Origin of the sequence: Streptosporangium sp. NPDC087985 (assembly GCF_044741965.1) — a bacterium.
In the GTDB taxonomy this organism is placed as follows: Bacteria; Actinomycetota; Actinomycetes; order Streptosporangiales; family Streptosporangiaceae; genus Streptosporangium.
The window spans coordinates 1-56,045 of the sequence record NZ_JBIUTQ010000026.1 but is presented as its reverse complement, the minus strand read 5'-3'; the positions used below and the strand labels follow the sequence as shown (position 1 = coordinate 56,045).

Here is a 56,045-nt window from a genome sequence, read left to right as displayed (position 1 = left end):
ACCCCCACCCCGGTCGGCGGGGACGGGAAGAGCGCGCCGGTCGGCGGCCCGCTGCGCGGCCACCGCGACGACCTGCAGGCGGTGGCGATCGCCCGGGTCGGCGGCAGATCCGTCATCGTCTCCGGCGCCAACGACCGCACCGTCCGGTTGTGGGACCTGGCCACCCGCAAACCGCTGGCCACGCTCACCGGGCACACCAACTGGGTCCGCTCGGTCGCGGTCACCGAACTGGACGGCCGGACGATCGCGGTGTCCGGCGGCGACGACGGGACTGTGCGCCGCTGGGACCTCGCCACGCGCAAGGCCGTCGGCGGGCCCATCGACGCCGCCGCCCCCGTCTTCTCCCTCGCCCTGAGCGAGCTCGACGGCGAGCCCGTCGTGGTGACCGGTGGTCGCGACGGGAGACTGCGCCTGTGGAACCTCAGGACCGGCGCCGCGATCGGCAAGGCCCGCCGGGCCGCCGACGGCGCGGTGTTCGGGCTGGCGACCGCCGAACTCGACGGCGAGCCGGTCGTGTTCACCGGGGGCGCCGACGGAACGGTGCGCCGCTGGCCACTCCGCTCAGGCTCCGGCGAGACGCTCCTCACCCAGCGTGGCCAGATCTCCGCCGTCACCACGGCTGAGCTGGACGGCAGGCTCGTTGTGCTGTCGGCCGGTGGCGCTCAGGAGATCCACATCGACGACGCCGCCGGCGCCGGTGAGGCACGCCCACCGATCCTGGACCACAACGGCTGGGTCTACTGCCTGGCGGTCGGCCAGGCAGGGTCGCTCACCGTCGTCGTCTCGGGCAGCAACGACGCCACCGCCCAGGTGCACGACCTCGACACCGGGGCGGCGGTGGGCAGGCCGTTCAAGGCCCACGACCACAACGTGTTCGGCGCCGCGGTGGCTGAGCTCAACGGACGCCCCATCGCGGTCACCGGCGGCGGTGACGACACCGTACGGATCTGGCGTCTCGGCTGACATGCCCGGCCCCTGTCACAGCCGCCGTCGCCGCCGGCTGTGGCAGGGCGCCGTTCTGTCCGCCGATCCGCAGATCCTTGCCCCCGTTTTTCGAATCGGCCATCGTTACCATCGTGACGTGCGACGGGCAGCGCGTGGAGCCTGCCCCGCTGGGTGGTGGACACCCGGTAGATCGCGTCCGGGTTGGGCCACCAGGCGGAACGGGCCGCGCGTGCCGCGCGGGCTCGCGGGGCCGTCAGATGAGGCTTCCGTTCCTCCTTAGAGCGAAATATCGTGCGATCTCAGCGTTGATGTCCTTCGCGTGGCTGGTCAGGAAGAAATGGCCACCGGAGTAGACCCGCAGATCGAAGTCGCCCGTGGTGTGAGCGGACCAGGCGCGGGCCTCGTCGAGCGTGGTCTTGGGGTCGGCGTCGCCGGTCAGCACGGTGATGGGGGCCCGCACGGTGGCACCGGGCTCGCAGACGTAGGTCTCGACCGCCCGGTAGTCGCTCCGCGTGGCGGGCAGCACCATGCGGAGCAGCTCGTCGTCGCCCAGCACGCTCGAGTCGGTGCCGTTCAGCCGCTTCAGCTCGGCCACGATGCCGTCGTCGTCGCGCAGGTGCACGCTCTCCGCCCGGCGCGTCGACGGCGCCCGCCTGCCGGAGGCGAACAGGCCGAAGGGGACCGTGTCCGCGTCCCGTTCAAGGCGGCGGGTCACCTCGAAGGCCAGAATCGCGCCCATGCTGTGCCCGAACAGCGCGAGGGGCCGGTCCGTCCACGACCGGAGCACCCGGGCGATCTCGTCGGCGAGGGCGCCGATGTTCTCGATGCATCGCTCGCCCCGCCGGTCCTGGCGGCCCGGATACTGTACGGCGAGCACGTCCACCGTCGGTGACAGCGCCTGGGAGACGGGGAAGTAGAAGCTCGCGGAACCGCCGGCGTGCGGGAGGCAGACCAGCCGGGCGTCGGCCCCGTTGGCGGGGTGGAAACGCCGGATCCACAGATCGTCATTGGTGCTCATCGTCTCTCCATCGTTTGTGTTCGGTAGGTCACAGCGGGATGTTGCCGTGGTGGCCACGGTCCATGGGGGCCGCGGCGAGCGCCTCGGCGAGCCTGCGCCGGGTCACCGCCGGGTCGATCACCTCGTCGACGACGCCGATGTCCATCGCGCGGCCCACTCCGCCGGCCACCCTCGTCTGCTCCTCGATGAGCCGCGCGCGCAGCGCCTCCCGCTCGTGGTCGGGCGCGGCGGCCAGCTTCTTCCTGTGCAGGATGCCGACGGCCGCCTCCGCGCCCATCACCGCCACCTCGGCCTGCGGCCAGGCGAACACGGCGGTCGCGCCGAGCGACCTGGCATTCATCGCGATGTAGGCGCCGCCATACGACTTGCGGGTGACCAGGGTGACGCGCGGCACCACCGACTCGCCGAAGGCGTGCAGCAGCTTCGCGCCCCTGCGGACCACGCCGTCCCATTCCTGCCCCACGCCGGGCAGGTAGCCGGGCACGTCGACCAGCACGACCAGCGGCACGCCGAACGCGTCGCACATGCGCACGAACCGTGAGGCCTTCTCCGCGCTCAGCGAGTCCAGGCAGCCGCCCTTGCGCAGCGGGTTGTTCGCGATCACGCCGACGGTCCGTCCGCCCAGCCGGCCGAGGCCGACCACGATGTTGGGCGCCCATCTGGGCTGGAGCTCCTCGAACACCTCGGGGTCCAGGATCTCCCTGACCAGCGGCCGCACGTCGTAGGCCCGGCGGGGCCGCTCGGGCAGCAGTGCCCGCAGGTCCTTCTCCTCGCGGACGGCCCGCAGGTCGAAGTGTCCGGGGCCGGCGAACAGCGAGGTGATGCTCCGCGCCCTGGCGAAGGCCTCGCTCTCGGAGCCGGTCGTGACGTGAACGACCCCCGACTTACGGCCGTGCGCCTCGGCCCCGCCGAGGCTCTCCATGTCGATGTTCTCCCCGGTGACGCTGCGGACGACGTCGGGCCCGGTCACGAAGACCCGGCCGGCGGACGACATGATCACCACGTCTGTCAGGGCGGGCCCGTAGGCGGCGCCGCCCGCGGCGGGTCCGAGCACCACCGAGATCTGCGGTACTTTGCCCGAGGCCCGGATCATCGCCGCGAACACCTGCCCGACGGCGTTGAGTGCCTCGACTCCCTCGGCCAGCCGGGCGCCGCCCGAGTGCCACAGGCCGATCACGGGGCAGCGCTCGCGCACCGCGGCCTCGATGGTGTCGACGATGTGCCGGCAGCCCTCGCTGCCCATCGCACCGCCCATCCTGGTGCCGTCGGTGCAGTAGGCGTAGGCCTTCCTGCCGCCGATGGTGCCGTGGATGGCGTAGACGCCGCTGTCGTCGGGGGTGTGCGGCACGGGCATCGAGCCGATGTCGAACAGCCGGCCCAGGCGCAGGAGCGGGTCGCGGGGATCGACGTCCTCGACTTCACGCAGGTGGTGTAAGTCGGCCTCGACGGGGGGCGCGCTGAGGTCAGCGGACATTGGTACTCCTGGGAGTCGGTGAGGTGGAGACGGTGCACGGTCCCCGAACGAGCCGCGGGTGGAGCGGATCGCTGTCAGCGGGCCGTCGCGACGGCCGCGCGCGAGGTTCTCGGCCCGGGGATCTCGATGTTCCGGAAGCCGACGAGACGTGCCCGGCGGACGGCGGAGCGGACGGCCGACAGGGCCGCCGTCTCGACGTCGTGTTCGATGCCGGCCCCCCAGAAGGTCCTCCCGTCGATGCGGCATTCGGCGTAGACGGCCACCGCGGTCTCGGGAGCCCGGTCCCTGGGCGCGCCGACGCCGGTGCGGTGCACGGCCCGGACGTCGACGCCCCTGCGGGCCAGCATCGCCCGGGTGGTCTCGACGGCGTCGGTTCTCGTGCCGCCGACGTCGAACGGTTCGCCGTCGATGTGGAGCACGGTCGCCATCTGCTCGCCGCTGGAGGCCAGCGGGGCGGAGAGGCGTGCCACCGACAGGTACTCGCGTTCGAAGAGCTCCCCGACCCGGTCGGGCGTGATCTCCATGCCTTCCTGGTCCGCCTGCCGCTGGACGACCTGCGCGAAGTCGATCTGCAGGTCGCGTGGCAGGTGCAGGCCGTGCCAGGTGCTCATGACGTAGGCCACGCCGCCCTTGCCCGACTGGCTGTTGATCCGTACGACCGCCTCGTAGGTGCGGCCCACGTCCGCGGGGTCCACCGGCAGGTCCGGCATGGCCCAGGAGAGTTCCCCGCCGCCGCGAGAGATGACGTCCGAGCCATTCGATCTGGTCGGCGAAGACGTTGGGCAGGGTGCGTTCGACGGTCGTGGGGAAGTTGAGGATGATCTCCCGTCCCGGCTCGGGCTGCCAGACGTCCATGACGGCCTCGCAGACCTCCAGGGAGAAGTCCAGCTCCGTGTCGTTGAAGAGCTCGGGGGAATACTGGAATCCGAGGTCGCAGCCGGCCAGCGTCTTGTCGGCGTATTTCATCATCAGCCTGGTGCCCTGGACGGCGAGGTCCTTGCACTCGTCTCTGGTCATGCCGAACACCAGTTTCCTGAATGTCGGCGATGTCGCGTTGTAGAGGTGGATCGTGGCGCGTGGGGCGCCCTCAAGGCTCTCCACCATGCGTCTGATCAGCTCGTCGCGTGCCTGCACGAGCACCGAGATCCGCACGTCGTCGGGGATCCGGTCCTGCTCGATCAGACCGCGCAGGAACTCGTGGTCGTAGAAGACCCCCAGACTGCCCCGCATGACGGGGCCCGGCAGCCGGGGGGACACCAGCGCGATGAGTGGGCCGCCGATGGAGGCGGTGGTGCCGGCCAGCCCGGCGAACATCCCCGAACCCACCAGGGTGAACCGGTTGCGGGGCAGCCGGGACGGCGCGATGCCCGCAACGATCGCGGCAAGCAGGATGACGCACCCGTTGATGAGTTCGAGGATCTGGACCACGGGAGTGGCGACGAGGGCGAGCCCGATGCCCATCCCCCCTTGAAGGGCCGCACCCAAGAAGACGGCGGTCCCCGCGAAGAACAGCACGAGGAAATCAGGCATGGAGGACCGTCCTTACTGACTGAGGGCACGATAATGGCAACTCAATCAGAGTTAATTAGTCCGCTTAACTGCTATTTTGCCCCTGACAACTCCTTTCAGCCCCTAATCACGTCACCACTCACCACCGCTTTCCCGGTGCCGTCAGGTTCAGCCGACGAGCTGTAGAACCTGCACGGCCCCGGCCACTCCCGTCTGGACCGTTGGTTGGAGCCGTCACATGATGGGGATTACATGACGGCTCCGGGAGTCCTGTTTCGTGCGAGGAGAAATCAAGACAGGGTCAGAGCCGTTCGATCTCCAAAGGTTCCCCTCCTCCCAAGACCTCAGATCTCTCATTCCTTCTGTTCCCGACGATGAAAGAGCACGGGGTCGGCACAGGCGAGGTCGGCGGCATAGGCACGCAACAGGTCATGCATGCCGTACCGGCCAGTGGAAACCGGCTGGATCAGGTGTGCGCGGGCGAGCAGGCCGAGGAGCCGGTGGGCCCGCTCCGGCGGTTCTCCGGTGAGAACGGCGGCGGACGGCAGGTCGACGTCGGGGGCCGGATGCAGGCCCAGAAGCCGGAACGCCCGGGCGGCGTCGGCGGGGAGTCGGGCGTAGGACCGGGAGAACACCGCCCGCACCGCCGCCCGCGGATCCCCGCCGGCATCCAGCAGATCCAGCCGTCGCCGCCGGTCGGCCAGCTCCCCGGCCAGCTCGGCCAGGGAGATCTCCGGTCTGGTGGCGGCCAGCTCTGCGGCGACCCGCAAAGCCAGCGGCAACCACGCGCACTGCCCGGCGAGAACGGAGGTGGCCTCGGGGTCCGCCTCGGCCGGCCCCCCGATGAGGGCGGACAGCAGAGCGGTCGCGTCGGCGACGGGGAGCAGGTCCAGAGCCAGGCGATGGGCACCGTGCAGGGCCACCAGCCCTGCCAGGGAGTCCCGGCTGGTCACCACCACCACGCATGACGGCGTGCCGGGCAGCAGGGGACGGACCTGCTCGACCGACGAGGCGTTGTCCAGAAGGATCAGCATGCGCCGGCCGCTGATCTCCGTACGGTAGCGGGCGGCCCGCCCATCCACCTCCGGTGGGACGTCGTGCCCGGCCACGTCGAGAGCGGACAGGAACCCTGCCAGCGCGTCGGCGGGCGGCACCGGCTGCTCGACGTCGTGGCCGCGCAGGTCGACGTAGAGCTGCCCGTCGGGGAAGACGTCCCGGACCCGGTGCGCCCACCGTACGGCGAGGGCGCTCTTGCCCACCCCGGCGGTGCCGGACACCGTGCAGGTCACCATCGTCGCCCGGTCGGCACGGGTGAGGTGTTCCGACAGCCGGGACAGCTCGTGCTCCCTGCCGACGAAGGTGGGCACGTCGGCGGGCAACTGCGCCGGCACCGGCCGCGCTGCTCCGGTGGCGGGAGGGGATCTCCGCACCCGGGCGGCCCGATCACGGTCGCGGCGCAGGATCATCGCGTGTATCTCGCGGAGCTCGGGCCCGGGCTCGGCCCCGAATCTGCCGACCAGCCGGGCCCGGGTGGTGGCGTAGCGGTCCAGCGCCTCGGCGTCCCGTCCGGCGGCCACGAGCGCCCGCATCAGGGCCGCCACCAGCGGCTCGGTGAACGGATGCTCGGCCACCAGCTCCCGTAACGGGCCGATCACCTCGTCGTGCCGGCCGAGCCGCAGCTCGGCCTGGGCCCAGTGCGCGGCCGCGTCCAGCCGCTGCCCGCTCCACGTCTCGCGCGTCCGCGCCGCCCACGCCCCGGGTAGATCGGCCAGCGCCGCCCCGTCCCACAGGCTCAGCGCTTCCCGCAGCAGCCCCGCCCGGTCGGTGTCGGGACATCGCCGGTCGCAGGCGGTGGTCACCAGCCGGCGGAACCTGTGCAGATCCACCCGGTCGGGCTCGACCTCCAGCACGTAGCCACCCGTCCGGCGGACCAGCGTCGCCTCGGGGCCGCCGGCCGCGTGTGCCCGTTCCAGCAGCCGCCGGATCCTGTTGACGTAGGTGTACAGCACCTTGCGGGCGTCGGTCGCCGGCGCCCGGTCCCAAACCCGGTCGACCAGGGCCGACCAGGTCACCAACCGGCCGGCGTCGGCCAGCAGCGCCGCGAGCACTGTCCGCTGCTTGGCCGGCCCCAGGTCGACCCTGCCGCCCTGCACGGTGAACGTGACCGGTCCGAATAGCTGAAACACCGCCGCTCCTGACAGTCACCTGTTACTAAATCAGACACGACAGGGCGGTTCAAGTTTCTTTGAGAATTCCTCCAAGCACCTCCTGAATGATTGCGGATAAGAGCAACCGCAGCGCGGAGTGGCGCTATGCCCACGAAGGGTGACCTTCTCGATCCAGAGGCGCGTGCCCACAGAGCCGTCCAATCAGCGGGCGGAGGGCACCGCCCGATCCGTTCCATTTCAGGTTCCGGTTCAAGATGACGCATGCCGATTATCAGGTGTCTTGGAAAGGATGTTCTATGGAAATGCGAAATGGCATTGTGGGAATCCTCGCCGCCGCGGCGGTGGCGGCCACGGGTTTCATGAGTGCGATTCCGGCCCATGCGGACACGGCGCAGATTTTAGCCCTGACCCAGGCCCAGTTGCAGCAGAAGACCGACGAGTTCCTGTTCAACGTCTCGATTGAGGTCTTCCTCAGCAACCGGGCCGCACAGCCGTACGGCGATCAGCTTGACTGGTCCTCGGATGGCTGTTCCTGGGCCCCGGACAAGCCGGAGGGATTCAACTTCCTGCCTTCCTGTCAACGCCATGACTTCGGCTACCGCAACTACAAGAGACAGGGCCGGTTCAACGAGGACGTCCGCGGGAAGATCGACCAGAACTTCAAGAACGACATGTACAACGTCTGCAACAAATATTCGGGCCTGGAGTCGTACAAGGGCGTCATCTGCCGCCGGACCGCCGATACCTACTACGCGGCGGTGCGCGGCCTCGGCGGCAGAGCGGACGCCTGAGGCCCGTTTTCCCCGGCAACCAGGGCCACCCGTCGTTCACCCGGACGGCGCCAAGGTCGATCCCCGCGAGTGCGATCTCCGTTCCGCGTGGTGACGGTGTTCAGCGGAACTTCCCGTACATCCAGTAGAGGAGCCCGCCCCACGGGACCGTCACCACGATGACGATCGCCCATGCCTGGCGCGAAACGTGATTCCCGCCGTAGCACCTGACGCTGAATCGCACCTCGGCGTCAGTCCAGGGGGACGCGCCAGGTCAGCCGGGTCCCACCGTCCGGGGAAGACTCGGCTTCGAACGAGCCGCCGAGCTGCGTGGCGCGGTCCTGAAGGTTGCGCAGCCCGCTGCGCCCGCTGTCGCCGGAAAGCCCGACCCCGTTGTCGTGGACGATGAGGGCGAGCCGGTCGTCGGTGACCTCCGTGAAGACATCGGCTCTGGAGGCCTTGGCGTGGCGCACGATGTTGGACAGCGCCTCCCGCAGAACAGCCAGCAGGTGTTCGGCAACCGGCGCGGGGACCTCGTTGTCGAGCCGGCCCTCCATGCGCAGTCCCGGCATGAAACCCAGATGCCCGCGTGCGTTCTCCACCAGCTCCACGATCCGCGCGCGCAGGCTGGGGACGGCTGCTTCATGGGACATCTGCAGCGCGAAGATGGTGGAGCGGATCTGCCTGATGGTCTCGTCCAGCTCGTCGATCCCGCGCTGCAGCCGGCCGGAGGCCTCCGGATGCTCGACAAAACGGACGATGCTCATCAAGGTCATAGCGACGGCGAACAGCCGCTGGATCACGACGTCATGCAGATCCTTGGCGATCCGGTCACGGTCCTCCAGCAGCCCCAGCCGCTCGGCGTCCTCGCGGGCCTCGGCCAGCTCCAGGGCGACGGCGGCCTGCCCGGCGAAGCTGTGCAGGGTGCGGAGCTCGGTGCTGCTGAACGGGATACGCCCCGGCCGTTTCCCCAGGGTCAGCACCCCGCGGACCGCTCCCGCCGCGCCGAGTGGCACGGCTGCCGTGGGGCCCGCCCCCAGATGGTCGACGATGGTGGCCGGCATGTCGGTGTCGCCGAGATCGGTGACCATGATGGGCTCGCCGCTCAGAAAGGCCCTGCCGGCGAGGGAGCCGGTGACGCTGAACTCGACCTGGGCGAGATGCTCGGCGGCCAGGCCGTCCGCGATGACCACCCGGAGAACCTCGCGAGCGCCGTCGGGAATCATGATCATCACAATGTCGGCATTGGCCATCTCCCGGGCCCGGCGCCCCATCAGCGTGAGCACCTCCTGGGGTTCGGCCCCTGACAGCAGGCTGGTGGTGACCTCCGAGGAGGCCTGCAGCCACATCTCCCGCCGGCGGCTCTCCTCGTACAGCCGGGCGTTCTCGATGGCCACTCCGGCGGCGGTGGCCAGCGCCGTAGCAATTGCCTCGTCCTCCTCGTCGAACTCCCCTCCCTCGCGTTTCTCGGTGAGGTAGAGGTTGCCGAACACCTCCTCGCGGCCCCGGATCGGCACGCCCAGAAACGACCCCATCGGCGGGTGACCCGGCGGGAACCCGTAGGACTCCGGATGTTGGGAGAGGTCGCCCATCCGCAACGTCTGCGGCTCTTTGATCAGTAGTCCGAGCAGGCCCAGCCCGTGCGGCCAGTGCTCGATCCGGGCGATCTCCTCCTCGCTCAGCCCCACCGGGACGAACTGGATGAGCGTGTTCTCCTCGCCGATCACCCCCAGGGCGCCGTAGCCGGCGTCGACCAGGGTGGTGGCGGTCTCCACGATCCGGCGCAGCACGGTCTCCAGGTCCAGGTCGCTGCCGATGGAGACGACGGCGTCCAGCAGCGCGTGCACCCGGTCGCGGGTGGCCAGCACGGCTTCCAGCCGCACCCGCAGCTCCGACAGTAGATCGTCCAGCCGCATGCCGGGGATCAGGGAGGGCGGCTCCTTCTGGATCATAGGAAAGATACTGGCATTCAGACGGGTCGGCGCCCACCCCATCAAGGGCCGAAAGTCCCTGATCGCCGGGAAATCCGGTCAAGGAGACCAAGCCTTAGGGCCCTGTCCGCCGGCTCGCGCAGACGGTGTGCTTAGGGAGGAAGAAAAACAGTGACCCCCCACGCTGAAAGGACCAGTCATGGCACGCACCGAAGGGCGCCCCCAGCCTGACGCCGCTCCCCACACCCCCGTCGTGCAGGCCGGCCCGTTCCGGACACCGGTCCGCCCGGTCGACCGTGTCTGGGCGGTCGCCCGCATCGTCCTCGGCTGGATCTTCCTCTGGGCCTTCCTCGACAAGACCTTCGGGTGGGGGTTCGCCACCCCCGCCGACCGCGCCTGGACTCACGGCGGCAGCCCGACCACGGGCTTCCTCAAGAGCACCGCCGACAACGCGCTCGGAGGGTTCTTCAGCGGCCTGGCCGGCCAGGCCTGGATCGACTGGCTGTTCATGATCGGTCTGCTCGGCATCGGCACCGCGCTCGTCCTGGGCGCCGGGATGAGGATCGCCGCGACCACGGGCGGCCTGCTCCTGGTGTTCATGTGGGCCGCGGAACTCCCACTGGCCAACAACCCGTTCATGGACGAGCACCTTGTCTACGCCGTCGTGCTGGCGGGTCTCGCCCTGGCGGGTGCCGGCAACACGTTCGGTATCGGCGAGTGGTGGGGCAACACCCCGCTGGTCAGGCGCTACCCCATCCTCAAGTAGGCGTCTCATGACCCCACCGGCGCTCGCTCTCCGATCCGGGGGCGGGCGTCGACGTGTGCCAACCGGGGAAACCCGGGCGGCGCCGCTGAGCGCGCGGTCAGCGCGATGCTTGCCTGTGTGAAGGCGACGCCTGCCCCGGTAGGTCCAGGGTGCGGTTCAGCGCGCTCAGGCCGAGGGCGCCGCAGCAGCCGAGCAGCGCCAGGGCGATCCAGGGCAGCCGGTACGCGCCGTGTGCGGCGGCGAAGTCCCAGAGGAAGCCGATGGCCAGGCCGCCCAGGGTGAGGCCGAGGCCGGAGATGGTGGCGTACAGGCCATAGTGGGTGGCGATCAGCCGGCCACCGGCGAGACCGACGATGACGTCCATCTCGAACGGGCAGATCAGCATCGTGCCCAGGGCCAGCAGCACCGCGGTCAGCAGAATCGGCGTGATGCCCACGATCTCAGCCACCTCTTCGGGGCCGACCATGACGGGTACGGGCGAGCCGACGATCACCAGCGGGAGGAACGCGGCCCCGGTCATCATCAGACCCCGGAGCAGGCTCTGGGTGGGTGTCCAGCGGCCTCGCACCCAGGTGGTCACCCTCGACTGGCCGGCGATGACCACGAGCGCGCAGAGCGTGAACATCTGTCCCATGCCGATGTTGTTCTCCACGCCGAGTGCCTTCTCCATCACCAGCGGCAGGGTCAGGTAGACCTGGAAGGACAGCATGTAGGCCGTGGCCATGACCGCGGAGAAGGCCAGGAACCGCCGGTTGGCCAGCACCGGCCGCCACACCGGCCCCGGTTCCCCCTCAGAGGGGACCTGGGCGGGCAGCGCCCGCGCCTGCAGCACGGTGAGCCCGGCGAACAGCGTCGCCGCCACAGCCGCCACGACGCGGAAGTCCAGGCAGGCCAGGGCGAGTCCGGCCAGTGGCCCCAGGAGCAGCCCGGCCTGGCCGGCCATGTTGAACAGCCCGAACGCCTCGGCTCTGCGGCTGCCGGTCTCGGCGGCCAGGTAGGCACGCACGGCCGGGTCGAACAGTGCCCCGGCGAACCCGGTCAGCGCGGAGGCGATGAGTAGCGCGGGGAGGGAGCCGGCCAGGCCGAGCAGGGCGAAACCGGCCGTGCGCAGTGCGCATCCGATCACGATGGCCCGCTTGCAGCCGATCCGGTCGGCCAGGTTGCCACCGACCAGGCACATGCCGCGCTGGCTGATGTTGCGCATGCTGAGCACCAGGCTTACGGCCCAGGCCGCGTATCCCAGGCCGTTGGTGAGGTGTCCGGCCAGGTAGGGCATGAGCAGGTTGAAGCCGAGTTTGATGGTGAACTGGTTGAGCAACAGGAGCTGAACTCGCCCGTTGAAAGATCCCAGCCGTTGCCAGTCTCTGGTCACCAACCCCCCCGACATGCACTATGAGTCACTTGGACATTACATAGAGTCACGCAAGTGGCCGGATAGGCGGAGGTTAGCGCTGCGCTTACCTTTGGCCTGGGAGAACTGTGCGGGTGAGAGCCGGCTCCGCCCCTACCATCGATACATGACGCGGGTGCTGGTCGTGGAGGATGACCCGTCCATCGGCTCGGAGTTGGTGGAAGCGCTGGCGAGCGGCGGTTATCAGGTGAGCTTGGCTGCCACCGGGAGTGACGCGCTCGACCACGCTCGACGGTTTGCGCCCGACCTCGTCCTGCTGGACCTCGGTCTTCCCGACATCGACGGCGTGGTGGTCTGCCGGCGGCTGCGCACGGCCCTGCCGCAGGCGGTGATCGTGGTGTTGACCGCGCGTACCCAGGAGTTCGAGGTCGTGGTGGCGCTGGACGCCGGTGCCGACGACTATCTGACCAAGCCCTTCCGGCTCACTGAACTGCTTGCCCGGGTGCGGGCGCATCTGCGCCGCCAGAACGTACCGCAGGAGGAGCGCAGTGTGTCCGTCGGTCGCCTGCGCCTGGATCTGCTCGCCCGGCGCGTCTTCATCGGCGGCGACGAGGTCATGCTGCGGCCCAAGGAGTTCGATCTGCTGGTGGTGCTGGCCGGTCGCGCCGGTGAGGTCGTCACGCGTGAGGAGTTGATGGACGAGGTGTGGGACGTCAACTGGTTCGGGCCGACCAAGACGTTGGACGTGCACGTTTTCGCCCTACGCCGCAAGCTCAGCGAGCATGGGGAGGATCCGCAGCGGATCACCACGCTACGGGGGCGCGGTTACCGCTACGAGGCCGACCTCTGATCCGATCAGGTGTGGTCGGACGCGCTGGGAAGCAGCAGGTTGAACACCGGTGGTGAGCCTCGGCGGAGGGTGAGCCGGCCGCCTTCGGCCTCGGCCAGGGACCGTGCGAGCGCCAGGCCGATCCCGTGCCCGTCATCGTGGCCGGAGCGGCGGGCGAAGATATCGGCTTCTTCGGGGACTCCCTCGCCCTGGTCGGCGATCTCGATCGCGATGGCGTCGCCGAGATCGGCCACGTCGATGACGGTCTCGCCCTTGCCGTGGACGGCCGCGTTCTCCAGCAGCACCCGGAGGATCTGCCGGATCGCCGCCGCCGATGCCTTCGCCCTGGGAAGTTCGCCGGGCAGGTTCACGCTCAGGCGGCGTCCTTGCGCGGCGAGGGTTCCGTGCCAGTCGGCGCGTACTTCCTCCAGCAGACTCCCGACATCGCAGGGCTCGGCTCTCGTACGGCTGTCGCGCGACAGCCGTACGAGATCTTCGATGACGGTCTGTAGCCGTTCGCCCCGGGCGAGAGCGGTGCGGATCGCATGGGGGAGGCCGGTATCGGGGCGGGTGAGGGCGGATTCCAGGCCGAGAAGCATGCCGGTGAGCTGGGTGCGCAACTGGTGAGACACATCGGCACTGAAGGCGCGCTCGCGATCGAGCACCTCACCGAGCCTGCGTGCGGTGGCCTCCAGGGCGCGTCCTGCGGTGTCGGCTTCGCGTACGTCCGAATGGGGGGCGCGGATGGAGAAGTCGCCCGCGCCCAGATCCTGCGCCGCACGGGTCAGGTTCTCCAGCGGTGCGGCGAGCCGGGCGGATTGGCGCAGCGCGAACACCGTGGCCAGGCCGATCACGATGACGCCAAGTCCTGCCATGACCAGCCACGCCCGATGTATGCGATCTTCCACCTGGTCGTACGGCGTGGCCACACGGACCACTCCGCCCATTGATTCGTCGGAGGGGACCGGGGCCGATACCACCAGGAAGTCGTCTTCGATGGCATCGTGTACGTGGCCGTCGCGAGCCCTCACGACAACGCCTGATGACTGTGGGCCGTCACCCGACAGCAACCCGCCGTCCATCGTGTAGACGCCGACGGTCAGGCCGGAGGGGAGTCCTCTGGGCAGCGGCCTCGGCACGCGTCCGCCCTGCGCCAGGTCGTCGGGGACCGCGGCGGCGAGCCAGGTGGCGGTCCGCTCGAGCGCACCCGTCGTCTCGCTACGGTAGAGCTGGCCCACCACGGCCGCGAGTGGGACGGCGAACAGGGCGACCGTCAACGCGGCGACGCCGACGATCGCCACAAGCACCCGATGCCGTAGCGGTACCGGATCGCGGCTTCTCTTCACCGGGTAAGCGTCTCAGAGTCAAGGTAAGCATCACGCTAACCGGCCGCTCAGCGGGCGCTGACCGATCGGTTCCTACCGTCGGAAACATGGTCAAAAAGCTCTATCTCACCGCGGCACTCCTCCTGGGTCTGGTGAGCGTAGCCGCATGCGCGGGCACGCAGACGGCGCTGACTCCTGCGGCCTCCGCCACGTCCGCCTCGACTGCTTCGACCGCCTCGGCTACCTCGGCTGCGGATACGCCGACAGGGGAGCCGGATCCGAACGCCACCGAGTCCAATCCGCCGGGAGACATCCCGGACAACACCGCTTTCGTCCCGTACCGCGCCAAGCTCTATGAGATCAAGGTGCCTGAGGGCTGGGCGCGTACGGACATCTCCGCCGGGGCGAGCTTCACCGACAAGCTCAACAGCGTCACGATCGAGCTCAGGCCGGCGGCGTCCGCTCCCACCGTCGACACGGCGAAACGGAACGAGGCCCCCAAGCTTCAGGCGGCCGGTGGCGACTTCACGCTGAAGAAGATCGAGACGGTTGACCGCAAGGGCGGCCAGGCCGTGCGGCTCGTTTACCAGGTCGACAGCACGCCCAATCCGGTCACCGGAAAGGTCATCCGCCAAGAGGCAGAGCGCTACGAGTTCTACAAGAACGGCCAGGAGGCGGTGCTGACGCTGTCCGGACCGGCCGGTTCCGACAACGTGGACCCCTGGCGCCTGGTCTCGGACTCCTTCAGGTGGTTGTAGATGATCTTGGCGGACGAGTTGTATCGCTTCTACCGGGCAGGCGACGAAGAGGTCAAGGCGCTGCGCGGCGTCTCGCTCAAGGCCGATCCCGGCGAGATCGTCTTGGTCACCGGACCGTCGGGGTCGGGCAAGTCCACGCTGCTGGCCTGTCTGGCCGGGCTGGACGAGCCGGACGGCGGAACAGTGTGGATCGATCAATCCCGGATCAGTCACCGTCCCGAACCGGAGCGGGCGGCACTGCGCGCCCGCTCCATCGGAGTGGTCTTTCAGTCCGGCAACCTGATCGAACACCTCACTGTCCGCCAGAACCTTGACCTGGCCCAGAAACTGACCGGACAGCGCGACGCCGCCTGGGCCGATCAGGTGCTTGATCTCACCGGCCTGGCCACACGGGCCGGCGCCCGGCCGAGCACCCTGTCCGGTGGCGAGGCCGCCCGAGCGGGCCTGGCTGTCGCGCTGGCCAACCGCCCGGCCGTGCTGCTGGCCGATGAACCGACCGGGGAGCTCGACCGCACCACCGAAGCCGGCATCTTGACGTTGCTGCGCGCCCAGGCAGAGCGCCCCTGCGCGGTGGTGATCGCCTCGCACAGCCCCGCGGTCCGCCGTTTCGCCGACCGTGTCCTCACACTCCATGATGGGCGGATCACTTGACAGCGATCATCAGTTGCACGGATGTCTCCCGCACCTACGGCAGCGGTCGCGATGCGGTCGTCGCCATCCATGGCGTCACCTGCGAGGTCAGGGAGGGCGACAAGATCGCCGTCGTCGGCTCCTCAGGATCGGGCAAGACGACCCTGTTGCATCTGCTCTCCGGGCTCGACGGACCGACTACGGGAGAGATCCATCGATACGACGCCCCCGTCGGGATCGTCTTTCAGGGACCAAGCCTGCTGCCACCACTGGATGTCACGGAGAACGTCGCCCTGCCCCTGCTGATCGCCGGATGCGACGGAGGCGAAGCCGAAGATCGGGCGCGGGAGGCGTTGCGCCAGGTTGGCCTGGCAGGCCTCGGGAAGCGCCTGCCCGAGGAGCTGTCCGGCGGGCAGGCCCAGCGCGTGGCCGTCGCCCGTGTCCTGGCCGCCGCACCACGTCTGATCATCGCCGACGAACCCACCGGCCAGCTGGACTCCGCCCACGCCGACGAAATCATCAGCCTGCTCCTGGGCGTCGCCGACGACCTGGAAGCCGGCCTGGTGATCGCTACACACGACCCGGCCATCGCCGAGCGGCTCCCGTACCGCTGGGAGATGTGTGATGGCACGTTGGGCAGGCAGACATGCTGATCTGGCTACGCGGCCTGCTGGCACGCCGCACCGGACGGCTCGCCGCGGCATCTGCCGGCATCGCCGTCGCCGTCGCGCTGCTGGCCTCGCTGGGTGTTTTCCTCTCGGCGGCCAAATCCACCATGACCGCACGGTCCGTCCAACGGGTCCCGGTCGACTGGCAGATCGAGACCCAGCCTGGCGCCGACCCCACGGCCGTGGCACAGACACTCCAGCACACCCCCGGAATCGAGACCGTCCGCAGGGTCGACTCCGCAGCCGTCACCGGATTCGAATCCCGCCAAGGCGGCCAGGTGCTCACCACCGGCCCCGGACAGGTGCTCGGCCTGCCCACCGACTACGCCGACGTCTTCCCCGGCGAGCTGCGGCCCCTCACCGGATCCTCGCAGGGGGTGCTGCTCGCCCAGCAGACGGCCGCCAACCTGCACGCCGGGCCGGGCGACACGATCATCCTGCACCGTACCGGGCTGCCCGACGCCACCGTCCGGGTGGACGGCATAGCCGACCTGCCCGAGGCGGACTCGCTGTTCCAGAAGGTGGGCGCTCCTCCGGGAGCCCAACCCCAGGCCCCTCCGGACAACGTGCTGCTGTTGCCCGCCGATCAGTGGCGACGGCTCTACGGTCTGCCGCATGTTCCGCCGCTCCACCAGCAGTTCCACGTCCGGCTGGCACACCGGTTTCCCAGCGATCCCGCGGCCGCCTACGAGCAGGTCACCGGAGCGGCCCGCAACCTGGAGGTGCGGCTGGCCGGGGCGGGGCTGGTCGGCGACAATCTCGGCGCGGCCCTGGATGCCGCCCGCTCCGACGCCCTCTACGCCCAGATCCTCTTTCTCTTCCTCGGCCTGCCGGGTGCGATACTCGCCGTGCTGCTCACTGCCGCGATCACGGGGGCCGGAGCGGTACGGCGCCGCACGGAGCAGGCCCTGCTACGCGCCCGGGGAGCAAGCACCCGCGTGTTGACCCGGCTGGCCCTGGCGGAGGCGGTCCTGGTCGGCGTGGCCGGCGTGCTCGCCGGGCTGGGTCTGGCCGCGATCACCAGCTTGCTTGCCTTCGGCTCGGTCGGCTTCGGTGCGACGGCGGCGGTGGTGGCGGGAGGAAGCGTGCTCTCAGCCATTGTCGGCCTGCTCATAGCGGGGGCGACGATCCTGCTCCCGGCGGTCCGGGATGCCCGTACGGTCACCGTCGCCTCAGCCCTCCGCACCATCGGAGTGGTCCGATCATCGTGGTGGATGAGGTACGGCCTGGACGGCTGGCTGCTGCTCGGCTCCGTGGCGGTGTTCTGGGTCACCAGTCAGAGCGGCTACCACCTGGTCCTGGCACCCGAAGGCGTCCCGCAGATCTCGGTCGACTACTGGGCGTTCGCCGGACCCGCGCTGCTGTGGGCCGGCTCCGGCCTGCTGATCTGGCGGCTCACCCACCTGGTGCTCGGTTCGCGACGCCTGGTGAAAAGGCTGGCCCAGCCGCTCGCCTCCAGCCTGGCCAACACCGTCGCCGCCACCCTGTCGCGACAGCGGCGGCTGATCAGCAGGACGGTGACGATCGCGGCGCTGGCCATGGTGTTCGCCGTGTCCACGGCCACCTTCACCGCCACCTACCGTCAGCAGGCGCTGGTCGACGCGCAACTCACCAACGGCGCCGACGTGACCGTCACGGAGTCGCCCGGCGCTCAGATCCCCCCGTCCCAGGAACACCGGATCGCCGCCGTCCGGGGCGTCTCGGCAGTGGAGCCGATCCAGCACCGATTCGCCTACGTCGGTTCCGACCTGCAGGACCTGTACGGCATCCGCCCCGCGACCCTGCCGCACACCACCCGGCTGCAGGATTCCTACTTCATCGGAGGCACCGCGCGCTCGCTGATCGACCGGCTCGCCCACCAGCCCGATGCGATCCTGGTGAGCCAGGAAACCGTCCACGACTTTCAACTGCACATCGGCGACCTGCTCCGGCTCCGCCTCCAGGACGGCCGTACCAAGCAGTTCCACACCGTGGACTTCCACTACGTCGGCATCGCCTCCGAGTTCCCCACGGCTCCGCGCGACAGCTTCCTGGTCGCCAACGCCGCCTACGTGGCCGCACAGACCGGCTCCGACACCGTCGGCGCCTTCCTGGTCACCACCGACGGCACACCCGCGCGTACGGTAGCCGACCGGCTGCGCTCCACGCTCGGCCCGCAGCCGCAGATCAGCGACCTGGACACCACCCGACGGGTGATCGGCTCCAGTCTCACCGCCGTCGATCTCGGCGGCCTGACCACCATTGAGCTGACCTTCGCCCTCGGGCTGGTCATCGCCGCGACCGCGCTGTTGCTGATCCTGGGCTTCACCGAGCGGCGCCGTACCTTTGCCCTCGCCACGGTTCTCGGCGCGCGCCCCCGCCAGCTCGGCGCCTTCGTCTGGACGGAGGTCCTGCTTGTCGGCACCGGGACTACCCTGTTCGGAGTGCTGGGCGGCTGGGCACTGTCGCAGATGCTGGTCAGCGTCCTTACCGGCGTCTTCGATCCGCCACCGAGCGCGCTGACCGTGCCCTGGCCCTACCTCGGCGTCGTCGCCGCCGTCGGCGGTCTGGGGCTTGTACTCGCGGGGGCGGCGGCCATACAGGCCGTCCGACGCCCGCCATTGACCGTCCTGCGGGACCTGTGATCGGGGATATTAATGAAGCACCCCCAGGTGGCCCACCACTGGGAAAGAACGTCTGCTCCTTCGATCTTCAGGACCTTCCGTCTGCCCGTCCTGCTGCTGGTCCCTGCCGCCATCTTGGGCGCGCTCTCCAGGACACCGGGCTGGACCCGCGCCGACCTCCAGCTCGACGAGACGGTGCAGGCCGTCCGCGCACCATGGCTGACCGTGGTCGCCCGGGGGCTCGACACCGCCTTCTCCCCGGTGGCGGCGGTCTGCCTCACCGCGCTGCTCGCGGCTGTCCTGATCGCGATCGGACGTGGCCGCACCGCCGTGATCACCGTTTTGGTGATCATCGGGGGCTGGGGTACTGGTTCGATCTTCAAAACCGTGGTGGCCCGGCCCCGTCCGCCTCTCGATCACCAGCTCGTCGTCCAGTACGGCCATGACAGCTACCCCAGCGGGCACGTGGCGATCACGTTGTCCATGGTCGTGGCCATCGGTCTTCTCGCCTACGGCAGCCGCTGGTTCCGTCCGGTTGTGGTCGTGGGCGCGGTCCTGGTGACAGCACAGGCCCTCGCCCGCCTCTATCTCGGAGTGCACTATCCGACCGATGTGATCGGTTCCATCCTGGTCGCACCTGCCGGAGCTTTCACGGTGATCGCGTTGTGGCGGCGTTTCGTCCCTTTCTCAGAGGAGGGCGGAACGCATCCCGCGGCCACGACGGGTCCGCGATGAACCCCTGCTCAGGTGCGCCCGGTGGCATGGGCGGCGGCGACGAAGCCCCTGATGAGCGCGGTGTCCTTCACCCCGGGAGCGATCTCCACGCCGCTCGACACGTCGACCCCCCAGGGCCGGGCGGCGTCGATGGCTCCGGCCACGTTCGACGGGTCCAGGCCGCCCGCCAGCATCCAGCGGCCCTCCGGGCGCCCGCGCACCGCCGCCCAGTCCCACGGCTCGCCCGAGCCGGGTCTGGGCGCGTCGACGATGAGCAGGTCCTCGTCGAAGGCGCCGCAGCGCAGGTCGGCACCCGCGCCTCCGGCGCGGATCAGCATGACGCCGAGGTCCTTCAGCGCGGTGAAGTCGCCGTGCGGGTGGTCGCCGTGCAGCTGGACGGCGCGTACTCCGGTCTCCATCGTGGCCGCCCGGACCTCCTGGGGAGTCTCACCGGCGAACACCGCCACGGTCAGCACGTGCGGAGGCACCGTGGAGGCCAGCTCACGCGCCCGCGCGGGGGTGATCCGCCGGGGGCTCCGCGTGAGAACGAACCCGATCGCGTCGGCGCCCGCCTCGACGGCGGCTCTCACGTGCTCGGGCTCGCGCAGACCGCAGATCTTCACATACACCCGCCGCGGGTCGTTCCCGGCACCGGACACGGAGGAGTCCACTCCCGTCATTTCGCGACATCCGATCGCAGATCGTCGAAGACGACGACTATAGCGGCCGGGAGCGGCGTCCGGTGACGGTGGCCATCGGGGGACGTTCGGCCACGGCCACGTCGCGGACGGTCGGGTGGTGACCGCTTGGACTCCGGCGGAACTGGGTCATCCGGCGAGAGGGTGTGTGCAGGGAGATCATCTTGTTCTGGCGTTCGAGGCGGGACCAGGAGGTCTGCAGGATCTGGGCGGCCATGCCGCCGAGTGCCTCGGTCGACTGGTGGGAGTGGACACGGCGCCCCAGGTCGACCTGGGCGAGGGCGTCGAGACCCGCGAGATCGAGCAGATCGATCAGCAGGCCCAGCTCCACGCCGTAGCCGGTGACGAACGGGACCTGTTCGAGCACAGACCGGCGTCCGGCGTACTCACCGGCGAGGGGCTGCACGAAGCCCGCCAGCAGCGGCCAGTGCAGGTTGAGCAGGGGCCGCGCGACGAGCTCGGTGACCCGGCCGCCGCCGTTCTGCACGTTCCGCAGCGGCCGGTCGTAGCAGCCCTTGACGTAGACCACGCCGGGATCGCCGAGCAGCGGGCCGAGCAGCCCGGTCACGAACGACGTGCGGAACTCGCGCAGGTCGGCGTCGATGAAGACCAGCAGATCACCGGAGGTCACGGCGAGGGATTTCCAGAGCGCCTCTCCCTTGCCGTCCATCGGCTTCAGGTCGGGCAGGATCTCGTCCTGGGCGATCACTCTGGCCCCGGCCTGCGTGGCACGCGCGGCGGTGTCGTCGGTGGAGCGGGAATCGATGACCACCAGTTCGTCGACGAGTGGCACCGCCTCCATCAGCTCGTGCCGGATCGCGGTGACGATCTCCCCGACCGTCTCCCCCTCGTCGCGAGCGGGCAGCACCACACTGACGGTCAGATCACCTTTGGCCTCCAGCAACCACGGCAACGGCCAGTCATCCGATGATGAAGTGCGCCCACGCAGCCATGCCTCCACCTCAGGCAGCACAGCTCACCCTTCCCATCACCTCGGAACTCACGGCTATCACCCTATGTGGCACTGATTGTCACCGGACACCCGATCCTGGCCTCCCTCAGTAGATGGGAGGATCTGTCCAGACCGGAGCGAAGGGGGCGGCATGGAGCCGGTGGCGGTGATGAGGGCGGCCTATACCGTCCGTGACGAGCTTGACCAATTGCTGGGCGGAGCCGCGGAGGAACTGCGGGAGCGTCTCGACCCGCTGCTGGCCGAGGAGGGCAGGCAGGCTCCGGAGCCGCTGGCCGACGCCATCGTGATGCTCCTCGCGCAGTACGGTCCCGCCTGGGAGCGGTTCACCCAGGTGCGCCACCTGAACGGCCAGGCCACGGCCGGGGAGCAGCCGGACCCGGCTCCGCCCGGTCTCCCCGGCCCGGACGCGCCGCTGCCGGACTCCCCCTGGCCGAACGCGGCGCCGCCAGGTTCCCCCGGTCCGGACCGCGGCTCCTCGTTGCTCAACCGGCTGACCGGGGCCTTCCGGAGGAAACGCAGGGAACCGGCTCCGGGCGGGCCGGGGTGGGAGGCGTTCCCGCTGATCGACGTGCCCGGTGAGGTGGTCGCGGGCTGGGGTACCCAGGTTGAGGTGGGTCTCTCCCCCAGGCCCGCTCCCTCACCCGGGACCGGCGCGCCATCGGGCTCCGGGGAGATCCCCGGTGACTCGCGGGCTCCTTTCCCCCACGAGCCGTCCGATCTGGACATCCAGCTCATCGCCGAGGGGTTCGAGGCGCCCGGCGGGTGGCGGGTACGGCTCCGCGTCGACGGGGCCTCGCCGTACCCGAAGGCGGCCGTTCACCTGGTCGCCCTCCCGCAGGATCAGCCGGTGATCGCCCGGCAGATCCAGGTCGTCCATGCCGTCCGCGGCCAGGTGACCGGGTTCGGCGTGTGCGCGCTCGCGGTCCTCGACTCTCCCGGCCTGCTCGGCCAGGAGAACGCCGCGCAGCCGGTCGCGGGCACCGGGGTCCGGATGGCCCCCGCCGGGGAGCCGGCGGACGTCACGGTGGTCATCGCCCACGGCGACCTGCCGGGACGGCTGTGGTGGACCTACCAGTCACCGCACTTCACCACGCCCGACCAGGCGGAGAGCTGCGACCTGGGGATGCGGACCTCCGCGTTCGGGCGGCACGTGGCGGAGCGGGCGCAGAGCGTCGAGGACATGGGCCGGCAGATCGCCTCGAAGATCCCGCGGGGGTTCTGGGAGCTGCTGAACGCGGTGGCCGGGCGGGTGGCTCCGCGCCGCCCGAGCGTGCTGATCCTCTCCCAGGAACCGCACATCCCCTGGGAACTGGCGGCGTTGGAGCAGCCTTTCGACCGGACCATCCCCGCCTTCCTGAACTGCCAGACGGTGACCGGCCGCTGGCCTCTCGGCGGGCGGCGTCCGGAGCTGCCTCCGCCGGCACGCGCGCGGGGCGACAGCATGGCGGTCGTGTACGGCGGGGCGGAGGTCCATCCGCTGGTCACCGCCTACGGCGCCGCCCAGGTCACCCCCGCGTTCGGCGACGTCCTGGCCATGCTCGGCGACCCACCGGACGTGATCCACTTCGCGTCCGGTGGGTCGGCGTTCGAGGCCCTGGGCCGGGGCATGGGCGACGGCTCGTTCGTCTTCCTGGAGGAGCCGGGAGACTGCCAGGCGTTCCTGCTCGCGGGCGCGAGCGGGGTCGTCGCCCCGCTCTGGCCGGTCGGCGACGGCCTGGCACCGGAGTTCCACCGTCGCTGCCTGGGTGGGGAGCCCCCCGCCGAGGTACTGCGCTCCCTGCGCTGCCAGGCCCCCGCCACGGGGGTCGCCTACCAGTTCTTCGGCCATCCGTCGCTCACCCTGTCACGGGGTCACTCAGCGGCGTGACGCTCCAGGAAGGTGTAGACGTCCGCCTCGTCCACGCCGGGGAAGGATCCGGGCGGCAGGGCGGCCAGGACGTGGGAGTTGCCACGCGCCGAAGGCCAGGCATACCCCTCCCAGCGCTGGGTGAGTTCGACGGGCGGGCGGCGGCAGCAGTCACCGGTGGGGCACTCCGACTTGGTGCGATGGGTGGTCTCCCGCCCCCGGAACCAGCGTGATTCGCGGTACGGCACGCCGAGGGTGATGGCGAAGTCCCGCTCCCGCGAGGGGTCGACGTGAGCGACGCAGAAGTAGGTGCCGGTCGGCGAGTCGGAGTACTGGTAGTAGACGGAGAACCTGTCCGGGGAGCGGAACACCTGCCGCCCTGACCACTGCAGGCACATCCGCTGGCCCTCGATAGCGCCCTGCTCGTCGGCGGGGAAGACGATGCCGTCGTTCTCGTAGGCCTTGTAGATGATCCCTCCGGCGTCGTTGCGGACGAAGTGGCAGGTCAGGTCGAGGAAATGGGTGGCCAGGTTGGTGAACCGGTGCGCGGCCATCTCGTAGGAGACGGCGAAGACGTCCCGCAGATCCTCCACACTCAGCGCCCGATCCTGTTTCGCCTCCCTCAGGTACGGCACGGCGGTGGCCTCGGGCACCAGCACGGCGGCGGCGAAGTAGTTGGCCTCGGTCCGCTGGCGGAGGAAGTCGGCGAAGTCACGGGGCTTGTGATGGCCGAGGGCCAGGTGGCCAAGGGTCTGCAGCAGGATCGTGCGGGGGGTGTGCATGCCCAGCTGCTCGTATTTGACGTAGATGCGCCGGTTGCGCAGATCGGTGATGGAGCGGACCGTGCGGGGCAGGTCCTGGACCGTCTGAACGGTGTAGCCGAAGTGCGTGACCAGGGCCTGGACGGTGCTCTGCGACAGCGCGCCGGCGCGGTAGCCGACTGCGGAGAGCGCCTCGGCCGCCGCCTTCTCGATCTCCTCGAAGTAGTTGCCCCGCTCGCGCTGCATGCGACGGAGCTCGGCGTTGGCGGCACGTGCCTCCTCGGGGGTGGCGGTGCCTTTGGCCTGACGTGAGCGCAGCTCGCCGTACAGGCCGAGGATGTGTTCGAGCACGTCGTTGGGGACGCGCGCGGAGACCTTCAGCCTGGCCAGGCCGAGCCCCGCGTACAGCGGGTCGCGCTGCGCCTCCTCCAGGGCCATCTCCAGCTGCGCCCGGTGGCTGGGGGCCTGACGGCGGAGCAGCTCCTCGACCGGCACGTTCAGCGCGGCGGCGAGGGACTTCAGCAGGGACAGCTTCGGCTCGCGCTTGCCGTTCTCCAGCAGGGAGAGCTGGCTCGGCGCGCGGCTGACCCGTTCGCCCAGGTCGGAGAGGGTGAGTCCGCGCTGCTTGCGCAGGTGTCTCAGACGCTGGCCGAACGCGATGAGATCGAGCTCCTGCGTCAAGGACAGCGGTTCTTCACCGACCAGAGATGCCATAGCACGATGCTAAACGAAATTTCGAGGATTATTTCCGCCGTACCCTCCTCTACGGTCTCCAATCGCCAGGATTGGTCTAGTCCATATCGCAAACTCTTAATTCCTTCTCTCTGTAATACCGACAAGTATTAGCACTGTGAGAAAATTTGAGATTTTTGCGCGCAAATCGACCTTGTTCCCCTGTTTCGCCGGGGCGCACACTCGGAGCAAGGCACCCAGGGGACGACAAGGAGTGAAAAGATGAACGATCGCCTCAAGGGAGCCGCAGATGAGCTGCGGCGCGAATGGGAGACCAACCCCCGCTGGCAGGGAACCGAGCGGACCTACACGGCCGAGGACGTGGTCCGGCTCCGGGGATCCGTCCAGGAGGAGCACACTCTCGCCCGGCTCGGCGCCGAACGGCTCTGGGAGCTGCTCACCACCGAGGACTACGTGCACGCACTGGGCGCGCTGACCGGCAACCAGGCCGTGCAGCAGGTCAAGGCGGGCCTGAAGGCGATCTATCTGTCCGGCTGGCAGGTCGCCGCCGACGCCAACCTCGGCGCGCAGACCTACCCGGACCAGAGCCTCTATCCGGCGAACTCGGTCCCGGCCGTCGTGCGCCGCATCAACAACGCGCTGCTGCGCGCCGACCAGATCACCTGGTCGGAAGGGGATGAGGACGCGCCGTACTGGCTGGCCCCGATCGTGGCCGACGCCGAGGCCGGCTTCGGCGGCGTGCTCAACGCCTTCGAGCTGATGAAGGGCATGATCGCCGCGGGTGCGGCGGGCGTACACTGGGAGGACCAGCTCGCCTCCGAGAAGAAGTGCGGCCACCTGGGCGGCAAGGTCCTGGTCCCGACCGGCCAGCACATCAAGACCCTCAGCGCGGCCCGCCTCGCGGCCGACGTGATGGGTGTCCCGTCTCTGATCATCGCGCGGACCGACGCCCAGGCCGCGACGCTTCTGACCACTGACGTCGATCCCCGTGACCAGGTCTTCACCACCGGTGAGCGCACCGCCGAGGGCTTCTACCGCGTCCGCAACGGCGTCGGCTCCTGCATCGCCCGGGGCCTGGCCTACGCGCCTTACTCCGACCTGCTCTGGATGGAGACCTCCCTGCCGGACCTGGACGTGGCCCGCGAGTTCGCCGAGGCCATCAAGGCCAGGTACCCCGACCAGATGCTGGCCTACAACTGCTCGCCCTCCTTCAACTGGAAGAAGCACCTGGACGACTCGACCATCGCCAAGTTCCAGCGCGAGCTCGGCCACATGGGCTACAAGTTCCAGTTCATCACGCTGGCGGGCTTCCACTCGCTCAACCACTCGATGTTCAACCTGGCCAAGGGCTACGCCGAGGAGGGCATGACCGCCTACGTCGAGCTCCAGGAGGCCGAGTTCGCCGCCGAGTCGCGCGGCTACACCGCCACCCGCCATCAGCGCGAGGTCGGCACCGGATACTTCGACCTGGTCAGCACGGCCATCGCGCCGGACTCCTCCACCACGGCCCTGCGGGGCTCCACGGAGGAGGAGCAGTTCAAGAGGGCTCACTGACCCTTCAGACCGCGTCCGCCCGAAAACTTCCAGGGCATGGGAATCCTCCGGGCGGACGTGACGACCAGGTCGTCGGCCGAGGCCCCGCCGCACGGACATCCCCCGAGTCCGTACGGCGGGGCCTCCCGCTGTCCCGTTATCCGGCGGCGGCAACGGTCGCCCGGCTCCCGGGCGGTCAGCTCGATCATGAACGGCTCAACCCGGTACGGGCCTGCGGGTCGGCCAGGGCCGGCCGTCTCAGCCGGCGACGGCCTCAATGAGTTTGCGGCGCTGCTGCGTGCCGAGCCCGCCGAGACGACGGGCCTCGTCCACGGCGGCCTCCTCCATGAGCTGGGCGGCCTTCACGTTGCCGATGCCGGGCAGCGCACGCAGTGCCCGCGACACCTTGATGCGCTTGGCGATGTCGTCGTCACGGCCGAGCAGCTGTTCAAGACTCACCGATCCGGCCTTGACCTCGGCCAGAAGCTTGGCGCGGGCCGCACGACTCTCGGCTGCCTTGGCGAGAGCGGCCTGACGCTGTTCGGGGGTTAGCTTAGGCAGAGCCATGTTGACTTCTCCTTGATTACTCGGATTATGACGGTCTGTTACCCACGGCAACTTGGCTAATCATCGCTGAACATGGGGAAACCAGTGCGTCTGGCACAGACCATCACGATATGCCCGGATGGTTACCCCAGCCTTACCTGACTCTTCGTAGCCTCAACCTCATGGGTATCTGGCAAGGGCCCGACGGCATAGAAGTCGAGGCGATCATGCTCAATGACCTGCCCTGTCTGCGCGTGACCCAGCGGATCGGAGGGCATCGCATCGTGCTGGCCTACTGCACGGACGTACGCGAGGTCGGACGGCTCGTGGATCTGGGCGAGCTCGTCGCGGCGTAGGGGGCGACCTTCGAACGATCGGCTCAGGGTGGTGGCAGCCGGTCCCGCCCCCTTCCGCACGAGGAAGAGCGCGGGGCTCGATGGACTCAGTCGAAATAGCGTTAACTATACGGATGAACAAGCGCGAGCTGATTGAGAAGGCCGCGGCTGAGGCGGGGCTCAGCCGGCGGCAGACCGCCGCGGCTCTGGACGCGATCCTGGGAACCATCCAGACGGCCGTGGCGGCCGAGGAGAAGGTCGCGATCCCCGGTTTCGGGTCCTTCGAGATCGTGCACAAGCCGGCGCGGACCGGGCGGAATCCGCAGACCGGCGAACCCCTGGAGATCGCCGAGACCTGGACGGCCAGGTTCAAGCCGAGTCCGGGGTTCATGGGCCTCATCCGCCAGCGCAAAAAGGACTGACTCAGTCATCGATCTGCACCACGGGACTCATACTCGGCGGGGGCGGGGTGACCGTCGCGGACGGGACCGGGGTGGCCGTCGCGGACGGGGCGGGCGACGGGGCCGGGCTCTCTCCGTCTCCGGTCTGCGGGATCTGGGTGAAGGAGGGCGAGGGCAGCTCATCTTCCTCGGGCGGGTCGTCACTTTCCCGCGGGCGGTCCGGCTGGGGCCTCTCGTGGCCGTCGTTCAGCGGGGGCATCGGGGCGGTGTGCGTTGTGGTGACCCGGATCGTGGAGGGTGTCACCGGCCGCGTGATCTGTGGTGTTCCCCTCGGCGGGCGCGGGTCATGGAAGGTGGGGCCGGGCGTCGTCTTCTGGGCGGGGACCACCATCGGCACCTCCTGGGGAGCGCCGGGACCGTCGCCGACGCCGATCACGCCGCTCCCCCCGCCCCCCGCCGCGACCACCGTGACGGCCGCCATGGACACCGTGGCCAGCGCCGCGAAACTCGCCTGCGACAGGTGCGCGCCCCTGCGCGGCGCCGCCCGGTGGGAGGTCCCGGCGGAAGCGGAAACCGCTGGCCGCTCCCGCACCGGCCCGGCGGGGGCGAGCCGTACCCGGCCCCCTCCGAGCGGAGGAGGCACCGGTGTCCAGATCTCCGCCAGCACTTCGGCGACGGCGACACGGAGGTCCCCCGGCCTTCCCACGCCACCTGCCGCGAGCAGCGCGCCGAGCAGGTCGGCGGCCCGGGGCCGGTGCGCGGGGTTCTTGTCCAGACAGGCCTCGACCGCCGGGCGCAGCAGAGCGGGCACCGAGGCGACACGGGGCGGCTCGACCATGATGCGCCGGACCAGCGCGTCGTGCTCGTGCGCGCCGAAGGGGTGGTGGCCGGTGGCCGCGTAGGCGATCAGGCACCCCCAGGCGAAGAGGTCGGAGGCGGGCAGCGCGGGACCGCCGGTGAGCCGTTCCGGAGCCACCCAGCCGGGGCTGCCCATGACCTGTCCCGCCTGTGTGTGCACGGCAGCGGCGTTCACCTCCCTGGCGATGCCGAAGTCGATCACCCGGGGTCCGGTGGCCGACAGCAGAACGTTGCCGGGCTTGAGATCACGGTGGACCAGCCCTGCCTCGTGCACCGCCACCAGTGCGGCGGCCACCCCGAGGGCGGTGCCGTAGGCGAGGTCCGGCGGCAACGGGCCCCGGGCGGGCACCACCTGGGACAGCGCCGGCCCAGGGATGTATTCGGAGACCAGGTAGGGCCGGTCCCGGCCGGTGCCGTCCTCGACCACGGCGGCGGTGCAGAAGGGGATGACCCGCCGGGAAAATTTCCCTTCCTCGGCGAAACGGGCGCGAAGCGTGGAATCGTTGAGATGCGCTGGATGCGGTGTCTTGAGCGCCACCATCCCACCCTGCGGGTGTTCGGCCAGGTAGACCACGCCCATGCCACCGACGCCGAGACGGCCGAGCAGAAGGTAACGGCCGATGATGACCGGATCTCCGACGGTCAGCGGCCGCACGCCGGGCGGCATGCCTTTGAAGGGGCCCGTTCCGCCACGTGCCATCCTGGGTGAACCTCTCGTGTACGGGCTACGGCAAGCACACTGTGGCGGTATTCGGGAGGACTTCGCTCCTTACCTGTCGCAAGGGATATGACAGGTAAGGCTAATGATCCCCCCGAGTAAGTCACCGGTGATGTCCGGGATATGTCGTGATACTGGATGGGACGGCGTGACCAGGGGAATCACGCCCGTCAGGCCGCGGCGGAGCCGGGCCGCACGGGTGATCTCCCGATGGGGGCAGGACCGCCACCGGTCCGTCCGGAAAGGCTCTCGGTGGAAAGGCTCTCGGTGGAGAGGCTCTCGGTGGAGAGGGCCTGCGCGGCCGTGAGGAATCGGGCGATGTGCCAGAAGACCTGGCGGGCCTCGGGGACGACGTCGGCGAGGATGGCGAAGACGTGCGGCATGCGGCGCCATTCCTCGTAGGTCACCGGCACTCCTCCGGCGCGGGCCCGCTCCGCGACGCGACGTCCCTCGTCACGGAGGACCTCGGTGGAGCCGGTGACGATCATCAACGGCGGCAGGCCGCTGTAGTCGCCGAAGACCGGAGAGACCAGCGGGTCACGAGGATCGAGGCGGGCGGTCCAGCGGCGGGCGAGCCATTCGACGCGGCCCGCCGGGATCAGCGGGTCGACCAGGCGGTTGACCCTGCGGGGCACGTCGGTGAGGTCGGTCCACGGCGACAGGCACACCGCGGCGGCGGGCAGCGGCAGACCCCTGCCGCGCATCGCCAGCAGCGCCGCCAGAGTGAGATGGCCACCGGCGGAGTCACCGGCGAGCAGGATGCGGGCCGGATCGTAACCGCGTTCCAGCAGGCACCGGTAGGTGGTGATCGCGTCCTCCAGGGACTCGGCCAATGTGTGAACCGGGCACTGGCGGTAGTCGACGGCCAGCACCGGACACCGGGCGGCGGCCGACAGGCGCCAGGTGATCGGACGGTGCGTCTCCGGGGAGCAGAAGAAGTATCCGCCTCCGTGGAAGTACAGCAGCACCCTGCTCTCGTCGATCCCCTGACCGACACTCTCGTCGAGTCCCTGACCGATACTCTCATCGAGTCCCTGACCCGCGCGGATCCACTCACCGGAGCACGTGCCGACCTGTTCCCGCGCCACACTCACGTGCTCAGGCAGCGGAAGTCGCATCCTGCCCGCCAGCCCGATGAGACGCGAGGCCGCCACGAAGCCGAAGTCGGTCCTCAGCAACAGTCCGGAGATCGGCTTGAGGGTGCCGCGCATCACCGTGTTGAGAGCGGCAGCCTGCCAGCTCACGGGGTAACCGGGGCAAACGTCCACGTCGATCTCGTAGCGCATGCGGACCTCCACAAGCCTTCATAAGGAGCATTCCCGCGGAATATCCTTCTATTCAATCCGTGCTCATATCGCCGCGTTCATGGCTACACGTCGGCCTCCCGCCACGCCCGGCCCCCACCGGAGAGGATTACGGGCCCTTGACGGTCGCATTGGCAGCGCGAGGCTTATCGTCGTGCTGTCGGGCACAGTCAAATGACGATCTGGGAGATCTAATGGCATATGACGTCATGGCGGTACGGGCACACTTTCCCGCGCTGGAGGAGGGGGCGGCGCACTTCGACGGCCCCGGAGGCTCGCAGGTCCCCGAGCAGGTCGCGGAGGCCGTGGCCGGCACCCTGCGGGCCGCCGTCGCCAACCGGGGCGTCGAGACCGCCGCCGAACGCCGAGCCGACGGGATCGTGACCGAGGCGCGTCAGGCGATGGCCGACCTGCTCGGCGGCACGCCGGCCGGCATCGTGTTCGGCCGGAGCATGACACAGCTCACCTACGACATGGCCCGCGCGCTCGCCAAGGAGTGGCGTCCCGGTGACGAGATCGTGGTCAGCACGCTGGACCACGACGCGAACATCCGGCCCTGGGTGCAGGCTGCCGGAGCGCGCGGGGTGACGGTGCGCCGGGCCGACTTCGACCCGGAGACCGGCGAGCTGGACGTCGCCGCGGTCGCCGGCCTGCTCACCGAGCGCACCCGGCTGGTGGCCGTCACGGCCGCGTCGAACCTGCTGGGCAGCCGGCCGGACATCCCGGCGATCGCCGAGCGGGTGCATGCGGCCGGGGCGCTGCTCTACGTCGACGGTGTGCATCTGACGCCGCACAGCCTGGTCGACTTCGGGCAGCTCGGCGCCGACTTCTACGCCTGCTCGCCGTACAAGTTCCTCGGTCCGCACCTGGGCGTGCTGGCCGCCGATCCCGGCCTGCTGGAGACCGTCCACCCCGACAAGCTGCTCCCCTCCAGTAACGCGGTGCCGGAACGCTTCGAGCTGGGCACGCTCCCCTACGAACTGCTCGCCGGCACGACGGCGGCGGTCGACTTCATGGCCGATCTCGTGCCCGGCATCGGCGGGACCCGGCGCGAACGCCTGGCCGCCTCGATGACCGCGCTGGAACGGCACGAGGAGGCCATGCTCGTACGGCTCGACGCGGGCCTGGCCGAGATCGACGGGGTGACCTCGTACGGCGCGGCATCGCGGCGCCGTACCCCCACGACGCTGTTCTCCATCGAGAATGTCAGGCCCGCCGACGCCTACCGGTTCCTGGCCGAACGCGGCGTCAACGCGCCCGCCGGCCACTTCTACGCGCTGGAGTGCTCCCGCCGGCTGGGACTCGGCGACACCGGCGCGATCCGTGCCGGGATCGCCCCGTACACCGACGATTCCGATGTGGACCGGCTGCTGAAGGGCGTGCGTGAGCTGGCCGGCTGACCCGCACGGCCTTCGCCTGCCGGCACACCTCTCGATGATCACCGGCACCGGGCCTCGGACGACTGTGGTCCCGATGCGGCGGAGTGGTCGCCCTGCCCGCTGGACTACGCGTAGTCGTCGTCCTCGTGACGTTCCCGGCCGGACCAGCGGGAGGGCATGAGGATGGGGATGAACAGCGCGACACCGAGGAGGGCGTAGACACCGTTGGCGAGCAGCAGGGCCATGCCCTGACCGACCGGGACGAGCCCCTCGTGAAAGGAGACGACGTCGGAGAGCAGGCTGTCGGCCCGCTTGGCGTCAAGGACGTAGACCACGTTCCAGGAGAGCAGGACCATCGACGGGATGAAGGTGGCCACCGGGGAGACTCTGCCGGCGGCCACCAGACCGAACAGCAGGCCGATCCCGGCCATGACACCCAGCGTGGTCCACGTGTCCGGACCGCTCTCGGCGACGAGCTTCGACGCGGCCTGCTGTACCGCCCAGCCCCCGCCCAACAGCAGAACGGCTGTCATGACAAGTCCAACGAGCAGCCCGAAAAAGTGCCGCATCACCACCACCTCAGCCTGGGACGCTTGTCGCGGTCGCGGCAACCTTAGCGACAAATGCCATGAAACGGCAGACGTCGCAGATGCATGGGAACACCTGGATCACCATGCATGAGATGCCGCAATGACAGGCGTTGCAGGGGCATGAGAGCATATGGGCCACCATGGATGCCCGACTCCCGTTACGGCTCACGCGCGCGGCCGCCTTCTCGGCCGTCTGCGTGGTGCTCGCCGCCCTCGGCCATGTGGCCGCAGGCGGATCGGGACCCGCACCGTGGGCGATAACCACCGGAACCGCGGTGGTCACGGCCCTGGCCACACTGCTCGCCGGGCGCGAACGGTCCACCACGACGATCAACGTGAGCCTCGCGGCCCTGCAGCTGTTCCTCCACGAACTGTTCGCCTACGGCGACCCCTCGGGGATCTCCCTGACCACGCACCCGCACGGTCAGGGGCTGAGCGAGGGCCTGGGCATGCTGATCGCCCACCTCACCGTCGCGCTGGTCACCGGCTGGTGGCTGGCACGCGGCGAGGCCGCCCTGTGGGCGCTGCTCCGCTCGGCAGGACGGCGCCTCGGCAGGATGCTCCGCCTGCTCCCCGCCCCCGCAACGCCCGGCCCCCGCATGGGGGCTGTCTTCCCTCCCGTCGCGCCCGCTCCGGCGCGGGGCGTCCTCCGTCACACCGTCAGCCGGCGTGGTCCTCCACTTCCCGCCGTCTGACCTCCTTTCCACCCCGGCACGCCCCGACGTGCTCGAAGTTTCCGAAGTCTCGAAGTGGAGAATCCCCATGTCCCTTTCCTCCGCCTGCCGCCGCGCCGTGGCCGTCACCGCCGGTGTCACCGCCCTCACCCTCGGCCTGGCGCTGCCCGCCCTCGCGCACGTGACCATCAATCCCGGCACCGCCGAGCAGGGCAGCTTCACCAAGGTCGCCTTCCGGGTCCCGAACGAGCGTGACGACGCCTCGACCAGCAAGATCGAGGTCACCTTCCCCACCGACCACCCGCTGCCGTTCGTCTCGGTCAAGCCGCTGCCCGGCTGGAAGGTCAAGGTGACCGAGGGCAAGCTGCCCAAGCCGGTGACCACCGAGTACGGCGAGATCACCGAGGCCGTCACGAAGATCACCTGGTCGGGCGGCAAGATCGAGCCTGGCCAGTTCCAGGAGTTCGAGGTGTCCATGGGCGCGCTGCCCAAGGACACCGACCACCTCGTCTTCCCCGCGGCCCAGACCTACACCAGCGGCGAGGTCGTGAAGTGGGCCGATGAGGCCGGCGCCGACGGCTCCGAGCCCAAGCACCCCGCCCCGGTGCTGAAGCTCACGCCCGCCTCCGGCGAGGGCCACGGCGCGGCCCCCAGCCCGTCCGAGACCACGCCGGTCACGCCGACGGCCACCGCCGTCGCCGCGCCGCCGGTGGCCCCGGTCGCGGCGGCCGCCGACGCGGACTCCTCCGACGGCACGGCCCGCCTGCTGGGCGGCGCCGGCCTGCTGGCCGGGCTCGCCGGCGTCGTGGTCGGCGTGCTCGGCCTGCGCCGCGGCGGCCGTACCTCCTGAAACCGGTCAGGACGGCCCCGCGGAACCCTTTCCGCGGGGCCGTCCCGTCCCTGTGGTCAGGACCGGGAGGCGTCAATCCCCGTAACGACCGGTGGGAGGGGGCCGCGCGCTCGGCCTTAGGGCCGGGAAGCCGGCGTGAGCGTCTGGAGCTGTTCGAGAAGCGCCTTGGTGGTCCGCTCGTGCTGCTGCCGGACCAGATCTCCGTGGAATCCCCTAGGCCCCTCTTCGACGAGCATGATGAGATACAGATAAGCCCGGTAAAGAGCGAGACGGACACGCACGCCGGCCGTGAACTCCAGGTGCCCTCCTGCCTCCCGGTAGCCGTTGAGAAGGTCCTCATCCTGTTCGGCGGCGCCGAAGACGTCGAACGAGGCGAAGTCGGCCACGGGGTCGCCCCAGAACGCGCGCTCGTGGTCGATCAATGCCGCGATCCGCGGCGGTTTCCCGTCCATGTCCAGCAGGACGTTTCCCGGCCAGAGGTCGAAATGGACCAGCGCGGGTGCGACGACGTCGTCCAGCAGGTGCGCGTGGGCCCGTACGGCGATCGCGATCTCATCGACAGGCCACGGGAGCACCGCCTGGTATCGGACCCCGTCGGCGAGGACAGCATCGATCATGGAGAGAAACGCCTCTCTCCATGTGGCAGCCGTCATCTCCGCCAGCTGCGGGTAGCCGTACGCCGGCCCCTTGATCTGGTGCAGGGCGGCGACGTGACGGCCCAGGTTGAAGCGGAGGCTCTTGCGATCCACCTCTGCCAGGCCCCCTTCGGCATCGGACCACGCCACGCCGTCGATCGCGGTCAGGATCAGGTAGGTGATCGGTCCCTCGAGGTCCGCGTGCAACAGCCGGGGCAGCGGCACATCGGTGGCCCCGGCGAGCTCGTAGAAGAGGGCTTCCGTCCGGATGATGTCCCGCTCGTAGGAGAGCAGCTCGACATCGTCGGGCGGCCCCAGCTTGAGGACCACCTCGCTCCCGTCTTCAAGTCGCGCACGCCACAACGCGGCGAAGGAACCCGCCTCGATTTCCCGCTGCGAGACGGCACGCCGTCCCAGCGCCCGTGAGATCACGTCCCCGACCTGTCCGGGTGACAGCTGCCTTTTCGTACGTATCGCCATCGATAGTCACCGATTCCGTTGGCTCCGCTCCTGCCGGTCCGTAGATCACGATTGCAGACGGTAAGGAGATATCAAAGCCCAGGCCGGACATGCCGGCCTGGGCCTCTGATACGTGCGTCGCCGGGAACCTGGACCCCGGACATGCTGGTGAACGGTCAGCAGGTGATGTCCTTGCTGGTGAAGCGGGCCCAGGCGACCGAGCCGAAGATCGCGATGTAGGCGGCGAAGACCAGCAGGCCCTGGCCCATGTCGCCGAAGTCCACCGGATCGCGCAGCACCCCGTCGAAGCCGCTCCACCAGTGCGTCAGCAGGTACGGCTGGAGCCCGGAGAGCTGCGGGATGACGCCGAGCACCTGGGCGGCGATGACCAGCACCACGGTCGAGGCGATGGCGCCGACGGCCACCTCGGTCAGCGTTGAGATCGCCAGCGCGACGGCGGCCAGGGCGGCCATGCCCGCCGTGACGTACAGCACGACGAGGCCGATCCTCAGCACGCCTTCGAGCAGCGGGATCGTTCCCCCGGACAGCAGGGTGATCGGGCCGACCGGGAACAGCACCAGCCCGGCGAGCAGTCCGGACAGCGCGACCACGGTGACGGCGGCCAGACAGAAGACGGCCGCGTTGACGTATTTGACGATCAGCAGCCGGGTCCGTCCCGCCGGGGCAGCCAGCAGGTAGCGCAACGTGCCGGCACCCGCCTCTCCGGCGACGGAGTCTCCGGCGACCACGGTGACCGCGACCGGCAGCATCAGCTGCACCAGGACAGAGAGCGCGGTGAAGGTGAGGAACAGCCCGTTGCCGGTGACCTGGGCGAGGATCGGAGGGGCGCCTTCGTTCTCGTCCGGGGCGCCGAACAGCCGCAGCGCGAGGCCGATCAGCACCGGGACCAGGGCGAGAACGCCCAGTATGGCGAGGTTCCTCGGCCGCCGGAAGGTCAGGCCCGCCTCCGAGCCGAGCAGCCGCAGCCACGCCCGGGTCGCGCCGACCGCCCGGGGCGGCGTGCCGTGCCCTCGGGGCGGCGTGCCGTCCGTTCCGGTGGGCAGGACCTCTTCCCCGCTAGCCGTCAACATCGAAACCCTCCCCTGTCAGGCCGACGAACACGTCCTCAAGGCTCGGCCGCTGCACGGCCAGGCCGCGCACGGCGACGCCGCCGGCCACCAGTGCCGCGCAGATCCGCTCCGGCGCCTCGGTGCCCAGCTCGGCGCTGACCTCCCCGTCGCCGGTGCGGACCTGCGGCAGTCCGGCGGCAGTCAGTACGGCCGCCGCCTCGGCCATGTCGGGCGTCTCCACCCGGATCCTCACCGTCTCTCCGGCTCGGAGCCCGGCGAGGGTGCCCTGGGCGACCAGCCGCCCGGTCCGCATGACGGCGACGTGGGAGCACATGTGCTCCACCTCGGCCAGCAGGTGCGAGGAGACGAAAACGGTCGTCCCCTCGCCGGCGATCTCCTTGACCAGTGCCCGCACCTCCCGGGTGCCCTGCGGGTCCAGGCCGTTGGTCGGCTCGTCCAGGACCAGCAGCTCCCTCGGCCCCAGCAACGCGGCCGCGATCGCCAGCCGCTGGCGCATGCCCAGCGAGTAGGCCCGGTAGCGTTTGCCGGCCGCGGCGGCCAGCCCCACCCTGTCCAGGGCCAGCCCGATCCGGGCGGAGGCCGTGCGCGGGTCCGCCGCCGGGTCGGCGGCGTCGTAGCGGCGCAGGTTCGCCTCGCCCGACAGGTACGGATAGAACGCCGGCCCCTCGACCAGCGCCCCCACCCGGGACAGCACGGCGGGCATCCCGCCCGGCATCGGCCGGCCGAACAGCTCCCAGGTGCCCGCCGTCGGCGCGACCAGGCCGAGCAGCATGCGGATGGTGGTGGTCTTGCCCGAGCCGTTCGGGCCGAGGAAGCCGAAGACCGACCCCCGGGGCACCGTCAGGTCGAGATCGTCCACGGCCACCTGGCCGCTCGGGAACCGCTTGGTCAGCCCGCGGGTGACGATCGAAAAGTCTCCGGTGGAGGCCGCGGCGGGCGGCGTCGATTCCTGGACGGTCAGCATGGCTCCCCAACTGGTCTCGGCATCGTCAAGGGGGCGGGCGGGGGCGCCCCTGCGGACGCCCCCGGGCTCTTGTCGAGCCCCCTACCGTGGGTCGCGCCGGCGCGCCTCCCCCGGTTGCCCGCCAGGAGTCGTGTGCCTCCCGGCATCTCGTTCATCTCTGTCCGGCCGCCTCGGTCAGTTTCTCCGGGGTGACCGCGCCGACCAGCAGGCGGCCGTCGTCGGTCAGCAGCGCGGAGACCAGCTTGGTCTGGATGACCTTGCCGCTGCCCCATGTCCCGCTGACCGGCTTGGCCGACGTGAGCAGGGCGTCGACGATCGCGTTCGCGTCCTGCCCGGCGCCGGCGCCACCCGGCGCCTGGCCCTTGAGGTCCTGCTCGGAGAAGGGGAGCACCACCACCGTGGTCCAGCCGTCGCCGACGGTCCTGACGTCACCCCTGAGACCCTCGGCCTTCTCCTGCCTCTCATCCAGCTCCGGAGCGAGGTCGCTGATCGACTTCTCCTCCACCTTCGCGTCCGCGGGCGGCGTGAAGCTGAAATTCTCCTGCGCGGGCGGGGTGAAGGTCACCGAGGTGAAGCCGACCTCGAAGGCCGGCTCCGCGGCACTCTTGGCGTAGACCTGGACCCGCAGGGGTACGAAGGTCTCCCCGTCGAGCGCCAACCTGACCTCCTTGACCAGGGAGGAGGCGTCCTTGGGCGCGAAGACGAGCTGGTAGGCCGGGCGGCCGGCGACCTTCTCGGTGCTGGTCACGCTGACCACGGTGTCGGAGTCGGCCTTCTTGAGCACTTCCTGGGTCAGCTGCTGCGGGGTGGTCGCCGCGGGCAGGGCCTTCTCCGGCCCATCGGGGATCGCCTGGACGCCGCCCTTGATCCGGGTGGCCTTCCCGGCGTCACTCTCCCACAGCCAGACCTGGTCGCCGTTGACGATCAGGTCGGTCTCGCTCATCCGTCCCGGAAGCGCGAACCGGAACCGGTCCGCGCCGCCGTACCAGACCTTGAGCTCGTGCGAGCCCGCCAGCAGGGCCGCGGGCGAGCTGCCCCCCATGCCCCCCATGCCCGACATCTGCGGCAGCCCCGGTAGGCCGAAGGATGCGGTCTGGATCAGCGTGCCCGACATGGGCTTCAGGCCTGCCCTGTTGGCCTGGGCCGCGTCGGCGAGCAGCTGCTCGGCGGTGCGCTCGGGCAGCACCGGGTCCCCCTGGACCGCGGCGATGACCGGACCGGCGCCGATGGCCCCGGCCACCAAAGCCATCGTGGCGATCGGCACGCCCCACCTCATGGCGCGGCCCCGTCTCGCTTGCTCTGACATGTCACTCCTTTACGGTATTGCGTTGGTGCCTGTCATTCGCAGCTTGCGTGAAACGTCCTGTGCCGGAGCTGAGACAGACTGAGAGGGCCCACAGGGTTCTCAGCCGCCTCTCAGGCCGGCTGGCCGAAGATGGGGTCATCAGCGGAGGAGGTGCGGAATGCGGGTTCTCGTCGTGGAGGACGAGCGGCGGATGGCGGCGGCGCTCCAGCGCGGGCTACAGGCCGAGGGGTTCGCGGTCGATCTCGCGCACGACGGCGAGGAGGGCCTGCACCTGGCCAGGGAGGGCGACTACGACGTGGTCGTGCTGGACATCATGCTGCCCAGGATCTCCGGCTACAACGTCTGCAAGCAGTTGCGGGCCGAGGAGAACTGGGTGCCGATCCTGATGCTGTCGGCCAAGGACGGCGAGTACGACATGGCCGACGGACTCGACCTGGGCGCCGACGACTACCTGACCAAGCCGTTCTCCTACGTCGTGCTGGTGGCCAGACTGAGGGCGTTGCTGCGGCGCGGCGCCAGCCGGCGTCCCGCCGTGTTACGGGCCGGGGATCTGACGCTGGACCCCGCGCGGCGACTGGTCTCCCGGGGTGAGACGGCGGTGGAGCTGACGCCCAGGGAGTTCGCGCTCCTGGAATATCTGATGCGCCGCCACGACGAGGTCGTCTCCAAGACGGAGATCCTGGAGCACGTCTGGGACACCTTCGACACCGATCCCAACGTGGTCGAGGTCTACGTGGGCTACCTGCGCCGCAAGATCGACGCGCCGTTCTTCCGGAGCTCCCTGCAGACGGTGCGCGGGGCCGGATACCGGCTGGCCGGCAATGGCGGCTGATCCGCGTCCCCGGCCAGACACGCTGGAGGGCCGTCGGGGGGACCCCGGGGAAGGACGGCGCACGGCCGGTTGGTGGCGGCGCAAGAGCCTGCGCTTCCGGCTGACCGCGGTGGCGTCGGCCGTGCTCGGGGTGGCACTGGCCGTCTCGGCCTATGTGATGATCGGCGTGCTCGGCGCGTCACTGCTCGCCACCATCGACGACTCGATATACCAGCGGGCCCGCGACCTGGTCTCGCTGGCCGACGCCGAGCAACTGCCGGATGAGCTGACCTCACCGGACGGCATCCTCGTGCAGGTGATCGACGGCGCGGGACGGATCACCCACGCCACCTCCGGTACCGACCGCCTGGTCCCCCTGCTGAACGCCGGGGAGCGGGCGGTGGCGATCAGGGGGCACCAGGGGCGGTTCCTGAACGGCGCGCCGTACGGTATCCCGCACATACTGCGCGTGCGGGTACTCAGCGCCGACCAGGGCCGGATGGTGATCGCCGCGCGTCCCTTCAGCGAGGTGCAGGCCAGCCTCACCACAACCGGGCACGTGCTGCTCGTCGGCACACCGCTGCTGCTGATGCTGCTCGCCGGGGCCAGCTGGATGATCATCGGCCGGACCCTGCGGCCCATCGCCGCGCTACGCCGGGGTGCCGAGGAGATCACCGACACCGCTCGCTCCCGGCGCCTGCCGGTGCCCGAGGCCCGCGACGAGGTGCACAGCCTGGCCACCACGCTCAACGACATGCTGGCCCGGCTGGAGAAGGCCGACGCCCGCCAGCGGGCCCTGGTCTCCGACGCGGCGCACGAGCTGCGTAGCCCGCTGGCCAGCATCCGGCTCCAGCTGGAGGTGGCACTCGGCCATCCGCACGGGCAGGACTGGCGGGAGACGGCCGAGGGCGTGCTGGAGGACACCATGCGCCTGGCCCGGCTGGCCGAGGACCTGCTCGCGCTGGCCCGCCTGGACGAGCGCGGCGGCGCACCGCGCCGCAGGGAGCCGGTGGAGCTGGACCAGCTGGTCTCCCAGACCGTCGAGCGGTACGGCGAGGCCGTCACGGTGAAGATCGGCGACGGTCCGATGGTGATCACCGGAGACGCGCTTGATCTGGGGCGGGTGCTGGTCAATCTGGCGGACAACGCCCTGCGGCATACCAACGCCCCGGTGGTGGTGGAGTTACGCGCCGAAGGCGCTGACGCGGTGCTCACCGTCACCGACGACGGGCCCGGCATCCCCGAGCCCGACCGGGAGCGGGTCTTCGACCGGTTCACCCGGCTGGACAGCGCGCGCAGCCGTGACGACGGCGGAGCCGGGCTGGGCCTGGCCATCGTCCGGGAGACCGTCCACGCCCACGGCGGCGCGGTCCACCTGGAGGACGCCTCTCCTGGGCTGCGGGCCGTCGTCCGGCTTCCGCTATCTTGAGCGAGACTTAACCATCAGGTGATTGGCCGGAGCATGTTTCCGGATCTAGCGTCATTTTCATGACTTCCGCTGACGGCGGTCAGCGGGAACTGATCCTGCGGGTCGCGACCCGGCTGTTCGCCGCCTTGGGCTACGACGCGACCTCCCTCGGCCAGATCGCCGAGGCCGCCGGGCTCGGCCTCGACACCGCCGCCCGGCAGGCCGGCACCAAGCGGGAGCTGTACCTGGCCGTCATGGAGCGCGCCTACCTGGCCGAGCGGTCCGCCCTGGAGCGAACGATCGGGGGCGTCCAGGCGGCGAGCCCCGAGCAGGCGGCGGGCCTTCTGCACCGGATCACCGACAACTACCTCGACCTGTGCGTGGCCCATCCCGAGGTCCCGGCGCTGTGGATACACCGGTGGATGTCCGACGCCAGCGACGTCACCGAGGTGGAGCAGCGTTACACCCAGCCGCTGATCAAGCTCGTCGAGGGGGCGTTCGCCCCCGCGGTGGCCGCCGGACACATCGGCCCCGACGTCGATGTGACATATCTGCTGTGGTCGTTGATCTGGTGCGTGGACGGCTTCTCCCAGGGCGGGGTGCTCGGCGCGGATGGCAGTCGCGTGCGCACCAACGACCCGGAGGCCCTGCGCCGGTTCCGTATCCACATCCATCGGCTGATCCACCGCACCGCCGGGCTCCCCGGAGATCCTCCTTGACGCTGGGACGCTCCTTCTCGGGTCCCCTCACCACCACGTCTCCGCTCAGCAGGCCGGCGACGGTGGCCGGCGCGGTGCGGGCTACCCGCGCAGGCGGGTGACGGCGGCCAGCGCGGTGCGGGCGGAGGCGGCGTCGTGCACCCGGAAGACCCGGGCGCCCTGCCAGGCGGAGACGGCCAGGGTCGCCATGGTGCCGGCGTGGCGCTCGTCGACCGGGAGACCCCCGAGGGTCTCGCCGACGAAGTCCTTGTTGGAGACCGCCACGAGCACCGGCCAGCCGGTGGCCACCATCTCGTGCAGGCGGCGGCTGATCTCCAGGGAGTGCCAGGTGTTCTTGCCGAAGTCGTGCGCCGGGTCGATCAGGATCGACTCCCTGCGGACCCCGGCGGCGACCGCCCGCTCGGCGAGATCGGTGGTGTAGCCGATGACGTCGTCGACCACGTCGGCGTAGGCGATGCGGTGCGGGCGGGTCCGGGGGGTGACGCGTCCGGCGTGCGCGCAGACCAGCCCGATACCGTGCTTGGCGGCGACCTCCGCCAGGGCCGGGTCGACCCCGCCCCAGGTGTCGTTGAGCAGGTCGGCGCCCGCCTCGGCGACGACCTCGCCGACCTCGGCACGCCAGGTGTCGACGCTGATGATCAGCTGCGGATGGCGCTCCCGGACCGCCGCGACCAGATCGGCCACCCGGCGGATCTCCTCGGCGGGGTCCACCTCGTCGCCGGGTCCCGCCTTGACGCCGCCGATGTCCACGATGTCCGCGCCACCGTCGACGGCCCCGTCCACCGCCTCCAGGGCGGCCGCGAAGCCGTAGGTCCGCCCCCGGTCGAAGAAGGAGTCGGGGGTGCGGTTGACCACCGCCATGATCGCGAACTCGCCGGGCCGGAACTCACGGCCACGCAGGCGCAAGATACTCATCGAGACCGAGCCTATCGCCCGGTGCCGGAGAGGCAGGCGCTCCCACCTGCGCCGCCTCTGTGGGATTTCGGGAAGAGCCGACGTGCTCCTAGGCGGCCGACCCACTTTCGGCCACGGACAGGAACTCCTGGGCGATGGCGGGCAGCCGCCGTCGCGCGTGGACAAGGGCGATCACCCGGCGGACCGAGGGATCGAGGGGACGGACCACCAGCCCGGCCCGGACGGCCTGCTCGGCCATTCCGCGATACCAGAGCAGGGAGGCCGTACCCGAGCGGACCGTGTTCAACCAGTTGCCCCGCTCGTCCAGTTGTACGGTCGGCACCGGGGTGACGCCGTACTTGGCGAACAGCGCGTCGAACTCCCTGCGCCGGGCGCTGCCGGGGATCGGCAGGACCAGCGGCATGCCGTTGAGCCTGTTCATCGGCACCGGATCGGGCAGGTCCATGCCGGGTGGCGAGATCAGGACGATCTCCTGACGTTCCAGCGGGTGACTGATCAGATCGGTGGGGACGGGCAGGTCCGTCAGGCCGAGATCGGCCCGCTGCTCCCTGATGGCGTTCACCACGCCGTCCCGTCCGTCACAGCGGACGATATGCACGCGCACTCCGGGATGCTCGGCGCTGTAGGCGGGAAGGAGGCGTCCGGCCAGCCCCGGCTCAAGGCTGGGGGTCGAGGCGATGCGCAGTTCCGCCTCGGTGTGACCCTGGCTGGACAGTGCCTCGATCTCGCGGACCGCGTCGAGTGCCTCCCGGGCGAGCTTGACCACCCGGCGTCCTTGCGCCGTGACGACCACGCCCCGCCCGGAACGGGCGAACAACGTCATCCCGAGCTCACGTTCGAGGTCCCTGATCGCCCGCGAAAGAGCGGGCTGTGCGATGTACAGCGACCTGGCCGCGTCTGTCATGGTGCGGTGCTCCGCTGTCGCGACCACATAGCGGAGCTGCTGCAGATTCATGGCTTTGAAGCTAAATCACAGTGCCCTGCGCGGTCCCGGACATCGCGGAGATCACCTCGGATGATTTCGGAATGTAATCGAACGCGGCAACATCCGTGACGGGTGAGGAATAAGTATGCTTACGCCCCAAATGGGAGCAGACCTTACGTTCCACCGGCCAGAGCGGCGAGCCGGCCTTGAACCGCAGGCTTGAACTCCGGGCCACCTGCTTCGCGGGGATGTTCATGCACTCGATACCCGGCTGACCCCGTCTCCGTCGACGGCACAGCTTAGAGGGTCGTTAACCGGGAATTGGCCATCTGTCTGTCATGTCCAGGTATGGGGGCTAGAATCCTGGCAATTCTTTGAAATCGGGGGACCTCGGCTGTTTTGCCAGGTGGACCGAGATGGACATAGTAGGAAGCGGTGTGACGATGCACCTTGGGCAAGACTCGGGGGATCCCGCCGGCGAGGACGGGCAACGGCGCCCCGGGCAACACGGCGCGGGCCGTGAAGCACAGCCCGGTGTCCCCAATGCGCCGGATACCCCTGACGCGCCGCCCGCGGGGGCACCGAGAACCGGCCTGACACCGGAGCCCGGGCGCACATCTGACACCGAAACCTCACCGCCCGGCCCCGCCGTCTCCCAGGGGCGCCCGCGGTTCGCCAAGCCGCTGACGACCCTCTCGCTCATCGGCTGGACCCTGCTGTCGGCGATCCTGCCCGGCGCCGCGCACCTGCGCGCCGGGCGTCGCCGTACCGGCTACATCCTGCTCGGTATCTTCGGCGTGCTGCTGGTGACCGCGCTGGTGGTCGGCCTCACCCTGTCGGACAGCGCGGGTGTCGTCACCCGGGACGGCACGCTCCTGACCGGGGCGATCGTCGCCGGGGCCGGCGCACTCTGCTGGTTCCTGCTGGTGCTGTCGTCCTACATCTCCCTGAAGCCCAGCCGGCTGACCGGCAAGGGGCAGATCATCTCGGGCATCGCGGTCGGCGTGCTGTGCGTGTCGGTGATGGCGCCGTTCGCGCTGACGGCGAGTACGGTGCTGACCGTCAAGGAGGCGGCCAACACCATCTTCGAGAGCGTCGAGGACAACCCGACGGTGGCCCCGATCGAGCACAAGGACCCGTGGGGTGGCCGCGAGCGGGTCAACTTCCTGCTCATCGGCGGCGACGGGGCCGGCAACCGGGAGGGCGTGCGGACCGACAGCATGACCGTGGCCAGCGTGCACATCGCGACCGGCAACACGGTCATGTTCAGTCTGCCCCGCAACCTGCAGCATGTCCGTTTCCCGCCCGGCAGCCCGCTCGGGAAACGGTTCCCCGACGGCTTCATGCGCGAGCTGCCCAACGGCGGCCTGCTCAACGAGGTCTTGCAGTACGGCGAGGACCACCCCGAGACCGTGCCGGGTAAGGACGGTCATCGGGGCCCGAAGGCGCTCATGGACGCCATCGGCTACACGCTCAACCTGAAGATCGACTACTACGCCCTCGTGAACATGTACGGCTTCGCCCACCTGGTGGACGCCATCGGCGGATTGAAGATCCGGGTGGACAACGACGTCAAGTGGGGCGGTCTCTACGGCACCGCGGGCACGATCAAGGCCGGCTACCGGACGCTGTCCGGCGAGGAGGCGCTCTGGTACGGCCGTTCCCGCGTCGGCAGCGACGACTTCTCCCGCATGGCCCGCCAGCGATGCGTCATCGGCGCCTTCACCAAGCAGGCCACGCCCCAGGCCGTGCTCACCAACTTCGTCAAGATCGCGAATGTCGCCAAGCGGATGGCCAAGACCGACATCCCCCGCGAAATGCTGGAGCACCTAACCGACCTCAGCCTCAAGGTCAAGGACGCCAGGATCACCAGCCTGCAGTTCGTGCCGCCGGAGTTCTACAGCGGTTCCCCCGACTGGCAGAAGATCCGCGTCGCGACCGTCCGGGCACTGCGCCAGTCCGTCCAGCCCTCCCGCCGCGCCCAGGCCGCCGGCGTGACGGCCTCCCCCGGCGTGAACGGCGCCACCCCCGCCCCGTCCCCCACCAAGAGCGTGACGGCCCAGCCGAGTCAGGCCCCCACCCCGAACGGCGGGTCCGCCCAGTCCCTCGACGAGCTCTGCGGGTTCTGACACCGCCTCCCACGCCCCGGCTGTGGCCCGGCTCCCTCGCGGAGCCGGGCCACAGCCTTCTCTGGCCGGCTTCAACCGGCCCCGGTCACGCCCGGACGGCCCTGGCGCTCCGGGGAAGCAGGAGGAAGGCCCCCAGGTAGAGCAGGCCCGCCACGATCAGCAGGGCCTGGTAGCCGATGACCAGCGCCAGATACTCCAGGCAGCCGCCGACCATCGCGCCCAGCAGGTTGGCGCCGAAGGCGGTCGTGCCGTCGCCGGAGTCGGCGAAGCGCTTGGCGAACACCACGTTGGCCGCGAAGATCGGCAGGAACGCCACGACCACGGCGACCACCGCCCGCAGTGGCAGCGGCAGGCCCAGCAGCCAGGAGTTGGGCACCAGCCAGGCCAGCACCAGGCCGCCGAGGAGCACGCCGTACATGACGGGCAACGGCGGGGTCCTGAAACGGCGCGTCACCTCCACCGCGGCGAGCACGGCGACCAGCACCCCGGCGAACACGATCGCGTTGACCACCCACGTCGTGCCGAACAGCAGCGCGAACCCGGTCACGCTCTTGGTCTCCAACAGCAGGAAGGCCACGCCCAGCAGGAACAGGTCGGCGTAGGGGCGCATCCGGCGGTACGGCCCGGCGACCACCCGGACCGCGAACAGGCTCACGATCAGGATCAGGCCGAGGGTGATGAGGTAGATCTGGGGGACCGTCCGGTCCTTGAGGTAGAGGAACGGCCGGTCGTCGCCGGTCGGTGGCGGGGTGTCGGCGGTCGCGCCGGCCCACTCGGCGCCGCAGCTCTGGGTCTGGGGGCTGAGACCCGCCGTGATCACGGCCTGCTGGCCGCTCTCGCTGACGATGTCCACGCAGGGCTTGTGCCCGAAGGCGGCCTGCATGGTGGAGGCGAGCCGGTCCACCAGCCAGCTCTCCCGGTAGTAGTTGTACATCGAGAAGGTGCCGCCGGGCTTGAGGTGGTCCCTGGCCGCCTCCATGGCCTGCCGGGTGAACAGGTAGCTCTCCAGCCGCAGCGAACTCGCCCCGGAGACCAGGGTGAGGGAGTCGGGCAGCGCGAAGAGGATCAGGTCGTACTTACCGGAGGTGCGCTCCAGGAACGCGCGGCCGTCGGTGACCACGGTGGTGACGCGGGGGTCTGAGTAGGGCCTGTCCGGATGGTAGGTCCCGCCGAGCTCGCGGAGCTTGGGGTCGATCTCCACCGCGTCCACGTGCCCGGCGCCCTTGGACAGCGCGATCGCCACGTCGGTGCCGCTGCCCGCGCCGACGATCAGGACGTCGTCCAGTTTCTGCGCCGCCGCCCGCTCGTACGGCAGCGCGTACTGCCGCTCCCATTCCAGCCGGTTGGCGGCCGGCACGGCCTGCTGGTGCGGGATGCCGTTGACCTGGATGTCCATCACCGGGACACCGCCGTAGTCCAGCCGGTTGTAGGTCACCTTGTAGTAGGGCGACCACAGCGCGCCCGCCGTCAGTGTCTCCACCGCGAGCGCTCCGACGACGACCAGCGACGGGACGGCCAGCGCCACCCGCCCCAGGGCGGTGCGCGGCCACAGCAGCACGAGGTAGGCGGCCCCGGCGATCGTCCCCCACACGACGGGGGGCGCGCTGAGGAACGACAGCCCGGTGAACAGCGCGATGCCGGCCAGGCTGCCGAGCAGGTCGTAGCGGTAGGCCTCCAGGCGGTCCAGCTCGGGGAAACAGCGCCCGACCAGCTCCGCCGGGCCCATCAGCACGATCGCCGCCGCCGCGAAGATCACGGGCAGGATCAGCCACGGCGGCGGCCCGCTGGTGCTCAGGCTGGTCCAGTACAGGACGCCCTCGGTCTGCCGGTCCACGGTGACCGGGAAGAACAGGATGACCAGCACAAGGATGGCCAGCGTGATCGGCGAGTAGTACGGCTGCCGCGTCGTGCGTCCCACCCGCAGGAAGCCGAGCCCGATTCCGAGGAACGAGCCGAGCAGGACGAAGTTCGTGAAATAGCTCAGATGAACGATGTTCGATCCGGTCCACCGGATCAGTGCCAGTTCCAGGAAGAGCATGAAGGCGCTGGCCACGACCAGTCTCGGCCGGGTGCTCAGCCAGTGCGTGGACGGGGCATCGGAATAGGAGGGTGGCGTCGTCTCCGCCGCTGCGGTCATGCCGTCCAACGCTAGTGATCGTCCTGCCCTCAGGGAAGGAAATACGTGTCAGCGGTTTACGGGATTCACATGGGCTAATACCGATACGTGATGTTTTGAATGGGTGGACGCGGTCGAGGCGAATGAAGGAACGTGGTGGAGTCCATTCCCCCCGAACCTGGTGGTGCACCATGCGGGTCCTGATCCAGCTCCGCCCCTCTCCGGACGTCGTCGCGGCGGTCGCCGATCCCGACGTGACCGCGACGACGGCCGACGTCGCCGACGGCCTGCCCGGGGTCGTCCTGGACGACTCCTTCACGCCGGTCGCCGTGCCACGTCCGGTGCCCGTGGCCGGAGGCGACCCCCTCTCCCTGAACCAGGCGCTGACCTTCTCCCTCGCCGCCGGCGACGCCTCCGTCATGGTCCGCGGGGAGATCTCCGACGACGAGCTGTCCACCCGGCTCACCCTGCTGCCCGCCCTGCGCAACGACGTCGTGGGAGTGTTCGCCGACCCGGTCATCGAGTCGAATCTCACCTGCGGAGGCAGCGCCCCGGTGGGCGACTGGCACGACGTGGAGCGGCTGCTGCACGTCGCGGAACTGCAGGCGGAGGGCCTGGACGGCTCCGGCGTCGCGCTGGCAATCCTGGACACCGGCATCAACGCCGCGCACGTGACCCGCCATCTCGGGCGCGACCTGATCCTGGACAAGGAGCGGAGCTGGAACCCCGACGGAGTGACCGGCACGCCGGGCGAGTTCCCAGTCAACCACGGCACGATGTGCGCGTTCGACACGCTCATCGCCGCTCCCCGGGCGACGCTGATCGACGTTCCCGTGCTGCTCTCCCAACGGCCGGGCGGCTCGGCGCTGGACGGCCTGCTGTCCGACGCGGTCGCGGCCTTCGCCCACCTGCGCACCATCCTGGAGAACCAGCCCGCGGAGTCACGGTCCCTGGTGGTCAGCAACAGCTGGGGCTCCTTCTCGCCCCGCTGGGACTTCCCCGTCGGCCATCCCGGTAACTACTCCGACAACCCGGCCCACCCGTTCAACCTGATCGTCTCCAGCCTGGAGCGGGCGGGCGCCGATGTGCTGTTCGCCGCGGGCAACTGCGGGCGCGAGTGCAAGGACGGCCGGTGCGCGTATCCGGACCGGCCGATCACGGGCGCCAACTCCCACCCGAGCGTGCTGTCCATCGGGGGCGTGGACACCCTCGGCGAGCGGGTCGGATACTCCTCCCAGGGCCCCGGCCGTCTCGCTCCCCGCAAGCCGGACATCTGCTCCTACACCCACTTCTCCGGCTCCAAGGCCTTCGGCGCCGGCGAGCCCGACTCGGGCACCTCGGCCGCCTGTCCCGTGGCCGCGGGCCTGGTCGCGGCCATCCGCACCCACTGGCCCGCCTCCCGCCTCTCCCCCGCCCAGCTGCGCGCCCTGCTCCGCCGCACCGCCGACGACCGCAGCGACATCGGATTCGACTACGACTACGGCTACGGCATCGCCGCTACCTCGGGGGTGCTCGCGTCGTTGCGTCGCAGGGCGATGCGCGTAGCGTGAGGTCATGCTCCTTGTCACCGTAAGGCTCCCGTCCCAGGCGACGCTCAAGCAGGCCATCCGCCGCCTGGGACTGTCGGAGGAGGAGGTCGACACCGGCTACGGCCTGGTGCTCATCGATCCCGACCAGGGCCTGTACGGCCTGCGCGTGACCGAGGAGGCCGCCCGCACCCTCAATCCGGAGGCGGGCGGCGGCCCCTACGCCGACCCGAGGATCGAACCCTACGGCCCGCCGGAGTGAAGCGGTGTCAGGCGGCTCTCGCGGTTGAAGACCGGTGACCCAGACGGCCGAGAGGACCGCGGCCACGGCGGCGGGCCGGTGCGCCGGGCACGAGGGAGGGAAGATCTTTCAGGCGATATGATCTACCTGCAGTTCACTCGGCCCTACGACCCCTGGGGAGTCACTCGTGCGGATGCGCGAGCGTGTCCGCACGACATTGGAGACTCAACGTTTCCAGCATGCCATCACCGCGGTCATCGTGATCAACGCTGCCACCCTGGGACTGGAGACCTCGGCCGCGGCCGTCGAGCGGTACGGCACGGCGCTCACCCTCATCGACCACCTGACGCTCTACATCTTCGTGGCGGAACTGACCGCGAAGCTCTACGTCTACCGTCTGCGGTTCTTCCGCGACCCGTGGAACCTGTTCGACGCCGTGATCGTCACGGTCTCCCTGCTGCCCATGGCCGGGGGGCTGTCGGTGCTGCGGGCGCTGCGGGTCCTGCGGGCGCTGCGGCTGATCTCCGTGGTGCCGAGCCTGCGCAGGGTCGTGACGGCCCTGCTCACCGCGGTGCCGGGGATGACGTCGATCGTCCTGCTGCTCGGCCTGGTGCTCTACGTCGCGGCGGTGATGGGCACCAAGCTCTACCGCGCCACCGCGCCGGAGTATTTCGGTGACCTGCCCACCTCGCTGTTCACCCTGTTCCAGATGATGACCGGGGACGCGTGGTCGGGCATCGCCCGGGAGTTGATGGACAAGCATCCGTCGGCGTGGGTGTTCTTCGTGCTGTTCATGCTGCTCTGCACCTTCGTGGTGCTGAACCTGTTCATCGCGGTGGTGGTCAGCGCGATGGAGGACGAGCACACCGAGGAGTCGGTCCAGGCGACGCGGGATATCGGCGTGGCCGTGCTCGCGGAGCTGACCGTCCTCAGGGCCGAGGTGCGGGAACTGCGGGAGCGGGTTCCCGCGACGCCGGGGGTGGCCGACTGGCGCGCGAACACCCCGGCCCCCGGCGGCGCGGGTCGGCGCGCGGGCGATCCGGCGGCAGATGACCGCCGGCCGGACGCCCCCGGCGCCATTATCGGCGTAATCCAGGATTAAACGAAAAAATTATCCTAAGGGCGAATGGCTAATTCTCTACCCCGACCTCGCTGGTGTTCCGAATAACCTCGTCGACGAATCCGTAGTCCTTGGCCTCGGTGGCGGTGAACCAGCGGTCCCGGTCCCAGTCCTCCTCGATCTGCTCCAGCGTCTGGCCGGTGTGGAAGGCGATCCGCTCGCGCATCGTCTGCTTGGTGTAGAGCATCTGCTCGGCCTGGATGGCGATGTCGGTCGCCGTGCCGCCGAGACCGCCGGACGGCTGGTGCATGATGACCCTGGCGTGCGGCAGGACATACCGTTTGCCGGGCGCTCCGGCACAGAGCAGGAACTGTCCCATCGAGCCCGCTATGCCCATGCCGACGGTGGCGACGTCGTTGGGGATGTACTGCATCACGTCGTAGATGGCCATGCCTGCCGACACCGAGCCACCGGGTGAGTTGATGTAGAGCCAGATGTCACTGCGGTCGTCGTCGGCGGAGAGCAGCAGCAGCTCGCCGCAGATCCGGTTGGCCACCTCGTCGTTCACCTCGCTGCCGAGCACGACGATCCGCTTGCGCAGCAGACGCTGGTACAGCGGGTCCTCGAACACGGGCTGTGGACTGGTCAACTCTTTCACCTGCCCCAGAATCAGAATTTACGGATGATTAATCCCTGCGACGATAACGCCGCCCAGCCCCGTGATTTCACCCCGTTCGCTGTGAGCGCTTTTCGCTGAGAGCGCAGCCCGGTGAATTCGTTTAATCGATATCGGCTCGAGCATCCCGGTTTCGGCACACGCCCTGCCCCGGCCCACGCCTCCCCGGCAGGGTTCACGCCTCCCATCCGGTCCAGGTGTCCGCATCCGGTCCGCAGGCCCCTCCGGCGCGCTCACCCGGCGAGGATCGGACTCTGAGGGTAACGACAGCCTCACTATGTGTGATGATTGCCACACCATGCCAGTGCCCGTGCCCTTCCACCTGACCTATCCGACGCCTTCCTGCGGCATGCCGAACATGGCTCCGCCCGTGGCGCCGTACGCCTGAAAGGCTTTTTCATGACTGTTCGTCGCGTTCTTTCCGCCGGTCTCCTGACCGTCCTCGCCGCCGCGTCGGTGAGCGCCTGCGGTGCCCCGTCCACCGAGCAGCCCTCCAAGCAGGAGGCCGTACCGGCCGTGAACACGCCCGCCGTGGCGGGCACGTCCGACAGCACCGCATCCATCACGATCACCGATCCGTGGGTGAAGACCACCAGGAAGGGGATGAGCGCCGCCTTCGGCACCCTGGTCAACAACACCGACACCGACGTGACCGTCGTCTCCGGGTCCTCGCCGCTGTCGCCGAAGATCGAGCTGCACGAGGTGGCCGACTCCGGCGGAAAGATGGTCATGCAGTCCAAGGAGGGCGGGTTCGTGATCCCCGCGCGGGGCACCCACCTGCTCCAGCCGGGCGGCGATCACATCATGCTGATGGGCGTCACCCAGGAGGTGAAGCCGGGCGCGCAGATCCCCTTCACCCTCACCCTCAATGACGGCGAGACCCTGACGTTCACCGCCGTCGGCAAGGACTTCGCCGGCGGCAAGGAGGACTACCAGCCCGGCGTGCACCTGGGCAAGAAGCACGGCTGACCGGGGACGGAACCCATGCGAGACCCCCGAATCACTCGCAGGGGACTGCTCGCGGGGGGCGCCGCCGCCGCGGCCGGCGCCCTCGCGTCGTGCGCCCCCCAGCAGGCCGTCCTCCTCGATCGAGCCGTTCCGGAGACCATGCCGGAAGCGGCTCCCCCGGCCCCCGGCGGCTCGGCCACCGAGCCCTTCCACGGCGTCCACCAGGCCGGGATCGCCACGATCCCGCAGGCTCACGCCGTGTTCGTCGGCCTGGACCTGCTACCGGGCACCGGCCGCGAAGCCGCCGTACGCATGATGCGCCTGCTCACCGACGACGCCCGCCGCCTGACCGAGGGCCGGGCCGCCCTGGCCGACACCGAACCGGAGCTGGCCACGCTCCCCTCCCGGCTGACCGTCACCTTCGGCTTCGGCCCCGGCCTTTTCAGGGCGGCCGGGGTGGAGGACCGGCGGCCGGAGTCGATAGCGCCCCTTCCGGGGTTCGTGATCGACAGGTTGGAGACGCGGTGGACCGGTGCTGACCTGCTGCTGCAGATCTGCGCCGACGACGCCGTCACCGTCACCCACGCCCTGCGCATGACGGTCAAGGACGCCCGCTCCTTCGCCCGGGTGCGCTGGACCCAGCGGGGATTCCGCCGCAGCGCGCACACCATGGCTCCCGGCACCACCCAGCGCAACCTCATGGGCCAGCTCGACGGGACCGTCAACCCTCAACCGGGCACGCCCGACTTCGACCGGGCCATCTGGGTCAACGACGGCCCGCAGTGGCTGCGCGGCGGCACCACCCTGGTGCTGCGGCGCATCCGCATGGAGCTGGAGAAGTGGGACGCCGCCGACCGGGTGGCCAAGGAGTTCACCATCGGCCGCCGCCTGGACACCGGCGCCCCGCTGACCGGGCAGCAGGAGCACGACGAACCGGACTTCGACAGGCTGAACGCGCTCGGCTTCCCGGTCATCTCCGAATACGCCCACATCCGCCAGGCCCGTGTCGCAGACCCGGGCATGCGGATCCTACGCCGGGTCTACAACTACGACGAAGGGCCCACCGCCGAAGGACACGCCGACTCCGGACTGCTGTTCGCCTCCTACCAGGCCGACATCACCCGGCAGTTCATTCCCGTCCAGAAGAGACTGGCCGAGGGCGACCTGCTGAACGAGTGGACGACCCCGATCGGCTCGGCGGTTTTCGCCATCCCGCCCGGCTGCTCCCCCAACGGCTGGATCGGCGAGACCCTGCTGTCCTGACCCACCGTTCTCCCAGGTGAGCACCCTCTGACAATGGGACGACGTCCGCGTCCCCATCGACGGATGGCCGCCGATCCGTGGATCGGCGGCCATCCGAACATGTCCGGAGCGGGTCAGCGGGCCTTGTGGACCTCCACTTCTTCCTTCCGGTAGTTCTTCTCGACGTTGCCCGCGATGTCGACCGCGAACCAGCGGACCTCGGTGGTCTTGTCGAGCGTGATCTGCTGCGCTCCCTCGCGTATCCCCGCGGCGGCGAGCTTGGCGGAGTTCAGCGTCGGGCGGCTGCCGTCCAGCGTGTAGTAAACGTTGGCGGGCTCGTTGGTCGTGAAGGTGAACGTGGTCGAGGTGTCGGTCCGGCCGGTCACCTTCAGGTCCGACTCGGGACGCTGCCTGTCCTCGGCGAAGGCCCGGGCCACCTCGAGGATGCCGATCTGACCGGAGGCGAACTCCATCGCCTCCTCGTGACCCTCGGCGAACAGCGGCTGGAAACCGACAGCTTGGAACTGCATGGTCGTCGGGTCGTAGCGGTCCGCGCCGACCTCGAAGTCCCAGGCCATGATGCCCCGCCGGTACCAGTGCTCGTCCGCGCTGTTACCAGCCGCCGAGTACAGCACGTCCGTCACCGCACCGGTACGACCCGGCCAGATCCCCGTACCGCGCCAGGACTGGACCGCGGAGAGGATGTGGTCGGAGGCGCTCCAGAAGAAGTTCTCCGTGCCGAGGTCGGCCCGCGGCAGCAGCTCGCGGCCGACGGTCTTGTACGCTCCCGGAGGCCACATGAAGTAGCCGCCGTAGGAGTGCGTGTTCATCGCGAACTTGATGTTCGGGTACTTGCGGGTGAGCCAGACCTCGTTCCGCGCCTCCGGCTCGGACAGCTCGGCCGGGCCGGCATACGTGCCACTGGTGCAGTCGTCCGAGGCGCCGTTGTAGCCGTCGAAGATGGAGCCGACGGAGAAGTCGCGGTTCAGGTCCACACCCCAGGATTCGCTCGATCCCGGGTCCGCCGCGTTGGCCGGGCAGTGGTTGGTCATGTTCTTACGCTGCAGGTTGTAGTCGTACATGCTGTAGTGCCCGCCGTCGGGGTTGACCGTCGGCACGATGAAGATGTCGAGGTCGTCGACCAGCTCCTTGGTCCGCTCGTCACCGGCGTAGTTACGCAGGAGCCGCTCGGCGGTCTCCAAGCAGGTCAGCGGGGTGACCCACTCGCGGGCGTGCTCCTGGCAGTAGAGGAACACGCCGGTCTTCGAGCCGTCCCGCGTCTTGCCGATGCGCAGCGCCTTCACCTGGAACGGGTCGCGCGAGACGCTTGGCGGCGCGTTCAGGTTGTCGGTCAGCGCCGTCGCCGACACGGCGGCGACCACTCCGCCGCCGGCGTTGCCCTGGTAGGTGGCGGCGGTCAGCAGCGCGGATGCCGCGGCGTCGGCGTTGAGGGCGTCGACCACCTGCCGTGCGGTGCTGCTGACCGCGGCGGACGCGTCGGTGGCCAGGTTGACCACGATGTCCTTGCCGGTGACCGAGATATCGATCGGGGCGGATTCGGTGCCCTGCTCTATCAGGGCGACGCTGATGTCGTTGCCGCCCTCGCGCCCGTACGCCTTCGAGCTCACGTAGAACGTGCTCGCCGCGTCGGTGCCGAACTGCGCCTGCGCCACCCGGCGGTAGCCGTTCGTCTTGTAGGGCAGGTTGACGATCTCCGAGATCTCCGGGAACTCCTTGGCCAGCGCGGTGATCCGGCTGGTCACCTCGGTCGGGTCCATGTAGTGGTCGACGAAGTCCGCGACGTAGTGCTTGCTGGGGGCCTCGCGCGGGGCGCCCAGCCACTTGGTCACCGGGACCGTGACCGAGCCGCCCCGGTTGCTGGTGATCGTGACCGTGCTGGGAGCCTCGGTGACGGTCAGCGGCGAGTTGAACCGGTGGTACATGTACTGACCGGCGTCGGTGAAGCGCGACATCGTCGCGGTGCCACCGGAGTCCGGGGCGGTCTTGGGGCCGCTGTCCCAGGTGGCCGTGAGCACGGTCTGCGCATCGGTCGCGCTCGACTTCACCTCCACCGAGAGGAAGCGCTGACCGCCGAGGCTGGTGAACCACTCGGCGCGTAGCGGGGTCAGCGTGTCGACTACGGCCGCCGCCTCCGTCTGGACCGCCAGCGCGGCCTCTCGCTCGGCCAGGTTCTGGGCGAGATCGGCCTGGTCGGAGATGACGTCGCGGACGTCGAATCCCAGGTCGCGCAACTTCTGGGCCTCCCGGGGGCTGAGTACGGCGTGCAACTCGATGCCGCCGTCGACGGGTTTCCTGTACTCCGCGAGGTCGACGCCCAGGGAGTTGAGCCGGTCGATGCCACCCTGGTCGGGGACGACGAGGCGCACCAGGGCGACACCGTTCTGTGTGGTGCTGGACTGCCGGTCGGATGTGACCTCGCTGGGTGGGGGAGATGGGTCAGCGAGAACCGGGAGTGCGCTGAGCACGAGGACGATGGGCAGAACGAGAACGGCCGCGACACGGCCGGCCCGCGAACCCACGCTGTTGTGCACGGCCATCGCTTTCTTCTCCTTCGATCATGAACTCCGTACTCGAAGGATCATGCGGCGGCCGTCCTCATTTCACGACGCCACGCCCATGAGATGGGGAAACCCATTCACCATCTCCGTGGACGCGGCTCATCGGCGATCTCCGGCGGACATACCACCCTCTTCCGGATACCCCCGTTATACGTAATCGAGTATCTCGGTAATTCACTATGCAATATTTCAATCGAGCCTTCGATATGACAAAACGGGCATTAATCGATCTGGGCGCCGGAGCGGCTGTTTCGGGTGTAGAAAGTGCCTCACAGCGAGAAAGCGACGGCCACCGTCGCGAGCGACCGCTGTGACCAGACCGTAAAAGCCCGCAAGGACGTGATCGGCAACCCGGTCATCCAGACACAAATGAAGACGGCCCTGAGCCGGTGTTAGCGCACCGACCCAAGGCCTTGATCAATCACCCTGAGCAAAGCAGGAGAAAGATCCATGCTCGACTCTACCGGCGCGCCCGCGCCCGTAACAATCACCCCCTGCCAGGCGACCAGCCCACGCCCCCGATCCGCCGCTCTGGTTGCGGAGGGTGGGCGATGAGCACTCGGCGCGCGCCACGCCCCTCGGCCCGGTTCACCCAGATCTCCAACCAGTGGATCCGCGACACCCGGCTGTCCTGGAAGGCCCGCGGCATCCTCGCCTGGCTGATCTCCCACACCGTC

Annotated in this window: 49 protein-coding genes and 1 pseudogene (1 of these 50 running past the window's edge); 25 read left to right on the top strand and 25 right to left on the bottom strand. The window is 69.7% G+C overall.

What is annotated here, in order from left to right:
* Positions 1 to 963, top strand: partial view of a protein kinase gene (locus ACIN94_RS29885; protein WP_400713269.1) — the end only. 1,287 nt of this gene lie to the left of the window's left edge; only the last 963 of its 2,250 coding nucleotides appear in the window; its start codon lies off the left edge, out of view; the stop codon is at positions 961 to 963.
* Between the two features lie 235 nt (positions 964 to 1,198).
* Here ACIN94_RS29885 and ACIN94_RS29880 read toward each other — a convergent pair whose 3' ends face one another.
* The 5 genes and pseudogenes from ACIN94_RS29880 to ACIN94_RS29860 all read right to left on the bottom strand — a co-directional run bounded on the left by ACIN94_RS29880 (position 1,199) and on the right by ACIN94_RS29860 (position 7,132).
* A complete protein-coding gene (locus tag ACIN94_RS29880; protein WP_400713266.1) occupies positions 1,199 to 1,963 on the bottom strand; it encodes a thioesterase II family protein in 765 nt (254 codons plus the stop codon).
* 28 nt (positions 1,964 to 1,991) lie between these two features.
* Positions 1,992 to 3,437 (bottom strand): acyl-CoA carboxylase subunit beta, encoded by a 1,446-nt coding sequence (locus ACIN94_RS29875; protein WP_400713349.1) that lies wholly within the window; start codon positions 3,435 to 3,437, stop codon positions 1,992 to 1,994.
* A 74-nt stretch (positions 3,438 to 3,511) separates the two neighbouring features.
* Complete coding sequence (locus tag ACIN94_RS29870) at positions 3,512 to 4,147, bottom strand: hypothetical protein (protein WP_400713346.1); 636 nt, start codon at positions 4,145 to 4,147, stop codon at positions 3,512 to 3,514.
* A gap of 85 nt (positions 4,148 to 4,232) precedes the next feature.
* A pseudogene (locus ACIN94_RS29865) lies at positions 4,233 to 4,667 on the bottom strand (2-isopropylmalate synthase); the annotation flags it as partial.
* A gap of 632 nt (positions 4,668 to 5,299) precedes the next feature.
* Positions 5,300 to 7,132 (bottom strand): AfsR/SARP family transcriptional regulator, encoded by a 1,833-nt coding sequence (locus ACIN94_RS29860; protein WP_400713263.1) that lies wholly within the window; start codon positions 7,130 to 7,132, stop codon positions 5,300 to 5,302.
* A gap of 278 nt (positions 7,133 to 7,410) precedes the next feature.
* On the opposite strand from ACIN94_RS29860, the gene ACIN94_RS29855 reads away from it, so the two are divergent.
* Positions 7,411 to 7,905 (top strand): phospholipase, encoded by a 495-nt coding sequence (locus tag ACIN94_RS29855; protein WP_400713260.1) that lies wholly within the window; start codon positions 7,411 to 7,413, stop codon positions 7,903 to 7,905.
* A gap of 230 nt (positions 7,906 to 8,135) precedes the next feature.
* On the opposite strand, the gene ACIN94_RS29850 is transcribed toward ACIN94_RS29855, so the two are convergent.
* Entirely contained in the window at positions 8,136 to 9,836 is a 1,701-nt protein-coding gene (locus ACIN94_RS29850) for a GAF domain-containing protein (protein WP_400713257.1), read from the bottom strand.
* 178 nt (positions 9,837 to 10,014) lie between these two features.
* On the opposite strand from ACIN94_RS29850, the gene ACIN94_RS29845 reads away from it, so the two are divergent.
* Complete coding sequence (locus ACIN94_RS29845) at positions 10,015 to 10,581, top strand: hypothetical protein (protein ID WP_400713254.1); 567 nt, start codon at positions 10,015 to 10,017, stop codon at positions 10,579 to 10,581.
* Between the two features lie 97 nt (positions 10,582 to 10,678).
* Here the strand turns inward: ACIN94_RS29845 and ACIN94_RS29840 are convergent, their stop codons facing one another.
* Positions 10,679 to 11,953 carry an MFS transporter gene (locus ACIN94_RS29840; protein WP_400713251.1) on the bottom strand — a complete coding sequence of 425 codons (1,275 nt, stop codon included), beginning with the start codon at positions 11,951 to 11,953 and terminating at the stop codon, positions 10,679 to 10,681.
* A 145-nt stretch (positions 11,954 to 12,098) separates the two neighbouring features.
* Between ACIN94_RS29840 and ACIN94_RS29835 the strand changes: the two genes are divergently transcribed.
* The gene (locus ACIN94_RS29835; RefSeq protein ID WP_400713247.1) at positions 12,099 to 12,782 is read left to right on the top strand and encodes a response regulator transcription factor; all 684 of its coding nucleotides are present in this window, start codon (positions 12,099 to 12,101) and stop codon (positions 12,780 to 12,782) included.
* A 5-nt stretch (positions 12,783 to 12,787) separates the two neighbouring features.
* Here the strand turns inward: ACIN94_RS29835 and ACIN94_RS29830 are convergent, their stop codons facing one another.
* Positions 12,788 to 14,107 (bottom strand): ATP-binding protein, encoded by a 1,320-nt coding sequence (locus ACIN94_RS29830; protein WP_400713244.1) that lies wholly within the window; start codon positions 14,105 to 14,107, stop codon positions 12,788 to 12,790.
* An 86-nt stretch (positions 14,108 to 14,193) separates the two neighbouring features.
* Here ACIN94_RS29830 and ACIN94_RS29825 point away from each other — a divergent pair, with 86 nt between their 5' ends.
* From ACIN94_RS29825 to ACIN94_RS29805, 5 genes are read left to right on the top strand one after another with little or no spacing between them, the layout of a single operon-like run.
* Positions 14,194 to 14,844, top strand: coding sequence for a hypothetical protein (locus ACIN94_RS29825; RefSeq protein WP_400713241.1), 651 nt, complete (start codon positions 14,194 to 14,196; stop codon positions 14,842 to 14,844).
* Complete coding sequence (locus tag ACIN94_RS29820) at positions 14,845 to 15,495, top strand: ABC transporter ATP-binding protein (protein WP_400713238.1); 651 nt, start codon at positions 14,845 to 14,847, stop codon at positions 15,493 to 15,495.
* Positions 15,492 to 16,127, top strand: coding sequence for an ABC transporter ATP-binding protein (locus ACIN94_RS29815; protein ID WP_400713235.1), 636 nt, complete (start codon positions 15,492 to 15,494; stop codon positions 16,125 to 16,127). Before ACIN94_RS29820 ends, ACIN94_RS29815 begins: the two co-directional genes overlap by 4 nt.
* The gene (locus ACIN94_RS29810; RefSeq protein WP_400713232.1) at positions 16,121 to 18,766 is read left to right on the top strand and encodes an FtsX-like permease family protein; all 2,646 of its coding nucleotides are present in this window, start codon (positions 16,121 to 16,123) and stop codon (positions 18,764 to 18,766) included. The genes ACIN94_RS29815 and ACIN94_RS29810 overlap by 7 nt, the downstream gene beginning before the upstream one ends.
* 12 nt (positions 18,767 to 18,778) lie before the next feature.
* The gene (locus ACIN94_RS29805; RefSeq protein WP_400713229.1) at positions 18,779 to 19,480 is read left to right on the top strand and encodes a phosphatase PAP2 family protein; all 702 of its coding nucleotides are present in this window, start codon (positions 18,779 to 18,781) and stop codon (positions 19,478 to 19,480) included.
* 8 nt (positions 19,481 to 19,488) lie between these two features.
* Here the strand turns inward: ACIN94_RS29805 and ACIN94_RS29800 are convergent, their stop codons facing one another.
* Together ACIN94_RS29800 and ACIN94_RS29795 are read right to left on the bottom strand one after the other, a co-directional pair.
* Positions 19,489 to 20,130, bottom strand: coding sequence for a phosphoribosylanthranilate isomerase (locus ACIN94_RS29800; RefSeq protein ID WP_400713226.1), 642 nt, complete (start codon positions 20,128 to 20,130; stop codon positions 19,489 to 19,491).
* A 46-nt stretch (positions 20,131 to 20,176) separates the two neighbouring features.
* Complete coding sequence (locus ACIN94_RS29795) at positions 20,177 to 21,130, bottom strand: glucosyl-3-phosphoglycerate synthase (protein WP_400713223.1); 954 nt, start codon at positions 21,128 to 21,130, stop codon at positions 20,177 to 20,179.
* Between the two features lie 130 nt (positions 21,131 to 21,260).
* Between ACIN94_RS29795 and ACIN94_RS29790 the strand changes: the two genes are divergently transcribed.
* Positions 21,261 to 22,997, top strand: a complete 1,737-nt coding sequence (locus ACIN94_RS29790; protein WP_400713220.1) for a hypothetical protein — start codon at positions 21,261 to 21,263, stop codon at positions 22,995 to 22,997.
* On the opposite strand, the gene ACIN94_RS29785 is transcribed toward ACIN94_RS29790, so the two are convergent.
* Positions 22,982 to 24,451 (bottom strand): helix-turn-helix domain-containing protein, encoded by a 1,470-nt coding sequence (locus ACIN94_RS29785; protein WP_400713217.1) that lies wholly within the window; start codon positions 24,449 to 24,451, stop codon positions 22,982 to 22,984. The two genes, ACIN94_RS29790 and ACIN94_RS29785, sit on opposite strands and share 16 nt — an antisense overlap.
* 240 nt (positions 24,452 to 24,691) lie before the next feature.
* On the opposite strand from ACIN94_RS29785, the gene aceA reads away from it, so the two are divergent.
* Positions 24,692 to 25,984: an isocitrate lyase gene (gene aceA / locus ACIN94_RS29780; RefSeq protein ID WP_400713214.1), complete on the top strand. Its 1,293-nt coding sequence runs from the start codon at positions 24,692 to 24,694 to the stop codon at positions 25,982 to 25,984.
* A 237-nt stretch (positions 25,985 to 26,221) separates the two neighbouring features.
* On the opposite strand, the gene mihF is transcribed toward aceA, so the two are convergent.
* Positions 26,222 to 26,530: an integration host factor, actinobacterial type gene (mihF, locus tag ACIN94_RS29775; protein WP_400713211.1), complete on the bottom strand. Its 309-nt coding sequence runs from the start codon at positions 26,528 to 26,530 to the stop codon at positions 26,222 to 26,224.
* A gap of 161 nt (positions 26,531 to 26,691) precedes the next feature.
* On the opposite strand from mihF, the gene ACIN94_RS29770 reads away from it, so the two are divergent.
* Positions 26,692 to 26,865 carry a hypothetical protein gene (locus tag ACIN94_RS29770; protein ID WP_400713208.1) on the top strand — a complete coding sequence of 58 codons (174 nt, stop codon included), beginning with the start codon at positions 26,692 to 26,694 and terminating at the stop codon, positions 26,863 to 26,865.
* Positions 26,866 to 26,978: 113 nt separating this feature from the next.
* The gene (locus ACIN94_RS29765; protein WP_400713205.1) at positions 26,979 to 27,266 is read left to right on the top strand and encodes an HU family DNA-binding protein; all 288 of its coding nucleotides are present in this window, start codon (positions 26,979 to 26,981) and stop codon (positions 27,264 to 27,266) included.
* Between the two features lies 1 nt (position 27,267).
* Here ACIN94_RS29765 and ACIN94_RS29760 read toward each other — a convergent pair whose 3' ends face one another.
* Together ACIN94_RS29760 and ACIN94_RS29755 are read right to left on the bottom strand one after the other, a co-directional pair.
* Entirely contained in the window at positions 27,268 to 28,803 is a 1,536-nt protein-coding gene (locus ACIN94_RS29760; RefSeq protein ID WP_400713202.1) for a protein kinase, read from the bottom strand.
* A gap of 188 nt (positions 28,804 to 28,991) precedes the next feature.
* The gene (locus ACIN94_RS29755) at positions 28,992 to 30,107 is read right to left on the bottom strand and encodes an alpha/beta hydrolase (protein WP_400713199.1); all 1,116 of its coding nucleotides are present in this window, start codon (positions 30,105 to 30,107) and stop codon (positions 28,992 to 28,994) included.
* A gap of 212 nt (positions 30,108 to 30,319) precedes the next feature.
* On the opposite strand from ACIN94_RS29755, the gene ACIN94_RS29750 reads away from it, so the two are divergent.
* A complete protein-coding gene (locus ACIN94_RS29750) occupies positions 30,320 to 31,525 on the top strand; it encodes a cysteine desulfurase-like protein (RefSeq protein WP_400713196.1) in 1,206 nt (401 codons plus the stop codon).
* 104 nt (positions 31,526 to 31,629) lie between these two features.
* On the opposite strand, the gene ACIN94_RS29745 is transcribed toward ACIN94_RS29750, so the two are convergent.
* On the bottom strand, positions 31,630 to 32,037 hold the full coding sequence (locus ACIN94_RS29745) for a hypothetical protein (RefSeq protein ID WP_400713193.1): 408 nt from the start codon (positions 32,035 to 32,037) through the stop codon (positions 31,630 to 31,632).
* 197 nt (positions 32,038 to 32,234) lie between these two features.
* Between ACIN94_RS29745 and ACIN94_RS29740 the strand changes: the two genes are divergently transcribed.
* The gene (locus ACIN94_RS29740; protein WP_400713190.1) at positions 32,235 to 32,789 is read left to right on the top strand and encodes an MFS transporter; all 555 of its coding nucleotides are present in this window, start codon (positions 32,235 to 32,237) and stop codon (positions 32,787 to 32,789) included.
* A 67-nt stretch (positions 32,790 to 32,856) separates the two neighbouring features.
* Positions 32,857 to 33,618: a YcnI family protein gene (locus ACIN94_RS29735; RefSeq protein ID WP_400713187.1), complete on the top strand. Its 762-nt coding sequence runs from the start codon at positions 32,857 to 32,859 to the stop codon at positions 33,616 to 33,618.
* A 116-nt stretch (positions 33,619 to 33,734) separates the two neighbouring features.
* Here the strand turns inward: ACIN94_RS29735 and ACIN94_RS29730 are convergent, their stop codons facing one another.
* From ACIN94_RS29730 to ACIN94_RS29715, 4 genes are all read right to left on the bottom strand, one after another.
* Entirely contained in the window at positions 33,735 to 34,733 is a 999-nt protein-coding gene (locus tag ACIN94_RS29730; RefSeq protein ID WP_400713184.1) for a phosphotransferase family protein, read from the bottom strand.
* 155 nt (positions 34,734 to 34,888) lie between these two features.
* Positions 34,889 to 35,803, bottom strand: a complete 915-nt coding sequence (locus ACIN94_RS29725; RefSeq protein ID WP_400713181.1) for an ABC transporter permease — start codon at positions 35,801 to 35,803, stop codon at positions 34,889 to 34,891.
* On the bottom strand, positions 35,790 to 36,767 hold the full coding sequence (locus ACIN94_RS29720; RefSeq protein ID WP_400713178.1) for an ATP-binding cassette domain-containing protein: 978 nt from the start codon (positions 36,765 to 36,767) through the stop codon (positions 35,790 to 35,792). The genes ACIN94_RS29725 and ACIN94_RS29720 overlap by 14 nt, the downstream gene beginning before the upstream one ends.
* A 151-nt stretch (positions 36,768 to 36,918) precedes the next feature.
* Positions 36,919 to 38,073, bottom strand: coding sequence for an outer membrane lipoprotein carrier protein LolA (locus ACIN94_RS29715; RefSeq protein WP_400713174.1), 1,155 nt, complete (start codon positions 38,071 to 38,073; stop codon positions 36,919 to 36,921).
* A 157-nt stretch (positions 38,074 to 38,230) separates the two neighbouring features.
* Between ACIN94_RS29715 and ACIN94_RS29710 the strand changes: the two genes are divergently transcribed.
* Genes ACIN94_RS29710 through ACIN94_RS29700 form a run of 3 tightly spaced genes read left to right on the top strand, consistent with a single transcriptional unit; the run spans position 38,231 to position 41,011 of the window.
* Positions 38,231 to 38,905, top strand: a complete 675-nt coding sequence (locus tag ACIN94_RS29710) for a response regulator transcription factor (RefSeq protein ID WP_400713171.1) — start codon at positions 38,231 to 38,233, stop codon at positions 38,903 to 38,905.
* Positions 38,895 to 40,313 carry a sensor histidine kinase gene (locus ACIN94_RS29705; RefSeq protein ID WP_400713168.1) on the top strand — a complete coding sequence of 473 codons (1,419 nt, stop codon included), beginning with the start codon at positions 38,895 to 38,897 and terminating at the stop codon, positions 40,311 to 40,313. The genes ACIN94_RS29710 and ACIN94_RS29705 overlap by 11 nt, the downstream gene beginning before the upstream one ends.
* A 59-nt stretch (positions 40,314 to 40,372) precedes the next feature.
* Complete coding sequence (locus ACIN94_RS29700; RefSeq protein WP_400713165.1) at positions 40,373 to 41,011, top strand: TetR/AcrR family transcriptional regulator; 639 nt, start codon at positions 40,373 to 40,375, stop codon at positions 41,009 to 41,011.
* A gap of 81 nt (positions 41,012 to 41,092) precedes the next feature.
* Here ACIN94_RS29700 and folP read toward each other — a convergent pair whose 3' ends face one another.
* From folP to ACIN94_RS29685, 3 genes are all read right to left on the bottom strand, one after another.
* Positions 41,093 to 41,926, bottom strand: coding sequence for a dihydropteroate synthase (gene folP / locus ACIN94_RS29695; protein WP_400713162.1), 834 nt, complete (start codon positions 41,924 to 41,926; stop codon positions 41,093 to 41,095).
* 88 nt (positions 41,927 to 42,014) lie between these two features.
* Complete coding sequence (locus ACIN94_RS29690; RefSeq protein ID WP_400713159.1) at positions 42,015 to 42,881, bottom strand: LysR family transcriptional regulator; 867 nt, start codon at positions 42,879 to 42,881, stop codon at positions 42,015 to 42,017.
* A 10-nt stretch (positions 42,882 to 42,891) separates the two neighbouring features.
* The gene (locus ACIN94_RS29685) at positions 42,892 to 43,107 is read right to left on the bottom strand and encodes a hypothetical protein (RefSeq protein WP_400713156.1); all 216 of its coding nucleotides are present in this window, start codon (positions 43,105 to 43,107) and stop codon (positions 42,892 to 42,894) included.
* A 187-nt stretch (positions 43,108 to 43,294) separates the two neighbouring features.
* Between ACIN94_RS29685 and ACIN94_RS29680 the strand changes: the two genes are divergently transcribed.
* On the top strand, positions 43,295 to 44,980 hold the full coding sequence (locus ACIN94_RS29680; RefSeq protein ID WP_400713343.1) for an LCP family protein: 1,686 nt from the start codon (positions 43,295 to 43,297) through the stop codon (positions 44,978 to 44,980).
* Between the two features lie 85 nt (positions 44,981 to 45,065).
* Here ACIN94_RS29680 and ACIN94_RS29675 read toward each other — a convergent pair whose 3' ends face one another.
* The gene (locus ACIN94_RS29675) at positions 45,066 to 47,117 is read right to left on the bottom strand and encodes a spermidine synthase (protein ID WP_400713153.1); all 2,052 of its coding nucleotides are present in this window, start codon (positions 47,115 to 47,117) and stop codon (positions 45,066 to 45,068) included.
* Positions 47,118 to 47,287: 170 nt separating this feature from the next.
* Here ACIN94_RS29675 and ACIN94_RS29670 point away from each other — a divergent pair, with 170 nt between their 5' ends.
* From ACIN94_RS29670 to ACIN94_RS29660, 3 genes are all read left to right on the top strand, one after another.
* Entirely contained in the window at positions 47,288 to 48,646 is a 1,359-nt protein-coding gene (locus ACIN94_RS29670) for a S8 family serine peptidase (RefSeq protein WP_400713150.1), read from the top strand.
* Positions 48,647 to 48,650: 4 nt separating this feature from the next.
* Positions 48,651 to 48,884, top strand: a complete 234-nt coding sequence (locus tag ACIN94_RS29665) for a hypothetical protein (protein ID WP_400713147.1) — start codon at positions 48,651 to 48,653, stop codon at positions 48,882 to 48,884.
* Positions 48,885 to 49,056: 172 nt separating this feature from the next.
* On the top strand, positions 49,057 to 49,965 hold the full coding sequence (locus tag ACIN94_RS29660) for an ion transporter (RefSeq protein ID WP_400713144.1): 909 nt from the start codon (positions 49,057 to 49,059) through the stop codon (positions 49,963 to 49,965).
* Between the two features lie 28 nt (positions 49,966 to 49,993).
* Here the strand turns inward: ACIN94_RS29660 and ACIN94_RS29655 are convergent, their stop codons facing one another.
* The gene (locus ACIN94_RS29655) at positions 49,994 to 50,572 is read right to left on the bottom strand and encodes a ClpP family protease (RefSeq protein ID WP_400713141.1); all 579 of its coding nucleotides are present in this window, start codon (positions 50,570 to 50,572) and stop codon (positions 49,994 to 49,996) included.
* 426 nt (positions 50,573 to 50,998) lie between these two features.
* On the opposite strand from ACIN94_RS29655, the gene ACIN94_RS29650 reads away from it, so the two are divergent.
* Complete coding sequence (locus tag ACIN94_RS29650; RefSeq protein WP_400713138.1) at positions 50,999 to 51,568, top strand: copper chaperone PCu(A)C; 570 nt, start codon at positions 50,999 to 51,001, stop codon at positions 51,566 to 51,568.
* 15 nt (positions 51,569 to 51,583) lie between these two features.
* Positions 51,584 to 52,810 carry a Dyp-type peroxidase gene (locus ACIN94_RS29645; RefSeq protein WP_400713135.1) on the top strand — a complete coding sequence of 409 codons (1,227 nt, stop codon included), beginning with the start codon at positions 51,584 to 51,586 and terminating at the stop codon, positions 52,808 to 52,810.
* A 113-nt stretch (positions 52,811 to 52,923) separates the two neighbouring features.
* Here ACIN94_RS29645 and ACIN94_RS29640 read toward each other — a convergent pair whose 3' ends face one another.
* Positions 52,924 to 55,347, bottom strand: a complete 2,424-nt coding sequence (locus ACIN94_RS29640) for a M14 family zinc carboxypeptidase (RefSeq protein ID WP_400713132.1) — start codon at positions 55,345 to 55,347, stop codon at positions 52,924 to 52,926.
* Positions 55,348 to 56,045: the final 698 nt, after the last annotated feature.

Excerpts from the sequence above, each read along its gene's own strand:
- ACIN94_RS29790 (WP_400713220.1), top strand. The coding sequence starts at position 21,261 with ATGGAGCCGGTGGCGGTGATGAGGGCGGCCTATACCGTCCGTGACGAG.
- ACIN94_RS29725 (WP_400713181.1), bottom strand. The coding sequence starts at position 35,803 with ATGTTGACGGCTAGCGGGGAAGAGGTCCTGCCCACCGGAACGGACGGC.
- ACIN94_RS29715 (WP_400713174.1), bottom strand. The coding sequence starts at position 38,073 with ATGTCAGAGCAAGCGAGACGGGGCCGCGCCATGAGGTGGGGCGTGCCG.
- ACIN94_RS29750 (WP_400713196.1), top strand. The coding sequence starts at position 30,320 with ATGGCATATGACGTCATGGCGGTACGGGCACACTTTCCCGCGCTGGAG.
- ACIN94_RS29705 (WP_400713168.1), top strand. The coding sequence starts at position 38,895 with ATGGCGGCTGATCCGCGTCCCCGGCCAGACACGCTGGAGGGCCGTCGG.
- ACIN94_RS29685 (WP_400713156.1), bottom strand. The coding sequence starts at position 43,107 with ATGAACATCCCCGCGAAGCAGGTGGCCCGGAGTTCAAGCCTGCGGTTC.
- aceA (WP_400713214.1), top strand. The coding sequence starts at position 24,692 with ATGAACGATCGCCTCAAGGGAGCCGCAGATGAGCTGCGGCGCGAATGG.
- ACIN94_RS29875 (WP_400713349.1), bottom strand. The coding sequence starts at position 3,437 with ATGTCCGCTGACCTCAGCGCGCCCCCCGTCGAGGCCGACTTACACCAC.
- ACIN94_RS29680 (WP_400713343.1), top strand. The coding sequence starts at position 43,295 with ATGCACCTTGGGCAAGACTCGGGGGATCCCGCCGGCGAGGACGGGCAA.
- ACIN94_RS29805 (WP_400713229.1), top strand. The coding sequence starts at position 18,779 with ATGAAGCACCCCCAGGTGGCCCACCACTGGGAAAGAACGTCTGCTCCT.
- ACIN94_RS29755 (WP_400713199.1), bottom strand. The coding sequence starts at position 30,107 with ATGCGCTACGAGATCGACGTGGACGTTTGCCCCGGTTACCCCGTGAGC.
- ACIN94_RS29880 (WP_400713266.1), bottom strand. The coding sequence starts at position 1,963 with ATGAGCACCAATGACGATCTGTGGATCCGGCGTTTCCACCCCGCCAAC.
- ACIN94_RS29820 (WP_400713238.1), top strand. The coding sequence starts at position 14,845 with ATGATCTTGGCGGACGAGTTGTATCGCTTCTACCGGGCAGGCGACGAA.
- ACIN94_RS29650 (WP_400713138.1), top strand. The coding sequence starts at position 50,999 with ATGACTGTTCGTCGCGTTCTTTCCGCCGGTCTCCTGACCGTCCTCGCC.
- ACIN94_RS29720 (WP_400713178.1), bottom strand. The coding sequence starts at position 36,767 with ATGCTGACCGTCCAGGAATCGACGCCGCCCGCCGCGGCCTCCACCGGA.
- mihF (WP_400713211.1), bottom strand. The coding sequence starts at position 26,530 with ATGGCTCTGCCTAAGCTAACCCCCGAACAGCGTCAGGCCGCTCTCGCC.
- ACIN94_RS29785 (WP_400713217.1), bottom strand. The coding sequence starts at position 24,451 with ATGGCATCTCTGGTCGGTGAAGAACCGCTGTCCTTGACGCAGGAGCTC.
- ACIN94_RS29700 (WP_400713165.1), top strand. The coding sequence starts at position 40,373 with ATGACTTCCGCTGACGGCGGTCAGCGGGAACTGATCCTGCGGGTCGCG.
- ACIN94_RS29855 (WP_400713260.1), top strand. The coding sequence starts at position 7,411 with ATGGAAATGCGAAATGGCATTGTGGGAATCCTCGCCGCCGCGGCGGTG.
- ACIN94_RS29645 (WP_400713135.1), top strand. The coding sequence starts at position 51,584 with ATGCGAGACCCCCGAATCACTCGCAGGGGACTGCTCGCGGGGGGCGCC.
- ACIN94_RS29765 (WP_400713205.1), top strand. The coding sequence starts at position 26,979 with ATGAACAAGCGCGAGCTGATTGAGAAGGCCGCGGCTGAGGCGGGGCTC.
- ACIN94_RS29825 (WP_400713241.1), top strand. The coding sequence starts at position 14,194 with ATGGTCAAAAAGCTCTATCTCACCGCGGCACTCCTCCTGGGTCTGGTG.
- ACIN94_RS29760 (WP_400713202.1), bottom strand. The coding sequence starts at position 28,803 with ATGGCACGTGGCGGAACGGGCCCCTTCAAAGGCATGCCGCCCGGCGTG.
- ACIN94_RS29660 (WP_400713144.1), top strand. The coding sequence starts at position 49,057 with ATGCGCGAGCGTGTCCGCACGACATTGGAGACTCAACGTTTCCAGCAT.
- folP (WP_400713162.1), bottom strand. The coding sequence starts at position 41,926 with ATGAGTATCTTGCGCCTGCGTGGCCGTGAGTTCCGGCCCGGCGAGTTC.
- ACIN94_RS29675 (WP_400713153.1), bottom strand. The coding sequence starts at position 47,117 with ATGACCGCAGCGGCGGAGACGACGCCACCCTCCTATTCCGATGCCCCG.
- ACIN94_RS29850 (WP_400713257.1), bottom strand. The coding sequence starts at position 9,836 with ATGATCCAGAAGGAGCCGCCCTCCCTGATCCCCGGCATGCGGCTGGAC.
- ACIN94_RS29690 (WP_400713159.1), bottom strand. The coding sequence starts at position 42,881 with ATGAATCTGCAGCAGCTCCGCTATGTGGTCGCGACAGCGGAGCACCGC.
- ACIN94_RS29745 (WP_400713193.1), bottom strand. The coding sequence starts at position 32,037 with ATGACAGCCGTTCTGCTGTTGGGCGGGGGCTGGGCGGTACAGCAGGCC.
- ACIN94_RS29710 (WP_400713171.1), top strand. The coding sequence starts at position 38,231 with ATGCGGGTTCTCGTCGTGGAGGACGAGCGGCGGATGGCGGCGGCGCTC.
- ACIN94_RS29740 (WP_400713190.1), top strand. The coding sequence starts at position 32,235 with ATGGATGCCCGACTCCCGTTACGGCTCACGCGCGCGGCCGCCTTCTCG.
- ACIN94_RS29845 (WP_400713254.1), top strand. The coding sequence starts at position 10,015 with ATGGCACGCACCGAAGGGCGCCCCCAGCCTGACGCCGCTCCCCACACC.
- ACIN94_RS29810 (WP_400713232.1), top strand. The coding sequence starts at position 16,121 with ATGCTGATCTGGCTACGCGGCCTGCTGGCACGCCGCACCGGACGGCTC.
- ACIN94_RS29735 (WP_400713187.1), top strand. The coding sequence starts at position 32,857 with ATGTCCCTTTCCTCCGCCTGCCGCCGCGCCGTGGCCGTCACCGCCGGT.
- ACIN94_RS29770 (WP_400713208.1), top strand. The coding sequence starts at position 26,692 with ATGGGTATCTGGCAAGGGCCCGACGGCATAGAAGTCGAGGCGATCATG.
- ACIN94_RS29670 (WP_400713150.1), top strand. The coding sequence starts at position 47,288 with ATGCGGGTCCTGATCCAGCTCCGCCCCTCTCCGGACGTCGTCGCGGCG.
- ACIN94_RS29870 (WP_400713346.1), bottom strand. The coding sequence starts at position 4,147 with ATGCCGGACCTGCCGGTGGACCCCGCGGACGTGGGCCGCACCTACGAG.
- ACIN94_RS29730 (WP_400713184.1), bottom strand. The coding sequence starts at position 34,733 with ATGGCGATACGTACGAAAAGGCAGCTGTCACCCGGACAGGTCGGGGAC.
- ACIN94_RS29835 (WP_400713247.1), top strand. The coding sequence starts at position 12,099 with ATGACGCGGGTGCTGGTCGTGGAGGATGACCCGTCCATCGGCTCGGAG.
- ACIN94_RS29665 (WP_400713147.1), top strand. The coding sequence starts at position 48,651 with ATGCTCCTTGTCACCGTAAGGCTCCCGTCCCAGGCGACGCTCAAGCAG.
- ACIN94_RS29640 (WP_400713132.1), bottom strand. The coding sequence starts at position 55,347 with ATGGCCGTGCACAACAGCGTGGGTTCGCGGGCCGGCCGTGTCGCGGCC.